52 protein-coding genes (2 of these 52 running past the window's edge) are annotated in these 57671 nt (G+C 36.1%); 14 read left to right on the top strand and 38 right to left on the bottom strand.

Translation table 11 applies throughout. From position 1 onward, the window contains the following. Positions 1 to 555, top strand: the end of a protein-coding gene (locus IW15_RS00790; RefSeq protein WP_034708508.1) for a DUF5689 domain-containing protein. It extends 1620 nt beyond the left edge of the window; 555 of the gene's 2175 nt are visible here — the last part of the coding sequence; its start codon lies off the left edge, out of view; the stop codon is at positions 553 to 555. A 77-nt stretch (positions 556 to 632) separates the two neighbouring features. Then, a complete protein-coding gene (locus IW15_RS00785; protein ID WP_131368443.1) occupies positions 633 to 1079 on the top strand; it encodes a hypothetical protein in 447 nt (148 codons plus the stop codon). A 73-nt stretch (positions 1080 to 1152) separates the two neighbouring features. On the opposite strand, the gene IW15_RS00780 is transcribed toward IW15_RS00785, so the two are convergent. The 5 genes from IW15_RS00780 to IW15_RS00760 all read right to left on the bottom strand — a co-directional run bounded on the left by IW15_RS00780 (position 1153) and on the right by IW15_RS00760 (position 4732). Beyond that, on the bottom strand, positions 1153 to 1575 hold the full coding sequence (locus tag IW15_RS00780) for a DUF6702 family protein (protein ID WP_316931868.1): 423 nt from the start codon (positions 1573 to 1575) through the stop codon (positions 1153 to 1155). A 106-nt stretch (positions 1576 to 1681) separates the two neighbouring features. Further along, on the bottom strand, positions 1682 to 2434 hold the full coding sequence (locus IW15_RS00775; protein ID WP_051881671.1) for an LOG family protein: 753 nt from the start codon (positions 2432 to 2434) through the stop codon (positions 1682 to 1684). A gap of 8 nt (positions 2435 to 2442) precedes the next feature. Next, positions 2443 to 3156 (bottom strand): nucleotidyltransferase family protein, encoded by a 714-nt coding sequence (locus tag IW15_RS00770; RefSeq protein ID WP_034708501.1) that lies wholly within the window; start codon positions 3154 to 3156, stop codon positions 2443 to 2445. 61 nt (positions 3157 to 3217) lie between these two features. Continuing rightward, on the bottom strand, positions 3218 to 3625 hold the full coding sequence (locus tag IW15_RS00765; protein WP_034708498.1) for a RapZ C-terminal domain-containing protein: 408 nt from the start codon (positions 3623 to 3625) through the stop codon (positions 3218 to 3220). Between the two features lie 87 nt (positions 3626 to 3712). Then, the gene (locus tag IW15_RS00760) at positions 3713 to 4732 is read right to left on the bottom strand and encodes an aminoglycoside phosphotransferase family protein (protein WP_034708495.1); all 1020 of its coding nucleotides are present in this window, start codon (positions 4730 to 4732) and stop codon (positions 3713 to 3715) included. Positions 4733 to 4782: 50 nt separating this feature from the next. Between IW15_RS00760 and xrtF the strand changes: the two genes are divergently transcribed. After that, a complete protein-coding gene (gene xrtF, locus IW15_RS00755) occupies positions 4783 to 5313 on the top strand; it encodes an exosortase family protein XrtF (RefSeq protein ID WP_034708491.1) in 531 nt (176 codons plus the stop codon). Further along, positions 5300 to 5740, top strand: coding sequence for an exosortase F system-associated membrane protein (locus tag IW15_RS00750; RefSeq protein WP_034708488.1), 441 nt, complete (start codon positions 5300 to 5302; stop codon positions 5738 to 5740). The genes xrtF and IW15_RS00750 overlap by 14 nt, the downstream gene beginning before the upstream one ends. Before the next feature lie 11 nt (positions 5741 to 5751). Here the strand turns inward: IW15_RS00750 and IW15_RS00745 are convergent, their stop codons facing one another. The 24 genes from IW15_RS00745 to IW15_RS00630 form a co-directional block, all read right to left on the bottom strand. Then, positions 5752 to 6762 carry a cation diffusion facilitator family transporter gene (locus IW15_RS00745; RefSeq protein ID WP_034708486.1) on the bottom strand — a complete coding sequence of 337 codons (1011 nt, stop codon included), beginning with the start codon at positions 6760 to 6762 and terminating at the stop codon, positions 5752 to 5754. 54 nt (positions 6763 to 6816) lie between these two features. Further along, positions 6817 to 7809, bottom strand: a complete 993-nt coding sequence (locus IW15_RS00740; protein WP_034708483.1) for an aspartate-semialdehyde dehydrogenase — start codon at positions 7807 to 7809, stop codon at positions 6817 to 6819. A gap of 30 nt (positions 7810 to 7839) precedes the next feature. Then, entirely contained in the window at positions 7840 to 8271 is a 432-nt protein-coding gene (locus IW15_RS00735) for a hypothetical protein (protein WP_034708480.1), read from the bottom strand. 62 nt (positions 8272 to 8333) lie between these two features. After that, positions 8334 to 9230: a glycoside hydrolase family protein gene (locus IW15_RS00730; protein ID WP_034708477.1), complete on the bottom strand. Its 897-nt coding sequence runs from the start codon at positions 9228 to 9230 to the stop codon at positions 8334 to 8336. Beyond that, positions 9231 to 10109: a thiopeptide-type bacteriocin biosynthesis protein gene (locus IW15_RS00725; protein WP_034708475.1), complete on the bottom strand. Its 879-nt coding sequence runs from the start codon at positions 10107 to 10109 to the stop codon at positions 9231 to 9233. It lies immediately after the preceding gene. Next, the gene (locus tag IW15_RS00720; protein ID WP_034708473.1) at positions 10102 to 12357 is read right to left on the bottom strand and encodes a lantibiotic dehydratase family protein; all 2256 of its coding nucleotides are present in this window, start codon (positions 12355 to 12357) and stop codon (positions 10102 to 10104) included. The genes IW15_RS00725 and IW15_RS00720 overlap by 8 nt, the downstream gene beginning before the upstream one ends. A gap of 11 nt (positions 12358 to 12368) precedes the next feature. Continuing rightward, entirely contained in the window at positions 12369 to 13508 is a 1140-nt protein-coding gene (locus IW15_RS00715) for a lanthionine synthetase LanC family protein (protein WP_034708471.1), read from the bottom strand. Positions 13509 to 13780: 272 nt separating this feature from the next. Then, positions 13781 to 14002, bottom strand: a complete 222-nt coding sequence (locus IW15_RS00710; protein ID WP_034708469.1) for a hypothetical protein — start codon at positions 14000 to 14002, stop codon at positions 13781 to 13783. 404 nt (positions 14003 to 14406) lie between these two features. Beyond that, entirely contained in the window at positions 14407 to 15156 is a 750-nt protein-coding gene (locus tag IW15_RS00705) for a nucleotidyltransferase domain-containing protein (RefSeq protein ID WP_165585143.1), read from the bottom strand. Positions 15157 to 15235: 79 nt separating this feature from the next. Further along, positions 15236 to 17872: a TonB-dependent receptor gene (locus IW15_RS00700; RefSeq protein WP_034708465.1), complete on the bottom strand. Its 2637-nt coding sequence runs from the start codon at positions 17870 to 17872 to the stop codon at positions 15236 to 15238. Between the two features lie 209 nt (positions 17873 to 18081). Then, positions 18082 to 18942: a carboxylating nicotinate-nucleotide diphosphorylase gene (gene nadC, locus IW15_RS00695; protein WP_034708463.1), complete on the bottom strand. Its 861-nt coding sequence runs from the start codon at positions 18940 to 18942 to the stop codon at positions 18082 to 18084. Positions 18943 to 18951: 9 nt separating this feature from the next. Then, positions 18952 to 20523 carry an L-aspartate oxidase gene (nadB, locus tag IW15_RS00690; protein ID WP_034708462.1) on the bottom strand — a complete coding sequence of 524 codons (1572 nt, stop codon included), beginning with the start codon at positions 20521 to 20523 and terminating at the stop codon, positions 18952 to 18954. A 30-nt stretch (positions 20524 to 20553) separates the two neighbouring features. Continuing rightward, the gene (locus IW15_RS00685; RefSeq protein ID WP_034708459.1) at positions 20554 to 21180 is read right to left on the bottom strand and encodes an NAD(P)H-dependent oxidoreductase; all 627 of its coding nucleotides are present in this window, start codon (positions 21178 to 21180) and stop codon (positions 20554 to 20556) included. A 120-nt stretch (positions 21181 to 21300) separates the two neighbouring features. Further along, on the bottom strand, positions 21301 to 23562 hold the full coding sequence (locus IW15_RS21830; protein WP_051881670.1) for a T9SS type B sorting domain-containing protein: 2262 nt from the start codon (positions 23560 to 23562) through the stop codon (positions 21301 to 21303). Positions 23563 to 23823: 261 nt separating this feature from the next. After that, on the bottom strand, positions 23824 to 26079 hold the full coding sequence (locus tag IW15_RS21825) for a T9SS type B sorting domain-containing protein (RefSeq protein WP_051881667.1): 2256 nt from the start codon (positions 26077 to 26079) through the stop codon (positions 23824 to 23826). Between the two features lie 183 nt (positions 26080 to 26262). Further along, positions 26263 to 26739 (bottom strand): ribonuclease HI, encoded by a 477-nt coding sequence (rnhA, locus tag IW15_RS00670; RefSeq protein ID WP_034708457.1) that lies wholly within the window; start codon positions 26737 to 26739, stop codon positions 26263 to 26265. A 94-nt stretch (positions 26740 to 26833) separates the two neighbouring features. Further along, positions 26834 to 28420, bottom strand: coding sequence for a replicative DNA helicase (dnaB, locus tag IW15_RS00665; protein ID WP_034708454.1), 1587 nt, complete (start codon positions 28418 to 28420; stop codon positions 26834 to 26836). A gap of 155 nt (positions 28421 to 28575) precedes the next feature. Then, positions 28576 to 30678 (bottom strand): T9SS C-terminal target domain-containing protein, encoded by a 2103-nt coding sequence (locus IW15_RS00660; protein ID WP_034708451.1) that lies wholly within the window; start codon positions 30676 to 30678, stop codon positions 28576 to 28578. Between the two features lie 115 nt (positions 30679 to 30793). Continuing rightward, positions 30794 to 32893 carry a T9SS type B sorting domain-containing protein gene (locus IW15_RS00655; RefSeq protein WP_034708449.1) on the bottom strand — a complete coding sequence of 700 codons (2100 nt, stop codon included), beginning with the start codon at positions 32891 to 32893 and terminating at the stop codon, positions 30794 to 30796. Positions 32894 to 33261: 368 nt separating this feature from the next. After that, positions 33262 to 34497, bottom strand: a complete 1236-nt coding sequence (locus IW15_RS00650; protein WP_034708447.1) for an MFS transporter — start codon at positions 34495 to 34497, stop codon at positions 33262 to 33264. Positions 34498 to 34590: 93 nt separating this feature from the next. After that, positions 34591 to 34953 (bottom strand): hypothetical protein, encoded by a 363-nt coding sequence (locus tag IW15_RS00645; protein ID WP_034708445.1) that lies wholly within the window; start codon positions 34951 to 34953, stop codon positions 34591 to 34593. 69 nt (positions 34954 to 35022) lie between these two features. Beyond that, positions 35023 to 36522: a GH3 auxin-responsive promoter family protein gene (locus tag IW15_RS00640; RefSeq protein WP_034708442.1), complete on the bottom strand. Its 1500-nt coding sequence runs from the start codon at positions 36520 to 36522 to the stop codon at positions 35023 to 35025. A gap of 126 nt (positions 36523 to 36648) precedes the next feature. Continuing rightward, positions 36649 to 36936, bottom strand: coding sequence for a hypothetical protein (locus tag IW15_RS00635; protein WP_034708441.1), 288 nt, complete (start codon positions 36934 to 36936; stop codon positions 36649 to 36651). A gap of 176 nt (positions 36937 to 37112) precedes the next feature. Beyond that, positions 37113 to 37508 (bottom strand): hypothetical protein, encoded by a 396-nt coding sequence (locus IW15_RS00630; protein WP_034708439.1) that lies wholly within the window; start codon positions 37506 to 37508, stop codon positions 37113 to 37115. A 254-nt stretch (positions 37509 to 37762) separates the two neighbouring features. Here IW15_RS00630 and mfd point away from each other — a divergent pair, with 254 nt between their 5' ends. The 7 genes from mfd (at position 37763) to pth (ending at position 46715) form a co-directional block, all read left to right on the top strand. Further along, complete coding sequence (gene mfd, locus IW15_RS00625) at positions 37763 to 41131, top strand: transcription-repair coupling factor (RefSeq protein WP_034708437.1); 3369 nt, start codon at positions 37763 to 37765, stop codon at positions 41129 to 41131. 479 nt (positions 41132 to 41610) lie between these two features. Then, entirely contained in the window at positions 41611 to 42420 is an 810-nt protein-coding gene (locus IW15_RS00620; RefSeq protein WP_228384286.1) for a hypothetical protein, read from the top strand. A gap of 5 nt (positions 42421 to 42425) precedes the next feature. Beyond that, positions 42426 to 43241: a hypothetical protein gene (locus IW15_RS00615; protein ID WP_034708432.1), complete on the top strand. Its 816-nt coding sequence runs from the start codon at positions 42426 to 42428 to the stop codon at positions 43239 to 43241. An 8-nt stretch (positions 43242 to 43249) separates the two neighbouring features. Further along, the gene (locus IW15_RS00610; RefSeq protein WP_034708430.1) at positions 43250 to 43993 is read left to right on the top strand and encodes a hypothetical protein; all 744 of its coding nucleotides are present in this window, start codon (positions 43250 to 43252) and stop codon (positions 43991 to 43993) included. A 153-nt stretch (positions 43994 to 44146) separates the two neighbouring features. Further along, the gene (locus IW15_RS00605) at positions 44147 to 45019 is read left to right on the top strand and encodes a hypothetical protein (protein ID WP_034708427.1); all 873 of its coding nucleotides are present in this window, start codon (positions 44147 to 44149) and stop codon (positions 45017 to 45019) included. Positions 45020 to 45117: 98 nt separating this feature from the next. After that, entirely contained in the window at positions 45118 to 46065 is a 948-nt protein-coding gene (locus IW15_RS00600) for a hypothetical protein (RefSeq protein ID WP_034708425.1), read from the top strand. Between the two features lie 86 nt (positions 46066 to 46151). Further along, on the top strand, positions 46152 to 46715 hold the full coding sequence (pth, locus tag IW15_RS00595) for an aminoacyl-tRNA hydrolase (protein WP_034708423.1): 564 nt from the start codon (positions 46152 to 46154) through the stop codon (positions 46713 to 46715). A gap of 168 nt (positions 46716 to 46883) precedes the next feature. Here the strand turns inward: pth and IW15_RS00590 are convergent, their stop codons facing one another. From IW15_RS00590 to IW15_RS00560, 7 genes are all read right to left on the bottom strand, one after another. Continuing rightward, positions 46884 to 47519, bottom strand: coding sequence for a carbonic anhydrase (locus tag IW15_RS00590; RefSeq protein ID WP_034708421.1), 636 nt, complete (start codon positions 47517 to 47519; stop codon positions 46884 to 46886). 43 nt (positions 47520 to 47562) lie between these two features. After that, on the bottom strand, positions 47563 to 49155 hold the full coding sequence (locus tag IW15_RS00585; protein WP_034708420.1) for a SulP family inorganic anion transporter: 1593 nt from the start codon (positions 49153 to 49155) through the stop codon (positions 47563 to 47565). Between the two features lie 141 nt (positions 49156 to 49296). Then, complete coding sequence (locus IW15_RS00580) at positions 49297 to 49596, bottom strand: hypothetical protein (RefSeq protein WP_034708419.1); 300 nt, start codon at positions 49594 to 49596, stop codon at positions 49297 to 49299. A 22-nt stretch (positions 49597 to 49618) separates the two neighbouring features. Continuing rightward, entirely contained in the window at positions 49619 to 50287 is a 669-nt protein-coding gene (locus tag IW15_RS00575; protein ID WP_034708417.1) for a carbonic anhydrase, read from the bottom strand. A gap of 366 nt (positions 50288 to 50653) precedes the next feature. Then, complete coding sequence (locus IW15_RS00570; RefSeq protein ID WP_034708414.1) at positions 50654 to 51208, bottom strand: serine acetyltransferase; 555 nt, start codon at positions 51206 to 51208, stop codon at positions 50654 to 50656. Positions 51209 to 51219: 11 nt separating this feature from the next. Next, a complete protein-coding gene (locus IW15_RS00565; RefSeq protein ID WP_034708412.1) occupies positions 51220 to 52371 on the bottom strand; it encodes a glycosyltransferase in 1152 nt (383 codons plus the stop codon). Positions 52372 to 52423: 52 nt separating this feature from the next. Then, the gene (locus IW15_RS00560) at positions 52424 to 52996 is read right to left on the bottom strand and encodes an acyltransferase (protein WP_034708409.1); all 573 of its coding nucleotides are present in this window, start codon (positions 52994 to 52996) and stop codon (positions 52424 to 52426) included. Positions 52997 to 53040: 44 nt separating this feature from the next. Here IW15_RS00560 and IW15_RS00555 point away from each other — a divergent pair, with 44 nt between their 5' ends. From IW15_RS00555 to IW15_RS00545, 3 genes are read left to right on the top strand one after another with little or no spacing between them, the layout of a single operon-like run. Then, positions 53041 to 54015, top strand: a complete 975-nt coding sequence (locus IW15_RS00555) for a ketoacyl-ACP synthase III (RefSeq protein ID WP_034708406.1) — start codon at positions 53041 to 53043, stop codon at positions 54013 to 54015. A 19-nt stretch (positions 54016 to 54034) separates the two neighbouring features. After that, complete coding sequence (locus IW15_RS00550) at positions 54035 to 54268, top strand: phosphopantetheine-binding protein (protein WP_034708403.1); 234 nt, start codon at positions 54035 to 54037, stop codon at positions 54266 to 54268. Continuing rightward, positions 54268 to 55029, top strand: a complete 762-nt coding sequence (locus tag IW15_RS00545) for an SDR family NAD(P)-dependent oxidoreductase (protein WP_034708401.1) — start codon at positions 54268 to 54270, stop codon at positions 55027 to 55029. The genes IW15_RS00550 and IW15_RS00545 overlap by 1 nt, the downstream gene beginning before the upstream one ends. A gap of 166 nt (positions 55030 to 55195) precedes the next feature. On the opposite strand, the gene IW15_RS00540 is transcribed toward IW15_RS00545, so the two are convergent. Further along, on the bottom strand, positions 55196 to 56689 hold the full coding sequence (locus IW15_RS00540) for a phosphoethanolamine transferase (protein ID WP_051881666.1): 1494 nt from the start codon (positions 56687 to 56689) through the stop codon (positions 55196 to 55198). 924 nt (positions 56690 to 57613) lie between these two features. Next, positions 57614 to 57671 carry the final stretch of a glycosyltransferase gene (locus IW15_RS00535; protein ID WP_034708398.1) on the bottom strand. Its footprint extends 1097 nt past the window's final position, so 58 of the gene's 1155 nt are visible here — the last part of the coding sequence; the start codon falls outside the window, past its right edge — the gene reads right to left on this strand; the stop codon is at positions 57614 to 57616.

Here is a 57671-nt window from a genome sequence, read left to right as displayed (position 1 = left end):
TGGATTACAAAATTAGCTAATGTTGATTTGGATAATCCAAGATGTGACGGAAGTATTTATACACCGATCCCGACTATTTATAGTGAAAACTTTGCAAGCGGTGGATTCAGTACAGACTGGACTACAGTAAACGTAACAGGAGCTCAGGTTTGGGGTACTTCAAATCAGGGTAACGGAACCAACTACTATGCAATGATGAACGGTTTTGCATCTGTAAACAATGCCAATGAAGATTGGTTAATCTCTAAAGCAGTAAGCTTGGTAGGTAAAACAAAAGCTGCCGTGAGTTTCACTACCGATGTAAGATATGCAGGAAATACGTTACAGGTATATGCAACGGATAACTTTACAGGAAATGTGGCAACAACAGTTTGGACATTATTACCTGCAACATTAGATACCAATACAGGAGCATTTGGTGACTGGGTAGGTTCAGGAAATGTAAATCTAAGTGCATTCTTAGGTAAAAATGTTAGAATTGCATTTAAATATACTTCTACGACTTCAGCAGCAGCGACATGGGAAGTAGATGATTTCAAAATAAAGGCACAATAATAGGAGCTTTAATATAATACCAGGGCGGACTTTTTAAAGTCCGCCTTTTTTATTAATTTCATATAATAATGAATAGTATGAGTCAACGAACCAAGGGGATACTTACTTTTGTGGGATTAGTGTCTCTATTGATATATAGTTTCTATGCCAGTGCTGGGCCTCCTAATGTGAAAATGCTTAAAAACACAAAATACACAATAGGTGAAGTGAGATACGAGTACTATAATAATAAAAACGGGTTAGGTTTTGATATTGAATTTTATAACAATTATGATAGAATTAGGGCACACCGCAATGGAGAATTTATCTTTGGGCGGAAGTATCTGGTCGCCTACGATTCTACTAATAGTAAGAATGGGTATATTATATTGGATAAATATGATATTACAGATTCTCTTTCTAAATATAATATTCATGAAGAAGGTGGATATTATAAGAAATCCTGGTCGTTAGAAAAAATACCTTTTCAGTATAATAAAAGTGATATAGAGCATGATGTTAAAATGGCTGTTATCAACTGGTAACAATGTATTTTTATTGATTATATAACAAAAAAACCACTGCATTGCAGTGGTTTTTATACTTTAAAATTTCTTTTTAAAAAGAAACTTCGTTTACTTCTTTTCCTCGTTGGAAATTCATTACTTTCTGAGTTCCTTTGTAAGCAATAGTAACTACGTTAATTTGCTTAGGAAAAGAACTTAAAAGGATCGCGTTTTTTATTTTTAAGGTGCTGATGTCCGATACTCCGCCCGTTTCAAAATACACCCATACAGTTTCTCCGTTTACCTGACTTCCTGTAAAAGTAATTGTTTTAGGAGAGCCATTGACGTACACATCAAAATTATTGTTCACATATTTTTTTACTTCTGCTTCAAATCCAGCGGTGTTGGGGTTGATCTTAATAGCATCAGAAATGTGGTTTGTATTCATTTTTGTGGTAAACTTCAATGTCTTGCTTCCATCAATATAATCCACTTTGGTCATCGAAGAGAAAAAGTCTACATACATAAAACTCATTAACACAAAAAATGTTAAAATACTAGATATATATATAAGTTTTTTCATCTTAATTAATAGATTTACAATCATGCTTGTTTATATTAAGTCACAAATAATATGCCAATTAAAAATTGACGTTCACCGCGTATTTATCATAAAACGCTTTAATGTGTGCTACCGCTTCATCCGCAGTGTCCACAACTCTGTAAAGATCAAGATCATCTGCAGCAATCATTCCCTCTTCCAGTAAGGTTGCCTTAAACCATTCCAGTAATCCGCTCCAAAATTTACTGCCGACCAACACAATAGGGAATTTCCCAATTTTATTAGTCTGGATCAGTGTCATCGCTTCCGTTAATTCATCTAAAGTACCAAATCCTCCCGGCATTACAACAAAACCCTGAGAATATTTAATAAACATCACTTTTCTTACAAAAAAGTAATCAAAGTTCATTGAATATGATTTGTTAATATACGGATTAAAATGCTGCTCAAAAGGAAGATCGATATTTAAACCGATAGATTTCCCTTTTGCATTAAAAGCGCCTTTATTTCCAGCCTCCATAATCCCAGGACCGCCTCCGGTAATAATTCCGAAGCCTAGTTTTGTGATTTTCTCAGCAATTTCTACAGCCATCTCATAATATTTGCTTCCCGGTTTCAGACGTGCAGAGCCAAACAGCGATACACAAGGTCCGATTTTGGCGAGTTTTTCATATCCGTCTACAAATTCTGCCATCACCTTGAAAACCATCCAGCTGTCTTTGGTAATGGTTTCGTCCCAGGTTTTTTGTCTGAAGCTGTTGTGCAGCTTTGATTCGTTTATGTCGAGTTCTGGATTTACTAAGCTTTCATCCCGGGTTCCATCAATTTCCATTGCAAAAATTATTTAAAATGTTTTTCGGCTTCTATTACAGATTCCGGTCTTCCGACATCTATCAGGATACTGTCATGCACAAAACCGTGTATTTGTTCGGTCAGCATAAGATCCAGATATTCTTCCATAACAGAAAATTTGCCTGTTCTTTTTATTTTTTCAAAGATACTGGGGTTGATACAGTGTACACCGCTGAACGCCAAAGCCTTAAATCCTTTGTTGAATTCAGCCAGTCTCTGTTCGCCGGTTTGTACATTCAGCCAGCCTCTTAGGACAAGTTCATCATTGAAAAGCAGTTTTCTTGAACTTTCCCTATCCGAAACGGCTAAAGTAGCAAAATCTTTTATCTTTTTGTGATAATTAACGAGATCTGTAATATTGATGTTGGTTAAAATATCAGCATTCATGATTAAAAAATCTTCCCCATGATCCAGAAATCTTCTAGCAAAAATCAAACCACCTCCTGTTTCCAGCAATTCGTCTGTTTCATCAGAAATTTCAATATGACAGTTGAAATTATTGTTCTTTTTAAGAAATTCAGCAATTTGATCTCCAAAATGATGGATGTTGATGACAAAATCCTTTATTCCAAAACTTTTAAGATATTGGATGTTTCTTTCCAGAAGAGGGATCCCGTTAACCTTTGCTAAGGCTTTGGGATGGTGATCTGTAAACGGTTTAAGCCTTGTGCCTTTTCCAGCTGCGAAAATTAGAGCTTTCATTGTATAATTGATAGGTGATTAATGAGATAAAGATAAATTATTAGAATCTATCACTTATCATTTATGAATTCAGATGGTGCTGTTCATCGTGGTGAAGGCTAATTTCAGTACCTTCCGGATACTTTTCCTTAATGAATTCAGCAATCTTTATGGCGCAATATACGGACCGGTGCTGTCCGCCAGTGCATCCGAAATTGATCTGAAGGTTTTCAAAGCCCCTTGCAAGATAATTATCAATATTGATCGAAACAATGCTTTTTACCAATTCTAAAAATGCAGGCATTTCAGTGTTTTCCTCAAGGTATTTCTGCACACCGATATCATTTCCTGTTTGGGTTTTATATTCTTCAATCCTCCCTGGGTTAAGTATTCCCCTGCAGTCGAAAGCAAAACCTCCTCCGTTTCCTGATTCATCTTTTGGAATTCCTCCTTTTTTATACGAAAAGCTGTGTATGTCGATGTGAAGCATATTTTATTTTTTTATTAACCATTAAGGTTATTTAGTTTTATTAATACTAATCTTTTAGTTTCTTCAGTAGAGCTATGTGAATCAACTTTAAGAATTGATAATTTCATTAATTTTTGATTCTGTTTTCTCCAGCGTTAACTGGCCGATTACTTTTTTAAGCTCCGGGTAGTCTTTCATATGTTCCCAAGAATCGGCAAATTGTGTGATGTTTAAAATTCCCTGTTTAATGCTTGCCAGAAAGTGCTGCTTTCTCTGAATCAGACCTCTGAAACCGTAAGCTCCTAAAACCTGCAGGAATCTCATCATCTGAATAGGTTTAACCGATTCTTTTAGTTGATTTTTTATTTTTTCATTTTCAAACTGCTGGATGTAAAATTCTAGCATTTCATTTTTAAAATCTTCAGGGAAATTGGCTTTAGCCTGAAAAAGAAAAGAAATAACATCATACATCAAAGGACCTTCCATCGCCGATTGATAATCAATAAATGAAACTTCATCATTTTGATTCACCATAATATTTCGAGCCTGAAAATCACGAATCATGATTCCCTTGGGCTCAAGGCCTTCGATACGTCGGGCAATTTCTTTAAATTCTTTCAGAAGAGTGGATTTGTGATACTCAAGTTCAAGAACATCGGCCACGAAATTTTTAAAATAATACAAATCGTGGATCACGGGAAGTTCATCATACCTCTCATATTCAAAAGTTTTAGAAAAATCAATTTTTCCTTGTGTCTCAATCTGAAGCCGGTAGAGCTTTTCTAAGGTTTGCGTAACGAGTGATAGTACTCTGGCAGAAAGTCCTTCATTTGAAATAAGTTCGGAAAGGGTGTTTTCGCCCAAAAATTCCTGGATATATGTTTTCCGGTCATCAGAAATCGCAAAAATAGCAGGAGTATTGAGGTGCAGTGACGAAAAAATTTCAGAATAGTATAAAAAACATTCATTTTCCGGAATGTTTTCATTGTAAGTTACGATATACTTTTTACTGGAAGATGTTGCCAGAAAGTTTACCCTGGCTGAACCGCTTTGAGCCAATGTGACGAACTCAGAAAATGTGTCACCCAGATAGTTTTCAAAAAATCGTTTTGCGTTTTCGGAAGTCATAATATGGAAACAAATATACTAAATTACCGTCTAATTTTTATCTTTGCAGTATGCTAAAGGATTTTAAACCAGTTTTAAGCATTTTGCTTCGCTTCATCATCATCTATCTGGTGTTGCTTTTTGCCTATCAGTTTTTTCTGAATAGCTGCAAGGGAACCGGGCTGGATTCGTTTTCAAGAATAATTGCGGATCAGGTGAGCTGGATTCAAAATAAAATAGGATATCCTACAGAATTGTACGACGATATTAAAAATGATCAGGTTTGGTTCTATGTGAAGAATGTGTATGCTACGAGAATGGTGGAAGGGTGTAATGCTGTTTCTGTCATGATTTTGTTTGTTTCTTTTATTTTTGCATTCTATAAAGGGACTAAAACATTTGTCTTTGTCTTCATTGGACTTGTTTTTCTTTACGGGATGAATGTGGTAAGAATCGTAGGATTGAATATTGTACAAACTGATCACCAAGAGTACAGTAAAATGTTCCACGATTTTATTTTTCCTGCGGTTATTTATGGAAGTGTGGTGTTGCTCTGGCTGATATGGATTAAATTTTTTGCATTGAAAAATGAGAATTCTTAGTTGGTTTTTGGTTATAGCAGGTGTACTGGGTCTTATAAGCGTAAGACTGCTGGAAGACCGTCTTTTCTACGATCCTTTTCTGAATTATTTCCATGAAGCTAATAAGAACTTTACGTTTCCGGAATTTAAATGGGGAAAATTAATAATCGGACACCTTTTCAGATTTGTTTTAAACCTGTTTTTTTCATGTCTGGTTATTCATTTTTTATTTAAAAATAAACAATGGACCCTGCAGGGTGCACTGCTGATAACGATTATTTTTGCCATTACTTTTCCGATCTATCTGTACTGTATTTATGATAGATTTGAGATAGGCTACCTGTTTTCTTTTTATATGAGAAGGTTTGTAATCCAGCCATTAATTTTACTGTTGATTGTTCCTATGTTTTATTATCGGAAGCAGATCGGGACATTAAAAAACACATAAAACTACATCACTTAATTTGTGTGTCCTTCTGCGGTATGTTTATCTACACTTGTTACATTTTCCGGAGTCCAGATTACACGCTTTACAAAATCTTTTTCGCGTACAGGACAGTCTTTGATCTGGCATACAGAACATGAGATCGGCTTGCAGTCGTCCATGTGAAAATTAAACTCAATGCTTCGTTTTGTATTGTTGGCGAGAAGGATGATGGCCTTTTCCATTTCGTTATGCGCTTCACGCAGGCTGTAGTACCAGGGAAGGGTGATGTGGGCATCAATATGAAGGGAGGACCCGAATTGCTGGATTTTCATATTGTGAACGTCGATCCATTCTGTTCTTCTGTTGTTTTCAAGGATCTGCACGATCTGGCGGAGAAGGTCAGGGTCTTGTTCGTCCATAATTCCGCTTAAAGACTTACGGACAATCTTATACCCTACAATAATGATATAGGCTCCAAAAACCAGGGCTACGACTGAATCCAGCCAGTAGATTTTTGTAAAATATACCACAATTAAACTGATTACAACACCGAGTGTAGTAATGGTGTCCGACTGAAGATGCTTTCCGGATGAAATGAGGACTAAGGAGTTTTCTTCCTTCCCTTTTTTAATGGAAATATATCCGAGCAGGTAATTGACTATTGCTGTGGCCGCGATAATCCAGATTCCCCAGTCCAGTTTATTTAAAACTTTTCCTACGATTAAACTATTGATTCCTTCGTAAATGATCATGATTCCGGCAATGGCGATAAGGGCACCTTCAATACCGGAGGTGACGAATTCTACTTTTCCATGTCCATAAGGATGATCTTCATCTTTGGGTTTGGCCGCAAGGTGAAGAGAGTAGAGCCCCATAAATGCGCTGATGACATTCACGACACTTTCCATGGCATCAGAAAAAACAGCATCGGAATTCGTAAGCTTCCAGGCAGCCAGTTTTCCGATGAAAAGAATAACTCCAAAAACAGCAATGAGCTTTTGGAAACCAATTTTATCTTTATTGTTACTTTTCTTATTCTTCATAAGTTTGATAAAAAAAAGAATCTCAATGTTGAGACTCTTTTTTTATTTGTTAGTTTATACTAAGTTGTTTGCTACAAGGTATTCTGCGATCTGTACTGCGTTGGTTGCTGCTCCTTTTCGCAGATTGTCTGCTACAATCCAGAGATTGAGAGTTTTCGGCTGTGATAGATCCCGTCTTATCCTGCCGACAAAGACTTCATCTTTTCCTTCAGAATATAATGGCATTGGATATATGTTATTCTTTACATCATCCATTACAATGACTCCGGGAGTTTCCGATAAGATTTTTCTTATTTCGTCCAATTCAAATTCGTTTTCGAATTCAATGTTTACGCTTTCAGAATGTCCTCCCTGTACCGGAACTCTTACTGCAGTAGCTGTTAAATTGAATGTATCATCCCCTAAAATTTTCTTAGGCTCTTTCATTAATTTAATCTCTTCTTTAGTGTAATCGTCATCACTAAAAACATCACAATGAGGTAAGGCATTTTTGAATATCTGATAAGGATATACTTTTGCCACCGAATTATCAGTGTTGATTTCAGCATTCAGTTGATCTACCGCTGCTTTTCCTGTTCCTGTTACAGACTGGTAGGTAGAAACAACCACTCTTTTCAGGTCGTATTTTTTGTTGAGCGGGCCCAGAACCATTACCAACTGAATGGTAGAACAGTTAGGATTCGCAATGATTTTATCTTCTTTCGTTAAAACTCCTGCATTGATTTCCGGAACGACTAATTTTTTATCAGGGTCCATTCTCCATGCTGAAGAATTATCAATTACAGTGATACCTGCTGCTGCAAATTGGGGAGCATACTCCAGAGAAGTAGATCCGCCTGCAGAAAATATGGCAATATCAGGTTTGGCAGCTATAGCGTCGTTTATGCTTACAATAGTATATTCTTTCTGTTTATACTTCACCTTCTTACCTATAGATCTTTCCGATGCGACCGGAATTAATTCTGTTACAGGGAAGTTCCTTTCTTCCAAAACTTTAAGCATAACTTGTCCAACCATTCCTGTTGAACCGACTACAGCTACTTTCATCTTAATGATTACATTATTTAAGTTAATATATTATGCTCCAAAGACTCTTGTCCATGGAAACGCGAATGCAAATAAACCGACTGCAATTAATCCCATAATTACGATTCCTAAAGAAATGGTAGGGTTAACTTTTACTTTTTTGTTGACGATTGTCATTAAAACAGCTGCAATTAGCATAGAAAATGGATGTTCTACATATTGAAATCTCAGGTCTGCATTTTTCATGACAGATCCCATATCAAGTCCTTTTGTAAAATTAATAACGAGCATAATAATACCGATTAAAAACTGAACGTGGAAAAAGATCATCGTGAAGAGGGTAGTCTTCTTTAATAATTTGTTTACTTTACCACTGAATCCAAACATGGTAACCAACAAAGCAACAATAAATAAGGTTACTAAAACCAATTCCAGATACCCGAATCCTTTATGGGCACTCAATAAAATCTTGTAAAAATCCATAATCAATTTTTTGTACACAAATATAAAGAATCCTTTATGAATAATATGCAGACTATTCTGTTTTAATCCAGCTCGAGAAGATATTTAAGTGATTTTTTTTTAATTTGATCTTCAAAAACTATATGTTTTAACCCTAGATTACTAGTCCCTTCATTCCAAATACCTATATTTTCGGAAATATTGATTTTATCTAAAGTCATTTCATTAACTGTTTTTTTATTGTTTTTAGTTAAAAGCTTAGTCAGTTTTTTAGAGTGTGTTGTATCAGTGATGTAATTAGCTGATTGAAATAGAGCAGAAAGGTTTATGTTATTGACCTCTAATGCTGATAACACCCAGTTGTTGCTTTTTGAGAATAAAAAATGTAATAAAGGAGATTGAAAACTTTGAGCTAGTAGATTTAAATTTCGTATAAATCCAATCAGGTTTTTTATGTCAAGCTTTTCATAAAGTTTATGACTATCAAGTTGATGAAAAAAATGTGTAAAAAGTATAAGGCTCCGATTGATGAAAATTTCATATTCGTTCTTTAAAATGTCGGATTGGGTCGTAGAATATCTTTCGATAAAATAGAAAAATATATCCGAATTATTTTTAAACTGATGATCAGAAATTAATGCATTATTCGAAAAAAAGATGCTTTTTAATTCACTTTCAAGTAAATCAGGAAGGAAGTCATCATGATCAATATCGATCATATTTTCACTGGCAAGATAATTTACACTCCAGGCAATACCACATAAACCATTAAAGAGGCTGACATTTGAAATGGATTCAAGATTATTTAATTCATGCTCTAATAAATCAATCCCTTTATTGTGTGCTTCAGTACTTTTTTTGAGCTTACTATAATGAAATAGAAATAATGAAACTGCACTTTTGCCATTTAATCCGGTGTCCCAATTTTCATAATTTTTCACATGGGATAATTGTGAATAAATATCTTCTGCTGACAGCATTTACGAATTTTTTGAATTAAAATATTCTTTTTTATAGAATCGCCATAAAAAATCATACAAAGTTAACTCGTGTAAACGGTGATTAGATATGAAGAGTCTATTAACAGACATGTGAATGTAACTGGATAATAAATTGAATATTTCTGTTTGTAGAACTCCTTCTTTATGGATTGTCAAAATTGAATTGATATTCTTTATGATATCTTTTTTATGATTGAAGATGCTCTTTGTAAGATGATTTGTCTTGCTTATTGGGGAAGAAAGAGTTTTATAGATAAGCTGTTGGTTGTTAATAAAAACCTTATCCAGTTGTTTTTTGATCTCTTTTTCTGATCCGAATTCTTTATAAAAAGCATTTTTCAATGATTCAGTAAAATGTAATTTTTCCAGGATAGATAATTCGAAACTGTCAAGATAAAATTGAACCAGTCTCAAAGCAAATGAACTTCTTTCAAAAGGCTGCTCATTGTTAAAATGTTCAATAAAATTTACAATAATACGACTGTCTAAACAAAAAATATTTTCAGATATCTGCATGGTATTCTCTCCATATCTTTCTATTTCCCGCTTATAAGTATCCGTTTCAACATTCCAGATCAGTTCCTGTATAATAAATTCTTTTAAATAAGAGTTTAATATATTCACAACAGGACCTATAAAGTCTCCATTTTTTATTTTAATTCTATATCTAATGTGATAGGAGGGATCGGTGTAATGGATAAAAAACCATTCATCGATAAATCCTTCAGATAAAAGTTTTTCACTGACAGGTTTTATGATTTCTGACAAGATTTTATCTGAGGCATTGTGTCCGCAGAAAAATTTATAGTATAACCATTCATCTCCGAAAATAAAATTCCGCTGTATATTACTATGCATTTTTATGGTCAATTAATTTTTGATCATTATAAAAGGTAATAATGATCTGATTAGTAAAAGATTCCTTGCCTTTACGCACAATCTGCTTTTCGTCTTTAAAAAGAAATTCTTTGAAGGTGAAGTTGGGTTTTTCACCTATGGCATCTATCATCATTTTAATACTATTGATGTTTTGTAAGTTGATGAGTAATTCATTATCATTTTCGGCAAAGAGAATGTATTGAGGGAGCTTCCATTCTCTTTGAGACTGTTCTATAGCTTTTAGTAAATCTGCATCAGATGTAATATCGTTGGTGAATATAAGGAGATCTTTTCTTCTCAGATTCCATGTGGCTGGCTTTAGAATGATATTGTTTAATTCAATACGGGGAATAAATTTGTAGTTTTTTTCCATCTGTCCTAATTCCAGACTCAGGCCTGTTCTTTTCCCCTGCATTTGTAAATCACATAGAAAATGATAAACAGGAATGGAATTCGCGGCATAATTGTGGGCATTAATAAGCCGTGGTATAATCCTTTTATTCAACTTCTTTGAGCGTAAAATAATCTGATTGGATTTTACGGAAATCATTAAGTCTTCCAGTAAGATTTGAGAGTCTGTAGGTTTTATAGATTGCGATAAATAAGGGATTTCATAGTCACTAAAGCTTGGTCTGTTGATAACATTGCCTATTCTTGATTCAGGAAGGTGAGCAAGATCAACTATAACAGAGTCATGATTGATTTGCTTTTCAATATCAATTATTTTTTCTGTATGCTGAAATATGTCTTTATCATTTAAACTGAATCTTCCAAAAATATTAGCTCCGCTTGCTCCGCCAGCACCATCTAATTTTATTTTTTGTTCTCCATCTATCATGACGAATTCTGTCATAAATGACAAGGTGTCCGGAAGGTCATTCCAGGATTCTTTAATCCAAGAAGGAAGATCAGATGAATTTAAGGTAATGATATAGTCATCATTCTTATAAGCTTGGGTTATTTTATAATGAAATATTGCATTGGTGTTATTCCAGTTAATTTCATTTTTATTAATCCGGTTGGGAGTTATCACGAGATTGTCAATAAAAGTATTGTCAGGTATGATTTCGTCCATATCATTATTTTTATATCCAATTCCTGATTCCGGGTCTAAAGCTTTTGAAAGAGGAACCTCCTGTTCTTCATATCTCTGTTTAAATTTCTTAACAAAGTTATCTATATAGGTATTAGATTTATTTTTAGAAATTATGGAAAATTTATTTAAAAGAACTAACGCGTCTTTGATTTCTTTGATGTTTTTTTTGTCAATTTTATTGATTTTAGTGGCAGCATTAAGATCTGCCTGAAATAGAAATTTTAAATCAATTTCGGTTTCTAGTTTATCTGCCTGAGATTTTATTTCAAAATAGCGATTGATATGATTAGGAATCTGTTGGTCTATACTTTTAAGCTGTGTATCAATATCAGTGAGAACCTTTACTATTTTTTTTGTTAGAATGTTTTCTTTAACTACTGTCAAATAATCTTTTCCGATGACTACAGGATCTATATTGCTTACAAGGATTTGATTATCAATGAGCAGATTAATGTAATTTTTTGCCTCTTTTTCATCAATGTCTGAGTCATATTTTATTAAAGCAGTTATCAAGTTATCCACAGTTAAACCGCCAGATGCTGTTTTTATAATATATTCAAAGTATTCGTCTGCTTCTATTGCTTCTATGTGATAACTCCTTTTTAAGCCAGCAGAATATCTATACTCTATGTATCTGTATTGTTGGCCTATTTTATATAATGTATTATTGGGATTAAAGATTAAATGATTTCTTAATGATTTATTGGCGATCAATTTTTGTGACAGGGAAGACAAATACTGCATATCCAGTCTTGTATATCTTTTGTATGAACTTAATTCTTTCAGTTGTATATTTGTTTCAGTGTCTAATTGTCCTACAGCATATCCGGCAAATAAGCCGAATGGAGTGCATCTTGAAGACATTCTGGACAAATACTTTAAAAGGCTGTTTTGTAACTTTTCTTGCTTAACTTCGTTCGTTATGTTTCCTTTAATCCATTCAACCATGGTGTTTTGGAGATTTGGGGAGGCCAGAAATAAAGCTTCCTGGAAGAACGGATCTGAAGTTGCCTGTTTCAGCTTTTCAGTGGAAATATATTGTTCGTTTAATAATTCTTTCAGAAAATTTAAAGATTTCGAAGGAGTTCTTAATACGAAATTGTCAAGTGCTTTGTATGGAAATTTACTCATTTACAGTGCTGTTATGATATTAAAAGGCATTCCCCCCAATTATGGTCTGTATTAGTATAAGCATCAATTAAAGCTAATCCTATCCCAGTTTGCCCGATTAAAATGGATGAGTCCGAAGGCATATTGTTTTTTATACTCTCTAATCCTATATTGAGCCAGTGTTCTTTTGCATTTAGGAAAATTTTCTCTCCGGTGACACTGTAAACTCTTGAGAAAATTTTATAGGCTCCAAAATATCCGTGACAAAGGCTAGGCCCGGTTAGTCCCGTGTTTTTCGGTGCTATTCTTTTTGATGAATGGGTAAGAATTTTCAGTGCCATATTCTCCATTTCTTTATTGTTGATGATTTGTGAAGAATTTAATAAGGTTATTCCAATCCCCAAATCTCCCAGACACCAGGAGAGACCAGAACTTTCCTTTTCCAAAATAGTTGTTTGTAGGAGCCATGAAGGAAAAACAGATCTTTTATTTTCTGAAAACATAGCGGTTTCAAGTAAGAATTCGAAATACTTATTTAAAAGCTCAAGTGCTGCTTTTTTAAGTCTTGGAATTACAGATAACAGAGATAAGATATAAATATAGCTTGCCACTCCATGAGCAGCGCCTAAATATGTTCTGTAATCAAGAGTTTGTTCTGTAATCAAGAGTCTGTAGTTGTATATTTCAGTATATCTGATGTTTAGTCTCTGAATATATCTGTCTAAGAGAGGGTCAGCAGGGTCATTATTATATGCCGATTGATATATAAGATTGTAGATGCTGCCTGTGGAGCCATGCAGAAAATCGAAATTGTTGAGATTAATAGATGAATAAGTCCATTCTCTAACATAATCATTTAATATGTCAATATTATCTACTGGACTTATAAAATCATTTTTTTGTAAAAACTGTAAAGACCAGATCAAGCCACAGATTCCATCACAATATGTTGAGGTTCTATAGTTGTCGTTTATTTTATCAATACATAAATTTAAAATGTATTCAGAGTCTATTTCTTGCGGTTTGTTAGAGATATAATTGGAGTAATATTCAAAAAAAATGGAAGAGCCACCAAGACCGGTTAACACTCCAATATCCGGATTTTTTTTTATATTACTAATCGTGTGATTTTGTATTGCATTTATAGTCTGCAATAAGGAAGAAGCGTTCATTGTTAGACAATTTTAAATGCTTCAAAAGATGTTAAAGCTTTCAGATAATTAATAAAAAATGTAATTTTATAAGGTCTCATACTGTGATTCATATCTTTTATTGGTCATTGTAAAGAGTCCAGGGAATGATTGACTTTTTACGAGGATATTATTAATTTGAGGATATTATTAATTTAAGACGATATTTCATTAAAAAAGTGCTTCACTAGAAGCACTTTTTGATGAAAATAGCGAATGATAAGGTAATTGCCAGTTTAATAATCTGGTTTCAATTATGATAATCTTGATAGACATTCTGTATAGTCATTTAGTGCACAGCTGGTAACATATCCATATGTTCCACCCATTCCTCCGCCTTCTGTTACAATACTGACTACTGAAAAAGCACATGAATCACCTCCTCTAACATTATTTAATTTGTCTTTATTTAATAATGAAGTGTTCGATAATTTTGCAATTTTAATTTTCTTAAGATTTAATTTTTTCTTTTCCATTATATTTTATTTTGTAAAACAAATATATAAAATTTTTCAAAATTCCCACCGCGTGGTGAATTTTTAGCTAAATCTTAACATTAAATTAATACTTGAGCTTGCTAAATAGTATTATAAATGAAATGGAATTTTATTGATGAAACTTTTACTTCACATACTAAAAGTACTTCTCTGAAAAGAAGCATTTTAATTAGTTTTCCTGTAATTAAGAAGATCTTGTATTACAAGTATTCTCATCCGCATTAGGAGCTGTTAGACAGCAGCTGGTAATACATTCTTTAAGCCTTCTGAAGACATCATGGATGTCGATAGTTTTGCAATTTTAATTTTTTTTTAGATTTAGTTTTTTCTTTTCCATTTCCATTTCTGCCAATATTTTGTTTCAGGTAAGTATATAAAATTTATTACTCTTCCCACGACATAGTGAATTTTTCTTCATCAACCTTAGCAATAACTTTTTCTAAATAATAATAAATCAATGCTACTGATTTCTTATTTGCATGATCCAGCCCTAAACTTGGAAGCCATATTTTAACAAATTCATGATCAGGGAATTTATCCCATGAATATGTTTTCTGGTATACTTCATCAGTTAAAATTTGTTCGGTTTTAGAATCCAGAAAAAACTCATAACCTAAAAATTTTGCATAGAATCTCATAGCCTGCCTGAGAAAATTGAAATAATGGTAGAAGAAGAATGAGGAGTTTTCAGATAAAGATTCAAGATAGATCTTACTACTGTACAAGGCATACATATTCGTATCGATGTCTTCTTTGTTGAGAGTTTGATGAATGAAGGGAGTATGTAAATAGACTTTTGCTTTTTCGATAAGTGATTCTGTCTTGTTGTTCTGATCATAAAGTACCTTTCCTATACTAAATATTCTGGCTTCAAATTTATTATGATTGAAAAATTCTGTAGAAAATGTTTTGGAAGTACTTTCAGCAGTTCTTCCTAAATGGGAAAATTTATAATTATTAATTACCTCTAAACCTTTTTTATTTTTCTTATATTTTGAATTAAATATTAGTCTGATATCTATATCTGAGTTTTCATTCTGCAGTCCTACAGCATAACTTCCGCTCAATAAAATACCTTCAATATATTTTTTTGATTTCCATTTGTCCACAAATACTTCCAATGCCTTTTCCATGAAATTGTTTTTATAAAAATAAAAAAATCCCGGCGATAAACCGGGATTCATATTTATAAAATCTAATGCTTTATTATGATTAGAAGTTGAAAGACAATGTAGCTGCCCATGTTCTACCGAAACCGAAGTAAACTTGGTTCTGTTGGCTAACTCCATTCCAAGTACCTGCGGCTTGATAAGCTGCGTAATTTGTGGTAAGTTGTGCGGGAGTAAGAGTTGAGTTAATAGCTGCATACTCTGATTTAGAGAGGTTTGCAAGGATATTCGTATTTGCTTCAGAAATATAAGTTTTATCCAATACATTGTATACATTTCCTCTTAGGGTAAAGTATTGTTTAGGATCTCTTAATTTGATTTTAAAAGTAATTCCTAGATCAACTAAACCAAATGTAGGTAATTCCATTGCTCCCTTGTCACCAGATGCTTGATTTTGAAAATTGATAGGATTTACGTTAGCGTAAAGATTTCTAATTCCTCTATACATTCCATCAAATGAGAACCAATTTGTAGGTTTGAATATGAATCCGGCAGCTGCAGTAAATTGTGCTGAACTTCCCACTTTTACTTTATCTAAATATAGTGTTGTTGTTGGTGCATTATTTACATTAATAGGATCATTTGTTTCAGTAAATAAATTACTTGTAGCATTACCTTGGTAATACCAATCTCCCATTGATAACATACCTGTTAAAGATAACATTTTGTGTACGTTAGCAGTTGCGTCAATTTCAATACCCTGGTGGATTTCAGTAATTCCTTGAATGTTCGCATAAGCATTCGAATAAACAGTACCAGTCGAAGTATCTGTAAAGTTGATTCCTGTTCTTCTTAAGAATCTATCTTTCCAAGAAGTTCTGTAAAGGTTAACATTAGCATTGAATATTCCTGATCTGAAGCCATATCCTAGTTCAATTCCAAAGATTTTTTCATTTGTTAAATTAGGATTAAGAAAGTTTTTATTGTTAGGATATACAGAGTTTAAGAATGGTTGTTTTGAATAATATCCAATATTAGCAAAAACATTGTGATGCTCATCGATATTATAATTGGCACCAGCTTTTACATTGTAACCAAAAATATTTTTAAATCCTGTTTTTTGATGTAGTACAGGGTTGGCAGCAGTTGGCTGATTAGTTGGGCTCATTAGTGTTCCGTTAAGAAGAGAAACTCCATCAACGATAAAGTTATCAATTCTTTGGAAACCTTGATTAGAAACAGCTCCTTGTACGAAAGCAGATAATTTATCATTAGTATATTCTAACTGACCAAATCCACCATACCATAATACCTCTCCATCATTATCAAAAGTAACCATATCACTAAGGTTATTGATTTTTCCTCCAAACGGGTTCCATGATGGTTTTGGATCAAATGTATTGCTAACAATATTATAAGGCAGGTTTTTGTTTCCTGTATCTTTAAAGCCACTTGCTCCTAATAAATTTGAAATTACTTGATAGTGGTAACCATAATAATATCTTGCATCAATTCCTACTGAGAAATTAAAATTATCATTAATTTTATGATTGAAACTAGAAATTGTACCAAACCAGTTATGAGAATTTACAGATGAAACCTGTGCAATTGTGTTTGCGTTAGGACTAGTAGCATTAACAGGGGTTGCGGCATTTCCGGTGAAAATAGCATCCCAATTAATTTGTCCATCGCTTGTTTTGAAACTTGCATCATTATATGCTTTAGTTCCTAATTTTCCTACGTTTCCGTTTACTCCTCCTCCTCTACCGAAAGAAGCGTAAAATACTGTATTTAATTTTGATTTTTCAGAGATATTCCAATCCCAGTTAAGAGATAAAACTGGTTTGTGGTAGTAGTTGCTTCTATTAGAAAGTTCTTCTCCATTTCTGTATCCCCAATCTGGGTTGTATTTTCTATTTGGTTCACCGTCTTTTCCTCCATATGTAAAATAGTCAGAAAGAGGGACAAATGTGAATCTATTGTTGTGCCATTGAGGTGCACCCGTTATAGTAAATTGGAATTCATGTTTACTTCCAGGTTTTTTATAACCCAATGCAAAATAATAGTTGTATGCTTCGAAATCTGTTCCATCAGCATACGTTGAACCAGCTGTTCTACTCATTAAGAATGAAGAAGACCATCCATTAGCAGATTTACCAGTATTATATGCAAAAAGTGTTTTTAAATAATCATCATTTCCTAATCCTAATGAAACGATACCACCCTGTTTTTTGTCAGCAGCTCTTGTTAAAATGTTGACTGTACCTCCAACAGAAGCAATAGCTAGTTTAGAAGAACCTAAACCTCTTTGCACTTGCATTGCGGAAGTTACGTCAGACATTCCTGCCCAGTTAGACCAGTATACGGCTCCTGATTCCATGTCGTTTACAGGGACACCATTAATCATTACTGCAATATTTCTTTGATCAAAACCTCTGATGTTAAGTTTTCCCTCTCCGAAACCACCACCTCCTTTTACTGCATACACAGAAGGAGTTGTATTTAAGATCTCAGGGAATTCCTGATTTCCTAATTTTTCAACAATTTGTGCTTCTTTAATTGTTGAAACTGCTACCGGTGTTTTTCTATCTTTAGCGATATCGGCAACACCAGTTATTACAACTTGTTCAATGTCGTTAGACTTCGCATGTAGCGTGTCCTGAACTTGTTGAGCATAATAAACACTGGCTGTAGAAAGCGTGATTACTGCAGACAGCATCGATTTGTTGATTAATTTCATAATCGTTAGTAATAGTTAGATTTAATTTTCTGCAAAATTGCTAAAATAAAATTTAACTAATATTAACTGTATGTTAATTTTTACTCAATCTTAATAATGATTAAATTGCTGACTTTCAGTGCAATGAATAAAAAACGACTTTTAATATGAAAAAAATCACATTATTGAGTTTTTAATAAAAAGGGGTTGTTTTTGTTAAAAATACAACGCTATTTCACTGCTTTGAGACTCAAATCGATATTCTCTGCCGAGTGAGTGAGGGCTCCAGCGGAGATATAGGTGACTCCGGTAGTGGCAATTTCTTTAAGCATATCACGGGTAATTCCTCCGGAAGCTTCAGACTCACATGAACCGTTAATCATAGCCACGGCTTGCTTCATTGTTTTTACATCCATATTATCAAGCATAATTCTATCTGCCTTTGCTTTAATGGCTTCCTTAACTTCTTCCAGATTTCTGGTTTCGACTTCTATCTTTAACTTCTTTTTGGTTTTTTTAACATAATCCTTTGCCATTTTCACAGCATTGGTAATGCTTCCATTATAATCAATGTGATTATCTTTCAACATAATCATATCATATAATCCATATCGGTGATTGGTTCCGCCGCCAATCGCAACTGCCCATTTTTCACAGATTCTGAAATTAGGAGTTGTTTTTCTTGTGTCCAGTAATTTTGTTTTTGTTCCTACCAGTCTGGAGTCCCAATCGTGAGTTAGGGTGGCGATACCGCTCATTCTCTGCATACAATTCAGGATAAGTCTTTCCGTTGAAAGGATAGATCTTGCGCTTCCGGTTACGATGAATGCAATATCACCAACTTTCGCTACGGCTCCGTCTTTGATAAAAGTTTCTACTTTTAAATTATCGTCGAAAGTTTTAAAAATGATTTCCGCTAATTCAACCCCTGCCAGGATACAGTCCTGTTTTACAAGAAGTTTCGCACTTTGTTGCAGATTTTTCGGTATGGTTGATAAGGTAGAGTGATCACCATCCTGAATGTCCTCTTCCAAAGCATTTTTTATAAAAGTTTTAAGGGCTTTATCAGTTACGTAGCTTGGCTTTTTCATAGGGTTATTTTATGCTAAATCTTTATTATAAAATGCCCCTTTATTTTCCGTCATCTGCATAGATTCAGTGATAATAAGGTGGGCAACGGTAGTCAGGTTTCTAAGCTCTGATAATTGGGGTGAAAGAATAGAGTAGTGGTAGATTTCATCAACGGCTGCTGCGATTTCCTGGTGTTTCTGCATGGCCATCGTAAGACGTTTGTTACTCCTTACGATCCCTACAAGGTCACTCATCATCTCCTGAAGCTGTTTTCTCAGGTAGCTGATAATAACCATTTCATCCATAATCTTCATTCCTTCTTCATTCCATTCAGGAACTGCTTTTAAATCATCGAAGTTGAAATTATTTTTATCAAGAAGACTGATGGTTTTCATCGCAGCATTATGCCCGAAAACCAACCCTTCAAGTAATGAATTTGAAGCAAGTCTGTTTGCTCCGTGAAGTCCGGAGTTGGTACATTCTCCTACTGCAAAAAGGTTTCTGATAGAAGACTGGCCGTCTCTGTCCACTTCGATACCGCCCATCAGATAATGGCAGGCAGGAACAATCGGGATGAGTTGGGTGAAAGGATCAATTCCCTCTTCTCTGCATTTTTTATAGATGTTGGGGAAATGTTCCAGGAATTTTTCGTGATCCATAGTCCGGCAGTCTAAACCTGCATATTCATCACCGGAAATTTTCATTTCATTGTCAATTGCTCTCGCGACGATATCTCTTGAGGCAAGTTCTTCACGCTCATCATATTTGTGCATGAATTTTTCACCTTTTTTAGTCCTTAATTTTGCTCCGTCTCCACGTACGGCTTCAGAAATTAAAAACAGCATACCATCAATTTTACTGTAAAGTGCTGTAGGATGGAATTGGTAATACTGCATATTGGTAACCTTGCCTTTAGCGCGGGCTACGAAAGCGATTCCGTCTCCGGTTGCAATGGTTGGGTTGGTGGTGTTCTTATAAACGTGTCCGGCACCTCCTGTTGCAGCTAATGTTATTTTTGAAGTGATTTTTTTTATTTTTTTAGACTTTTCATCTAAAATATAAGCTCCATAGCAATGAATATCTCCCTGATTTAATTCTTTTCCGGGAACATGATGCTGGGTAATGATATCAATTACATAATGATGATCAAGGATCTCAATGTTCGGACTGTTTTTAGCCGTCTCCAGGAGTGCTCTTTCGATTTCGAAGCCGGTAATATCTTTATGGTGTACAATCCTGTTTTCTGTGTGTCCGCCTTCTCTGCCTAGAGCAAATTCGCCGTTTTTCATGTCAAACTTGGCGCCCCATTCTACAATTTCGTTGAATCTTGCCGGAGCTTCCCGAACCACCATTTCCACGATATCGCGTTTGTTTTCTCCGTCTCCGGCGCGCATGGTATCTTCAATATGCTTTTCGAAATTATCATTTTTCAAATCAGTAACGACCGCTAAACCGCCCTGGGCATATTTAGTATTGCTCTCATCCTCGTCGGATTTTGTTACGATGATTATTTTGGCATCAGGAAGGTGCTCAGAAACTTTTATGGCATAAGAAAGTCCCGAAATTCCGGAACCGATTACTAATACATCCGCTTTTATCATATGCTTGCTTTAAGGCAATTGTTTAAATAATTAAATAAATTTAAACAATTTTTCGTTTGGTTTTCTTACTTTTTTCATGTGCTGGAAGTGGTCTTCTTCGGAACGGTAGCCTAAAGCGAGGGTGACGGTTACTTTTTCTGTTTCGGAGTTGATGTTCAGAATCTCTTCTATCAGATCCTGCCGGAAGCCTTCCATAGGGCACGAGTCAATATTTTCTATTGCAGCGGCATACATGAGATTTGCCAGTACAATATAAGACTGTTTTTCGGCCCAGGTGAAAATTTCATCCTGCGTTTTTTGATTAATATGTTGATTGATGCTGTTTTTAAATAAGTCGAGTTTTTCGACAGGAGTTTCTCTTACCTCAGAGATATGATTAAAATATCCCCGGATATAGCTTTCCTCAATTGTTTTTTTGGAAATAATGACAACGAGGTGTGAGCACGTGGAAATTTGTGATGGATTGTAAAAAGCCGGAATGAGTTTCTGCTTCATTTCCTCACTTTCCACCACCACTATTTTATAAGGCTGGAGCCCCAGTGAACTGGCCGATAATTTTCCGGACTCAAGAATATTGTGAAGTACTTCCTGAGGAATAATTTCCGTATTAAATTTTTTTACAGAATATCTTCTGCTTAAAGCTTCCAAATAATTCATAGAACAAATTTAAGAATTGAATGTGAATAAAGTATGCTTAAAATGAAATATCTCCTCTTAAATAATGCAAAAAGGATCACCCTGTATGAGGTGACCTTTTGCTATTTAATAAGTATTACATTATTCTCTGTTTTTTACCATAATCCAGCCTGAGAATTTTATAGGAGTGCTGTTTTTGTTATTTTCATTCCAGGTTACAGAATACCAGTAATTTCCTGTAGGGACTTTTCTGCTTCCGTTGGTGGTTCCATCCCAGGTGTATCTGTTTGATTTGTCGGCTGTATATAGCTTATAGCCATATCGGTCGAAAATACTTACTTCCAGATTTTGCTTGCCGGATAATGCGGAATAATCAATCACATCATTTACTCCGTCGCCGTTTGGAGTGATTACGTTGATCAGGTTAGGTACGGTAATATTGATGACAATAGGTTTGCAGTCATAGCTGTCTTTTACAAATACTTTTGCTTCTCCTCTCGCAATATTGGTAAACACATTGGAATCTTGCCAGTTGATGTTATCCATTGAGTATTTATAGGGTGGGTTTCCTCCGTTTGCATAAACGGTAACGGTACTTCCTGAGATATCTATGGTAGTAACTACCGGCTGCTCTGAAGGATACACTTTTACAGTCTGAAGAGAAGTACAGTCGCCGGTTTTAAGCTTTACCCAATAGGTACCTACTCCTACATTGTTAATGGATTGTGTGGTGGCTCCGGTACTCCACAAATAGGCATTGAATCCCGGACCGGCATCCAGGGTTGTTTTATCTTCAATACAAATAATCTTGTCCTGTAAAACGCTTGATAATGTTGGAGGAATTACTGTTAAAGTAACCTTAGCAATTGCATAGCAGCCGTTTGCATTGGTTACTTTTATATAAATTACCCCATTTGGCGCTGTATAGGTAGTTGGGTTAGAGATTTCATTAGTTCCGTTGATGGCATCAGTTAATGAAGGATAATATTTTTTAGTCGTTCCTGCCTGACCGGTTACGGTAGCATTAGCCAGATTGAATAAGCCTGTTGATGGGTTGGTTTCAATGAAGCAGGTTCTTAAAGTAGCATCAGTTACCGTTACAACAGGATAGTGATTTAATGTAACCTGTGCGGTACTTACGCATCCTTGGGGAGTTGTTACTTTTACAAATATCGTGGCCGGTGCAGATGCATAAGCAGTAGGGTTTGTAATTTGGTTAGTACCATTATTCATATCATATAAAGTAGGATAGAACTGCATCGTGACTCCTGGGATATTCGTGACGGTGGCTGTGGTTAAGTCAAATATTGCTGTTCCTGCATTATTGTTGTTACAGGCTGTGAGGCTTGCATTGTTTGCTGCAAATGGTGTTGGGTTGAGCTGAATGACGCCGTCTCCATTATCACAGAGGGTAGAAGTTGGATCCTTGATCACCACTTTGATGGTGGTGTTTCCTGAATATTGGAAAGCGGTAGGCGTGGCAATAGGTGTCGAGCTGCCCAGAATGTAATACGTAAAAATATAATTTCCGGGATTATTAACAAACTGTGAGTTGAAAAACGTTAAATCCACCACTCCGTTTCCGGTAGCAGGATTGGTGCACACAAAAGGAGTAATGGTATTGTTCAGAATCGGAACTTTGTCTACAAATACTTTTGCATTTTTAATCGAATGTCTTGCGCTGGCTCCTCCAGTAGCCGCAGAAAAACCAAAATATCCCTGTGACATTCCTACAGCGCCACCATAGGGTGCGAAAGACTGGTCGACGATAAGTACACCGTCGATTCGTATTTTAATAATCCAGTTGGTAGGATTGGTAAGATCCGTTTCACCGTTAACCTCCACATGCTTATAGGTTGGGCCTACAAATGGCTGTGTTGCGATAAGATCCGGAGAGTGGAAGGTGCTGCCTGGAGTATTGTTGTATTCGATGTTGCTTCCTGCTGTATCATTGGTTCCGTACAGAAGATGTACTTTGCTCATCTGTCCTTCTGTGGTGTTGTTGAATATATCAAATCCTACCATCAGCCCTGAAGCGTTGGCGGGTATTCCCAGCCCTCCTCCGGAAACAAATCCTGTTGGAGGGTTGGCTAAATACCAGAATGTAAAACCATCACCCTTTCCGAATTGAGCGGTACCGTTTCCGTCAATTCTAAAGTCAAATTCTACTTTCCATTTGTCGCAATAGCTCAGTGTGATTGGGGTTGCGAGTTTTATGGCTCCATAGAGACTGGTCTGATCCGAAGTAAGCTGAATAAAATCTCCACTGACGATTGCACTAGAGACGAGATCCCATCCGGTAGTATTTACGGGATTTCCTGCGAGCTGATAAGTCTGCGAAAATAGTTTTCCAGACAAGCCCAATAAAGTCGTTAAAAAACAAATAAGTAAAGTTTTTTTCATGTGTAGCGAGTTGGTTAGTTATTAATAATATAAAAATATAAATTCTGATTATTCGACGATATTATAGATGTTAATTATGTAATTAAAAATATTAATGTTATAATTAAATCTCAATCATATACGTGAAATAATATAATATGTTTAATTATTTTAATGAATGTGATTGAAGAGTGAAACCTACGTCTTATGAACAATCACAGTTTTAAAGATGGGTTACTAAAAATCACCCCAAATGTGGAGTGATTTTTAGCGTAGAAATAATTATTCTCTATTTTTCACCAATACCCAGCCTGAGTATTTTGTTTCTGTATTGTTTTTGTCATTTTCATTCCAGGTGATGGTATACCAGTATGTTCCTGTAAGGATTTTTTTACCGGAAGCTGTTCCGTCCCATTTGTAGTTTCTCATTTTATCTGCCTGGTACAGCTTGTTGCCATATCTGTCATACACTACAAAAACCAGGTTTTTCTTGTAAGATAGCGCAGAATAATCAATAAAGTCATTGATATTATCTCCATTGGGCGTAATGGCGTTGATCAGGTTTGGAACCGTAATCTGAACTTTAACGGGCTGGCAATTGTAAAAATCTTTAACGTAAACCACTACTTCGCCTCTTGCAAGACCTCCAAATGTATTAGAATCCTGCCACGTAATTCCGTCTAAAGAATACTGGTAAGGTGGTGTTCCTCCTGATACATTTACCGTAATTGTGTTGTGGTTAATGTCAATACTTGAAATAACCGGATTTACCGAAGCGTTTACTTTTACAATTTGTTGTGTTGTACAGTTTCCTGTTTTCAGATTAACCCAGTATATTCCTACGGGAACGTTGGTGATAGATTGGGTAGTAGCCCCGGTGCTCCATGTATAGCTGTCAAATCCTGGTCCTGCATCTAAAGTTGTTCGCGCATAAACACATACTATTTTATCTTTTAAGACTGTAGAGTATACCGGCGGAATCACAATAAGGTTGATTTTTGTAATCATGTAGCAGCCGGTAGCATTCGTTACACGAACATAAATCACTGTGCTTGCTGAAATGTATGACGATGGACTTGCAATTTCATTAGTTCCGCTTGTAGCATTAGCTAATGTAGTATAGTATTTCTTAGTTGTACCAGCTAGTGTTGTGACATTCGCTGAGGTTAAATCGAATCCTCCCGTTGTGATATTGGAAGGAATAAAACAAGAACGGAGGGTAGCTTCCGTTACCGGGATATCTGGGTAGAATGTCAGATTAATTTTTGCATTACCTGTACATCCTTGTGGCGTGGTTACCTTTACATATACTGCCCCTGCAGCAGAAGGATAAGTGGCAGGATTTAAAATTTCATTGGTGTCTGCATTCAGATCATTCAATGTTTTGTAGTATTTTTTAGTGACTCCCAATACTCCGGTCACATTGGCGGTGGTCAGGTTGAATATTGCTGTACCTGCTTTATTGTTGTTACATTCCGTAAGGGTTGCTTCGGTAGCGGTAAAAGGTGCTAGCACAAGCTGTATTTTTCCGTCAGGATTATCACAAAGTATTCCGGCATTATCTTTTACGACTACTGTGACGGTTGTATTGGCATTGAACTGATAATTGGTTGGATTTGCAATCGGTGTTGAGCTGCCTAAAACATAGTATGTAAAAGTGTAGTTTCCAGGGTTGCTTACAAACTGAGAATTGAATGTGGTTAAATTTACAGAGCCTAATCCTGTAGAAGGGTTAGGGCAGAACGACTGCGTTGCTGCAGCTTGTAAAATAGGAACTTTATCAGTATAGATTTTTACGTTTTTAATAGAATGTCTTGATCTTGCACCTCCTGTAGAAGCCGAAAATCCAAAATATCCTACAGTCATTGCGGCCGCTGTCCCGGAAGGTGCAAAAGATTGGTTGCAAATCACGGTGCCGTCAAGGGTTATTTTTATAATCCAGTTGGTAGGGGCAGCCGTATCTACCTGAGCGGTAACTTCAACGTGTTTAAAAGTAGTTCCCTGAAAAGGCTGAGTGGTGTTCAGATCCGGTGAATGGAAAGAACTTCCTGCAACATTGAAAAACTCTACGTTATTAGTGTCGGTTGTATTGGGAACTTGGCCATAGGCAACGTGTACCTTACTCATGGTAGCGGTAGTCGTATTATTATAAGTGTCAAGTCCTACAATTAAGCCCACTGCATTTTGTGAAACCCCAAGACCGGAGCCTAATACACTGGCTACCGGCGGATTTGCCAGGTACCAGAATGCAATACCGTCACCATTGGAAGTTTGGTTAGAATCCATTCTGAAATCAAATTCTACCCTCCACTTGTCACAATATTTCAGGTTGATGGGATCATTCAGTCTGATCGATCCCGATTGATTATTGGTATCCGGGGTAAGCTGAACGAAATCGCCCATTACCTGAGTAGGAGAAACCATGGTCCACCCTGTGGTATTGACAGGATTTCCTGCGAGTTGATAGGTTTGGGTAAGTAGCTTCCCGGAAATGCATAGTAAAAAAATGCAAAAATAAGACAGTAAATTTTTATTCATTGAATAGGGATACTTTTAATTAGACGTGTAAATATATTAAATCCTAATCAATAAATATGTATTTAATGTTAATTTTGCTAAAAATGATGGTTATTCTTTAATGAATGATAAGTTAGGTGATGAATTAATTAAAAGTATTAAAATAAGCTTAGATTGATTAAAAATTTCTATTATCTTATTATTTTAAAAAAGTGAGTTATTTTCCAGATTTTCAAAATAGGTATCAATTTCAAGCGTATCGGAATTGGTTGCTGCAACAGCTAATTTATCACAAAGCTCATTTTCAAAGTGGCCGGCATGTCCCTTTATCCAGTGCATTTTCGGCTTATGGGTATTGTATTGCTCAATGAATCTTTTCCAGAGATCAGGGTTTTTTACATTTTTCCAGCCTCTTTTTATCCAACCTGAAATCCAGTTTTGGTTAATCGCATCCGCAACATATTTACTGTCTGTATAAACATGGATATCATTTTCCGGCGATTTTAATTTTTCTAAAGCTGTGATCACTGCCAGCAGCTCCATTCTGTTGTTGGTTGTTTTACGGAAGCCTTTGGAAAAAGTCTTCTGGTAATTTTTTTCGGGAACGCGCATGAGAATGCCGTATCCTCCTTTTCCGGGATTTCCGCTGCAGGCTCCGTCGGTGTATATTTCGATTCTCAAAAATGTAGAGGTATATAAAACTTGATATTCTTACTGTTCAAAAAGGTAAATAGTAAACCTTCGCAATCGTAAGAGCTATTTTGTGGTTAATATATTAGAAAGGGAAATCATCATCATCGTCAAAGTCATTCATGGAAGACCCTGAAAGTTTCGAGCTGTCCGGAAGATCAAATGCTGCCCCAGGCTGAATCGTAGTCTTGATTTTATCAAAACCGCTCGTTTCATGGCCCCCGAAATTAGAAGGGTATCCGTCTGGTCCTCCCATAGCGGCTTCAATATCCCCGAACTTTGCAAAATGTTTAAGGAAAGATAAGCGCACATCTGCAGTAGCACCATTCCTGTGTTTTGCAATAATTAATTCTGCTTGATTTTCCGTAGAGGTTTCCTGGCCTTCCTCATCATTATCCCAAACGGAAATTTTATAATATTCAGGTCTGAAAATAAATGATACAATATCGGCATCCTGCTCAATCGCTCCGGATTCCCTTAGATCTGAAAGCTGAGGTCTTTTTCCCGGGCGCGTTTCGACACTTCTTGAAAGCTGGGAAAGTGCAATAACGGGAACGTTCAGTTCTTTAGCAATTGCTTTTAATGAACGGGAGATCATTGAGATTTCCTGCTCACGGTTTCCAACTCCTTTTCCACCGCCACCTGCGGTCATTAGCTGAAGGTAGTCGACCATGATCAGTCTTACGCCATGCTGCATTACCAGTCTTCGGCATTTTGCACGGAAATCGAATATCGAAAGGGAAGGGGTTTCATCAATAAATAACGGGGCATTTTCCAGTTCCGATACATTGGAGAACAGCCTTTGCCACTCATCATCATCCAATGTTCCTTTCCTTAGTTTCTCAGAAGAAATTTTGGTTTCGGAAGCGATCATTCTGGTAATAAGCTGTACGGAAGCCATCTCCAGAGAGAAAAGAACCATCGGGATTTTATGCCCAACTGCTATGTTTCTCGCCATGGAAAGAAGAAAAGCTGTTTTCCCCATCGCCGGACGTGCCGCAATGATGATAAGGTCAGAATTTTGCCATCCACCGGTTTCTTTATCAATATCTCTGAATCCTGAAGGTACTCCGGAAATTCCTTCTTTATCTTTTAACGATTTGATGGTTTCAATAGCCTGTTTTACCAATGAATTGGCGGTGTCGAAACCTTTTTTGATGGTTCCGTTGGTAATTTCAAAGAATGACTGTTCGGCCTTATCTAAAAGTTCAAAGACATCTGTGGATTCTTTGTATGAGGAATCAATAACATTTGCAGAAACATTAATTAAACTTCTTAAAATGTATTTTTCAAGAATAACACGTACGTGGTATTCAATATGGGCAGATGAACTTACTCCCATAGTAAGGTCTATAATATAATGATCACCACCAGCCTGACTTAATTTTTCTTCTTTTTTTAAATCCTGAATAATCGTCATCAGATCGACAGGGTGGTTTCCTTCATATAATTTTAGAATGCTAGAAAAGATGACCTGATGTCTTGGGTCGTAAAACACTTCCGGAGTAAGCAGGTCGATAGAGTGGTCAAGTCCTTTTTTGTCAATCAAAAAAGTACCGATCACCAGTCTTTCGAAATCTACTGCATTAGGAGGCATTTTTCCATCAGCAATCGAGAGCTCTTTCGCAAAGTTTCCATGTGTAAGAGATGATAAAGTTTCTTTCTGCGCCATGGTGCAAAGATAGTTTATTTAGAAAATAATTGGAAAATAGTAATCAACATTTTCTTGCTGACCTTATTAAAATTCTGCAGGCATAAGGATTTCGTCTGTGAATAAAAAAAATCACCCCAAAGCTGGGGTGATTTTACAATATTAAAAAAAATCAATTATTCTCTATTTTTTACCAGTACCCATCCTGAATATTTAGTTTCAGTACTGTTCTTGTCATTTTCGTTCCATGAGATCGTGTACCAGTAAGTACCAGTAAGGATTTTTTTGCCGAAAGCAGTTCCATCCCATTTAAAGTCTCTCATTTTATCTGCTTCATAAAGCTTATTTCCGTATCTGTCATAGACTATAAATACCAGATTTTTCTTATAAGCTAATGCAGAATAGTCAATTGCATCATTTACGTTGTCCCCGTTAGGAGTAATCGCATTGATAAGATTAGGTACAGTAACGGTAATCTGAATAGGAGTACAGTCGTAAGAATCTTTTACAAATATTTTATTATCTCCTCTTGGAAGTCCGGTAAATGTATTGGATTCCTGCCATTTGATACCGTCAACTGAATACATATAAGGAGGAGTACCGCCTGAAGCATTCACTTTAATAGAATTATTTGTGATTTCTACGCTGGCGATAACCGGCTGCTGAGAAGCATAAACATTTACCTGCTGAAGCGTGAAACATTTCCCGGTATGTAATTTAACCCAATATGCACCAATTCCGGCATTCTGGATAGACTGAGTGGTAGCTCCTGTGCTCCATTCGTAAGCATCAAATCCTGATCCTGCATCTAAAGTTGTTTTATCTTCCGCACAAATCGTTTTGTCTTTTAGAACAGCAGATTTTACCGGAGGCAATACTTTCAGCGTAATCTTGGCGATAGCGTAGCACTGGTTGGTGTTGGTTGCTCTTACATATACTTCCGTATTGGTAGTAATATAGTTGGTTGGGTTTACAATTGGGTTGGTCTGATTGGTAGCATCAGCCAATGTTTTGTAAAATTTCTTGTCAAGTCCTGTTTGAGTGCTTACAGGTGCTGTGGTAAGATCGAATAGTCCGTTTGTGATATTGTTTTCAATATAACACTCTTCAACCACCACATTATTTAATACAACGGTAGGATTGAATAATAGTCTGATCGTTGAGGTCGCTATACATCCCAATGCAGAAGTTACCTTCACATAGATGATTGTTTCCGGAGAAGTATAAGCGGTAGGGTTGGTTATTTCGTTGGTTCCTGCATTTAGGTCATTAAGAGTTGGGTAATACCGTATTGTAGCAGTATTGGGAGTACCCGGAACTCCATATACATCGGCAGTAGTCAAATTGAAGGTAGCTGAACCGGCACCATTATTATTACATGAATAAATAGAGGCATTTTTTGCCGTAATGCTTGCATCTTTAAACTTGAATTTATCAGTTATAAAACATCCGTTCATTGGATTGTTCGGGTTATTGGGATCCTGATATTTTATTCTGTAATAGTAGGTAGTTGTAGCGTTTACTGTAGTAGAAGTAAGTGGATTTTGTCCGGTAACCGCGTCATTGGTAGTGTTATGATAAGTAACCACAAAATTGCTGCTGTTTCCATTAAGGATACCTCCTGTAAGAGTTGTAAAATTAAATACACTAGGAAGTCCGCAGATCATCACTTCATTAGGTTGATTAGGAGTAGCTGAAGGAAGTCCTGGAGTAACAAATGGGTTAGGTGTTAAAGTTATATCATTGAATGCCGAACTCAGGGTAGCGGTTCCTTCCCAGTTTAGAGAGAAGCCATCCGGAGAACTTCGGAAGTTATCAACCAGTAGATAGTAGATTTGGCCTGCTACTACATCCATGTACGGGCTCCAAACCGTTTGGTTAGCTCCACCTGGAGGAATAGTCAGGGATAAACCTGTATTCCCTAGGTTATCAGATCCATAATAGTTACATCTTATAGGTTCCAGTAAAGAACTACAGCTGGGATTAGGCCCATAAACAGCGAAGTCATAATCATCCGTGTTAACGTTAGCATCAATGGTAAATGCTAATGTACCCGAAGTAGCTACTGTAAATGAATACCATACTGAAAAATGTTCTCCTCCTTTCAGACAAAGTGAATTCGGAACATTAGTGGATGGAATATCTGTTACGCTTCCGGGTCCAGAAGGAGTATAGGAAAGGTTGGAGTTTCCACACACAGGAATTGCAGAAGAGCAGTCTGACTGTGCATAGAATACCTGTGATATGAATAAAATTAAAAGAAGTAGTGATTTTCTCATTTTAAAATGATTTTTGTGAAACAAAATTAGCTAAAATAATGATAAGGTGTAAAGTAATAAAGATTATTTTGATAAAAAACTGCCCGTGAGGGCAGTTTTTCATGTTTTTATCAAATTATTCTCTGTTTTTTACAATTACCCATCCTGAAAACTTGACAGGGGTATTCTTTTTGTCGTTTTCATTCCATGTCACAGAATACCAATATGTTCCTGTTGGTACTCTTCTTCCTCCAACGGTGCCATCCCACTTAAATCCGTTAGATTTGTCGGCTTGATGAATTTTTGATCCATATCGGTCGAAAATACTCAATACCAGACTTTGTTTTCCTGCAAGTGCAGAATAATCTATCACATCATTTATACCGTCTCCGTTTGGAGTGATGGCATTAATCAGGTTAGGAACCACTACTGAAATCACAATGGGTTCACAGTCGTAAGCATCTTTCACATAGATTTTGTGGTCACCTCTTGATATATTAGAAAATACATTCGAATCCTGCCAGTTGATATTATCCATAGAATATTTGTAAGGAGGAGTTCCGCCTATTACATTAACGGTTATCGTTGTATTGGTAATATCTATATTAGAAACTACAGGCTGTTCGTTAGGATAAATTTTAACGGTTTGTAAAGTAATACAATCTCCGGTTTTTAGTTTTACCCAATATGTTCCCACGCCAACATTATTGATGGACTGGGTGGTAGCTCCTGTGCTCCATTCGTATCCGTTGAAGCCAGGTCCTGCATCTAGTGTTGTTTTATCTTCAATACAAATGATCTTGTCTACCAGTACACTTGATTTTACAGGAGGAAGTACAATCAGAGTAACTTTTGCAACGGTATAACATCCCTGCGCATTGGATACTCTCACATAAATAACACCATTTGGCGCGATGTAAGCTGCCGGATTTAAGATTTCATTGGTTTGATTTTCCGCATCCGTCATGGATGGGTAATAATTTTTAGTAGTACCTGCCTGCGCTGTAACCGTAGCATTAGTAAGATTAAATGAGGCTGTTGAAGGATTGGATTCAATAAAACAAGATCTTAAAGTCGCATCATTTACTATTACAATTGGATTGAATTTTAAAGTAATTTCCGCAGTAGCAGTACATCCAAATTGGTTGGTTGCCTTTACAAATGCAGATCCAGTGGCAGAAACATATTGATAAGGGTTTGTGATTTCATTGATACCATTGTTAAGATCATACATCGAAGGATAATACTTTAATACATAATTGGGAGTAGCTCCTATAGCGGCTGTTGTAAGATCATATAGGGCGGTCCCGGAATTATTATTGCTACAGCTGGATAGGGAAGCGTTTGTTAGCGTAAAGCTGCCATCCATAAATTTGAATTTTCCTGTGATGAAACATCCGTTCATGGTACTTCCCGGATTGCTTAGATCCTGATATTTGATTCTGTAATAATAGGTGTCCGTACCATTTACTGTCGCTGTTGTAAGAGGAGCGGATCCTGTAATAGCATCATTGGTATTGGTGTGGTACGTTACAGTAAAGCTACTGTTATTACCATTAATAATAGTTGGAGTAAGACTTGTAAAGTTGAACTGACTAGGAAGTCCACATACCATAATATTATTGGGGTCTGCAGGATTGGCTGCAGCTATTCCCGGAGCAATAAATGGATTGGGTGCCAACGCAGGATCATTAAATGCTGAACTTAGGGAAGCGGTTCCGCCCCAAGTCATAGAAAATCCATCCGGTGTACTTCTGTAGTTATCTACAATAAGATAATAAGTTTCACCGGCAGTTACATTCATATAAGGACTCCATACTCCGTTGTTAGGCGAACCAGGAGCTAGAGTTAGTGATAAACCGGTATTTCCTTGGGTTCCGGAGTAATTACATCGTAAAGGAGTTACATAAGAACCATTAGGACTTATAAAAGAGTTGCAACCATTGGTTGTTGGACCATATACAGCAAAGTCATAGTCATCGGTCTGATTGTTTGGATTAATTTCGAATGTTAATGTTCCTGTAGTGGCAGCAGTAAAATAATACCATACTGAGAAATGCTCATTAGAACTTAGACATCCATTGTTCTGATTAAGAATTTCATTAACAACCCCAGGTCCGGACGGGGTATATGAAATATTAGAATTTCCACAGATTGGAATTGCTGTAACGCAGTCAGACTGCGAGTATACCGCCTGTGTAATGAATAAAATGATAAGAAGTAGTATTTTTTTCATTTTGATCAGTTTAATTTTATTGATCCTTAGATTATTTGTTCGTTGAATTCACTGTATTCTCCCAAAAAAACACCTGCAATCTGCTCTGATTGGTGCTTTGGGGATATTCCGTTCTCTATACTAATCTTGGATTGTTAGATAAACTAATCATAATGTCATCTTGCAGTGAACTAAATGACCTGATGTTACTGAGCATTAAAGGCTGTTTTGTGAATTTTTGAGCCCTCGCCCGACAGCTTCTCAGGAAGAAGCGGTGAATTGATAGAAATTTGTTCATAAAGGGGGAATTTTATAAGGCAAATATAAAAAATTATTAACGTTGATTTAAAGATTTTGTGATATATTTAATAAATCTGCTATATTGGTTTTCAATACTGCATTTTTCTAAGCTTTGAATTTGTACTTCCCACAAAAAGAGCAATCAGTACGGTCATCGTTCCCCCGAAAATCACAGAACGTACCACTCCTAATAATTTTGCAGCCAGCCCGCTTTCAAATTGGCCCATTTCATTGCTTGACATAATAAATATAGAATTCACACTCAACACACGCCCTCTTATATGATCCGGTGTTTTCAGCTGTACAATAGTTCCTCTGATCACTACGGAAATTCCGTCAAGCATTCCGCTGATAACCAGGAACAGGAAGGATAGCCAATACAGTTTGGATAATCCAAATCCTATGATACACAGTCCAAAACCGGCAACTGCTACCAGAAGTATTTTACCCTGGTTTTTTCTTAAAGGAACAACAGACAGAAGAGTAATAATACACATTGAACCAATATCAGAGGCTGCGTTTAAAAATCCGAAACCTTCAGCGCCTGCATTTAAGATATCAGTGGCAAAAACAGGAATAAGCGCTACAGCACCACCAAAAAGTACCGCGAACATATCCAGACATAAAGCCCCTAAAATTTCTTTGGTTTTAAAAATATAGGAAATTCCTTCACGCATACTTTCAACCACATTTACCGTTTCTTTTTTATACTCCGAATGTTGCTTTTTCAGATTCCAGAAAAACAGAGAAGCCGTAAAGATCAGAGAAATGATCACCACTAAAGTCCATTTCACCCCAAAGGAACCGATAAGAAATCCGCCGATTGCATGCCCGCAAACCGAAGAAATAAGAAAAGTAGCCTGATTCAGGGTTACCGCATTCGGAAGGTTGTCTTTCTTTACAATTTTAGGAATCATTGAAGGAACAATAGGTCCGATAAAAGCCCGGGCAATTCCCGTGAAAAAGATAACTCCATAAATATAATAGGTAATCTGATGACCCGTAAAATGCATTTGTACATTGAAAAATGCAGGAATCAGCAGCAGACCAATCAGAAAAATATAAGCGTAATTGCAGATCAGAAGCAGTCTCTTCTTTTCATTCATGTCGATAACGTGTCCCGCGTACAACGCGCAGCTTACCGCAGGAATTACTTCCGAAAGACCTATGAGACCGATGGAAAAGGGATCTTTTGTTAGCTGATATACCCACCATCCTAATAAAGTAGCAAGCATTCTGAAGGCTAAAACAATAAAAAATCTCCCGGTAAGAAGATTTCTGAATTCAACATTTTGCAATGTTTTTAACGGAGTAAAAGAAATCATGCACAAAAATAGCCCTAAATATCTATTTAAGGCTGCTTTTATACTGTATTTTTAAATGATAAATCAAATATATCCTGAAAGATAAAATCTATTTTAGTCTGCCCGTAAAGAACTGATCACAAGAGCTGCAACTCCCGCTGCGCCGATAACCGTAGCTCCTGCAACTACTCTCGCTTTCGATCTGTCTTTTACCGCTGCAACATTAGATTTTGGAATGATTACTACCGCACTGTCTTTTTTACCGGCTGTGCCTACAATTTTATCGCCGTCTATATTTCGGAATAACATTTTTTGTTTTGGAGAACCGTCTTTCATGGTCACTACATACATTCTTCCGGCTTCCAGATTAGAATAGTTATTCTTTGAAACATCTTCACTGTACTTGGTTGTAGCACAAGATGAAATAACAAATAAGGACGTTAGTAAAGATGATTTTAGAAGTACAGATGCTTTCATTATTATTTTTTAATTTTTCAAATTTATAATTTTTTTTGAATATACGTTTTTGGAATTGAAAAAATATGACTAAAATTTGTAGATTTCTAATAAATCAGCAATTTTTCTGTCGTTGGCCAGCCTTGGGATCTTATTTTGTCCGCCCAGCTTTCCCTGAGATTTGGCATATTCCTGAAATGCATTTTTCTTTAGCTTGCTGATGTGCAGTTTCTGTAAAATATTTCCGGAAATCAGGTCATCATAATACGTATTCCTTTTTCTTAGCTGATCATCGAGCTCATCCCTGAATGATTCCATGTCATCAGGTTGTTTTTCAAACTCTATCAGCCATTCGTGATAGGGAAGGCCTTCTGCAGGATTTACTTCAGGCGCCAGATGGAATTCTGTAATCTGGGCAGGGTGTTTCTCAAGGGCAGCCTTAAGAGCTTCTTCCACTTCAAAAGCAATAACATGTTCCCCAAAAGCTGAAGTGAAATGCTTTGTTCTTCCGCTTACCAAAATTCTATAAGGATTTTTATCAATAAATCTCACCACATCACCAATGGAGTAGGCCCACAAACCAGAATTTGTCGTCAGGATCAAAGCATAGTCTTTATTAAGCTCAACATCTTTTAGCGGCAATCTTCGGGCACCAGGTTTTCCATATTCTTCCAGAGGAATAAACTCATAGAAAATACCATGATTGGTTAAAAGAAGAAGTCCCTCTTTTGAATAATCATCCTGAAACGCAAAAAAACCTTCAGAGGCAGGAAAAGTTTGGATGATATCCACTTTTCCACCCAGTAAATCCTCCATTTTATCACGGTAAGGTTCATAATTTACACCGCCGGTTACAATAAGCTGTAAATTAGGAAACAGTTCTTTGATCTTTTTGCCATGCTTTTCGGTAAGTCTTTCAAAATACATAATTAACCATGGCGGGATTCCTGATATCAGAGTCATATCCTGCTTTTCAGTTTCCTCAACTATTTTTTCTACTTTCGTTTCCCAGTCTTCTATCACATTGGTTTCCCAGCTTGGAAGCCTGTTTTTTTGAAGGTAGTTGGGAATATGGTGGGCAACAATGCCGGATAATCTTCCTGTTTTTATTCCGAAAACCTCCTCCAGTTCAGGATTTCCCTGTAGAAAGATCATTTTTCCCTTAATGAAATCTGCATTATTTTTCTTGTGAATATAATGGAACAGTGCACTTTGTGCTCCGGCAATCTGAAAAGGCATTCCTTCTTTAGAAATCGGAATGTATTTTGAGCCGGATGTAGTTCCCGATGTCTTTGCAAAATATTCCGGAGTCTCGGTCCAGAGGATATTGGCCTGGCCTCTTTTTACCTTTTCTATATAAGGTTTCAGGTCTTCATAATCGGCAACAGGAACTCTTTTCTGGAACTCCTGGATTGAATGGATATTTTCGAAATCATGTTCTCTTCCAAAAAGGGTTTTCTTCGCCGTCTCTGTTAGAGATAACAATAGATTTTCCTGATTCTTTTCAGGGTTTTTTTTGAATTCCTCAGCTTTTTGAACATGTTTTTTTGCCCAAATAAGTGCTGCATTTTTCTTGAAGAAGTTTAACATGGGTCAAATTTATAAATAACTAAAGAATTTGCCGTCATTTTAATACAATATGCAAAAAAAAACCGATGAATGAGTATCATCGGTTCTTCGAAATTTGATTATGAAAATAACAACTATAAGTTGAGTTTATTTATTTGCTTTATACCTTTTGTCCGGAGTTCCGTCCTTTTTCAGGTGTTGGCTGTTTTTGTATCTTTTATCAGGAGTTCCGTCTTTTTTCAACTTAACTGCTGTGGGAGCTGCAGCTGGTTTAGCCTCTTTAGCTGGCGTCATTGTTGCAGCCTTAGCCGGTGCTTTTGTATGATGTGCAGCTACTTTTGGAGGAGCAGGAGTTGTTGTTGCCGGAGCAGTCTGTTGTGCTGTTGCAAGTCCTAATCCTAAGATCAATGACATTGCGGATAATAGTTTTTTCATAAGAATTAATGTTTGTTTTTCGTTACTCAAATGTATGCAAAAAGTAAGCTGAAAAATTGAATTTGAGAAACTTAACTAAAGTTTATTACAGATTAAAAAAAGCTTAAAGCTTGTACTGTAATAATAAAGCCTGCCTTCATCTAAGAAGGCAGGCTTTAAAAATTTATATCATGATCTTAACGTGTACAGTTTGCTGTCCATGTTTTACCGTCTTTGATAAATAAAATTTTCAATTCATTATTGTCAATTCTGATGTATGATGTGCCGGAAGATCCAATCATCACTAAGGTATGATCCCCTTGCTGTTCAAACTCCACTCCGTTAAGATCCGGAATGCTGTTAGAGAATGCAAAATTATACTTGGTTCCACTTGCGATTTTCGTTACAAATACACTTCCGTTATCGGTACTGATGTTGGTAGAGCCGCCATCTTTATAAGAGATAGTTCCCTTATAGGTTCCAGCGAAAAAATCATTGTTGGTAGGATCATCATCGTGGCTGCACGACGAAAAAGATAAAACGGCAAAAACTGCCAGCATACATACTCCTAAAATTTTAATTGCTTTTTTCATAATATTATTTCTTAAGTTGTTGTTAGAAGTGAATTTTCAAACACTGTGCCATGCGATATTTTCGGTATTTTTTTAACTTTCATTCACAAATTATAGTATAAAATTAAGATTTAAGGACTGGTTAAATAGTTGTTGTGAATTTTGAATAATCCGTAACGAAATCTGAAAGAAAAAAATATTCTTACCTTTGTGTAGTCAGAAACGGTTTCGGAAAACTCCCGAAATCGCTTTTGTCGTTTATACCATTACTATTTATGCAGTTAAAACCAATCAATGAAAAGTTTCTTCCGGATCTGCTACAAAGAGAATTTGGAAAAGAGATTTTTATGCAGCTGGAAAGCAGTCAGCACATTTCTGTAAGAGGAAGTGCCGGCTCTTCAGTTTCTATTTTTATAGCCGAACTTTTTTTAACCCAGAAAAAGACTATTCTGTACGTGGTTGATGATAAAGAAGAGGCCCTGTACGCCAATACGGAGATGGAAGACCTTCTCGGAAAAGACAAGGTTCTGTACTTCCCGGCAACACACCTTGAACCTTACCAGGTTGAAAAAACTCAAAATGCTAATCTTGTTTTACGAACCGAGGTTTTAAATAAAATAAATTCAGGAAGATCACCGAAAGTAATTGTAGCTTATGCAGGAGCTTTATCGGAGAAGGTCTTGAAAAAAGAAGATTTTAAAGCAATTTCCCATCAGATCAAAGTGGGAGACCAGCTTGATTTTGATTTTGTTGACGAATTGCTGAGCCATTACAATTTCCAGCAGACTGATTTTGTTTCCGAGCCGGGAGAATTTTCTGTGAGAGGAGGAATTGTAGACGTTTTTTCCTATTCGTATGAACGTCCGTACCGGATTACCTTCTTTGGGAATGAAGTTGAAAATATCAAAACCTTTGACATTGAAACACAACTTTCCATAGATAAGGTAAAAGAGTTTCAGTTGGTTTCCAATATGAATTTCTCGGTATCAGGAAGCCGGGTATCCTTATTGCAGCTGCTGCCGAAAGAAAGCTTCATTGTTTCTAAAAATGGAGTGATAGGCATGCAGAGAATTAAAACATTCTATGAAAAGTCATTAGAAAAATATGAGACGTTAAATAAAGATATTGCCCACAGACCTCCGAATGAACTTTTTATTTCCGATCAGGAATTTCTCTTTGATTATAAGAAATTTACAACTGTTGATTTCGGAAGCGTTTCTATTGATGGGATTAAGGAAATGGCTGAAATTAAAATTGAACAGATTCCCCAGCCGACTTTCCATAAAAATTTTGAACTGCTTATAGAAGATTTGGAAGAAAAGCAGACGGAAGGTTTTGATACATGGATTTCTTTTTCCACAGAAAAACAAAGAGAAAGGCTTGAATCTATTTTTGAAGAACTGGAACACCAGCTCCCGTTTAAAAGTTTCAAGTCTGAATTACATGAAGGATTTGTAGATAACGGGCACAAGCTTCTGGTATATACGGATCATCAGATTTTCGACCGGTATCAAAGGTATAAAGCCAAAAATAATTTTGCAAAATCTGAACAGCTGACCATGAAAGATCTGATGTCCCTGAAAGTGGGAGACTATATTGCCCATATCGACCATGGAATCGGAAAATTTATGGGATTAGTCAAGGTAAATAATGATGGTAAAATCCAGGAATGCTTTAAACTGACCTACAAAAACGGAGACTTATTATATGTAAGTATTCACTCGCTTCATAAAATTTCAAAATTCAACGGTCCGGACGGGAAAGAAGTTACCCTAAGCAAACTGGGATCTCCGGCCTGGAAATCATTAAAACAAAAAACGAAAGCAAAAGTAAAACAGATTGCTTTTGATCTTATACGGTTGTATGCGGAAAGAAAGACGGCAAAAGGGTTTGCCTTCACTCCGGATTCTTATCTGCAAAATGAACTGGAGGCAAGTTTTATTTATGAGGATACCCCGGATCAGGAAAAAGCAACTATTGACGTAAAAAAAGACATGGAAGCCGATACGGTCATGGACAGGTTGGTGTGCGGAGATGTAGGTTTTGGAAAAACCGAAGTCGCAGTACGTGCAGCCTTTAAAGCCGCCACTGACGGAAAGCAGGTCGCTATTCTGGTGCCGACTACGATTCTGGCGTTCCAGCATTACAGAAGTTTCAAAGAACGACTGAAAGATTTTCCTGTAACAGTTTCGTATGTCAACAGGTTCAGAACCGCAAAACAAAAGACAGAAACTTTAAATGCTTTAAAAGAGGGAAAAGTAGATATTATTATAGGTACGCATCAATTGGTAAGCAGCTCCGTGAAGTTTAAGGATTTAGGGTTACTGATCATTGATGAAGAACATAAATTTGGAGTTTCGGTAAAAGATAAGCTTAAAACATTGAAAAATAATGTAGATACGCTTACATTGACAGCTACTCCTATTCCGAGAACGCTGCAATTCTCCCTTATGGCGGCAAGGGATCTGTCGGTTATCAAAACACCACCACCCAACAGGCAGCCGGTTGATACCCAATTGGTAGGTTTTAATGAAGAAGTGATTCGGGATGCTGTTTCTTATGAGCTCCAAAGGGATGGACAAGTGTATTTTATCAATAACAGGATTGAAAATCTTAAAGATATTGCAGGGCTTATTCAAAGGCTGGTTCCGGATGCAAGAGTGATTACAGGGCATGGTCAGATGGAAGGGAAGCAGCTGGAAAAGAACGTTCTGGATTTCATGGAAGGGAAATATGATGTCCTCGTATCTACAACGATTGTTGAAAGCGGCGTGGACGTTCCTAATGCGAATACCATATTCATTAATGATGCCCAAAGATTTGGGATGGCAGATCTTCACCAGATGCGGGGTAGAGTAGGACGAAGCAATCGAAAGGCGTTTTGTTATCTGATCACTCCGCCATATGATATGATGACCTCCGATGCCAGAAAGCGTCTCGAGGCGATTGAACAGTTTTCCGATTTGGGAAGCGGTTTCCAGATTGCAATGAAAGACCTTGAAATTCGTGGTGCTGGTGATCTGCTGGGTGCTGAACAGAGCGGGTTCATCAATGAAATGGGATTTGAAACCTATCAGAAACTGATGCAGGAAGCTCTTGAGGAACTGAAAGATGATGAGGATTTCGAAAACCTGTTTGATAATGAAGAAGACCGACAGAAGCTTTTCAAATCTGTAAAAGATGTGAATATTGATACGGATCTTGAGCTCATGCTTCCAGATTCTTACATATCAAGTACCGAAGAAAGGCTGCTGCTTTATCAAAAACTGGCAGATATAGATAACGAACAAACGCTTCAGCTGTTTGAATCAGAATTAAAAGACCGTTTCGGTACTCTGCCCAAAGAAGCTGTTAACCTGTTAAAGAGTGTTGCCCTGAAATGGTTGGCATCAGAAATAGGTTTTGAGAAAATTGTTATGAAAAACGGTGTATTTTTAGGATATTTCCCGGGCAATCCGCAGGATAAGTTCTATCAGACAGACCGGTTCAGACATATTATCAGCTATTTAACTCAGAATCCTGCCGAGGCTCAGCTTAAGGAAAAAGTAGGGAAGGAAGGAAATCAACTGATGATGAGGAAAGAGAAGGTGAAAAATGTAGATGAGGTAAATATCTTGTTGAAAGCTATCATTGGACATGACTGAAAATAATCACTAATTTTTTTGACCTTATTATTCACATAAAAAAAATCTAAAATACCTGGTACTTTTAGATTTTTTTTATTTTTTCTCTTACGAAATGTCTTTTTACCTTTCTTTTTTGGGTGTGAATTTCTAATCATTTTCCCCATGAATAGTATATTTTTCATGATTTTTATCAAAAAATAGGAATTTTTCTAGATTGAAAATTTAAGTCACTAATTACGGATAAACGGTGCCTGTGGGTGCTACAAGTCACTTTTTAATGAGAAAAATAAAGCTGTTAACCTTGATGTAGTCAATGTTTTGAAGGATTCATTTTTTATTAATTATTATAAAAAAACATTTAAAAAATACAATAAGTCTACTTTTTTATGAGTGAATTAAATGTCGTAATTCGCTTATTGTTATTGGTTTATACGGTTGTTTGCTGGTTTTTTGTATGGGGAATTTGTACCTTTGCAGCCCTTTATATGAAAAAATCAATGTATTGCTGTTTAGCTGGGCTGTTATCGCTTTATGCTAACGCGCAGGTGGGAATAGGGACTAGTTCACCCAATTCTACTCTCGATGTAAACGGGAAAACCACCTTAAGAAAAGAACTTAGAGTAGGCGGTACTTCAACCTCGGCAGGTAATGCCGGATTAAATGGTCAGGTTTTGGTTTCACAAGGAGAAGGACTACCTCCTGTTTGGAAGTCATTAAATCTTTCCTTTATGGAAGAAGGACAATACAAATTAATCAATTCGTATTTATCATCAGACCAGGTGGGCATCACCACTCTTTCCAGCAACGTAGCAGGAGATACCATTTATAAAAATAATGTTGGTGACGATATAACCGATACCAGTAAAGGAAAGTGGGTAGAGATTCCAGGGCTTGAAAATAATTTTACAATCAAAAACGGAAAAAACAGACTGACCTATCAGTTCCAGACAGGCGTTGAAATGAAAGCTCCGGTTGCGACAACTTCCCAGAATATTGGATTTGCATGTGGGGTTTTCAGAAACGGAAAGCTTGTGGCTGTACGTCCGGATAAAATCGCTTCCAATAATAATACGGATAAAGAAGGAATCCAGGATTATATCTTCACACTTAGTTATACAGAGCAAAATGTGCCTGTAGGAGCTCAGAAAGTGAAACTTGCATGCAGAAAGATAGACACATCCAATGTGTTATCCCAGTTTGCAATAGGACGTAATGTGTCCAATACCAATACGGTTTCCAATGCATTTACCCTTGAGTCTGTTATGAAAATAGACGTTATTGAATACGTAACCTACCAAGCCAATTAATAGTGATGAAAAAATTATTATCGACTCTGCTTTTTTCAGCGGGGCTTATATTATCTGCACAAATAGGAATAAAAACGGAAAGTCCAAAAGCAAAACTGGATGTGAATGGTGATGTGAATTTCAGAAATAAGATCGTGGTACTTAACACTACAGATAATACCCTTTTTCAGGGAAATAATGACCAGCTTTTGGTTTCTCAGGGGGAAGGATATCCGCCAACATGGAAAACACTCCGTATTCCCGAATATGAAACCAATAAATTTTATTTAATATTTAATAACTCTTTTTCAAATAAGACGGGACTTAAATTTACCAGCACGGAACAATCTGCGATCACTTCACGATCTACAACGTTTGCAAAAGGCAATGATATCAGTGCATTTTCAGGGTTTAAAAAAATTGAAGGATTGTCACCTACTATTAAAGTTTTCAGTGCGGAAAGTAAAACGTATTTCCAGTTTGAAACAGTAGTTCAGGCTACCTTTCCTGCCAATACTTCTCCCGATATATCCATTGATTATGCCTGCGGTATTTTCGTGGATGATAAATTAGTTAATCTGAGACAAAGAAACCTGAAAGCGAGCAGTGCCTCAAGTACATTTATCACCCATAATCAGATTGGGGTGGTTTCCAATCTTTCTACAGGCGAGCATGTAATAAGTGTGGCGTGTTCAAGATTAAAATCATATAATACAACGAATGATGTTGTATTGGCTATCGGAATTAATGCAAGTGACAATATTAATGACTTTATTACTCAGTCTTCTCTGAAAGTGGACGTGTATGAAATTCCACAGGTCTTTAATTCTATTACAAACTAAATCAAATCATGAAAAAAATATTTTTTGTAACATCTTTATTACTGGCTGTTTTTGCTCATGCCCAAGTGGGTGTTAATACATCAGCTCCGGTTAATATGCTGGATGTAAATGGAGATCTCAATGTAAGAAAAGAAATCAGAACCGGAGGAACCAATCTGTTGAAAGGTTCCGCAGGTACAGCAGGGATGATGCTGCATAACAATACAGATCTTGCCGCGAATGATTGGAAAAGTGTAAAAATTGCTGACGGACAGGGAAGTATGGCTATGTATTCTATAAATTCTGTATCGGATAAAATAGGAGCTGTTTTTAATAATGGGAATGGTTCTACAAGCCCTTATACTGAAGGAACTTCGCTGGGAAGCACATGGACCGTGCTTACGGGGAATACAGATACTTTTTCTATTACCAATGCTACCAATAAAGTAGTGTTCAGCTTTCAGACAACGGCTCAGAAGACCGGAAATACAACGTCTTCTTCAGGTTTTGCCTGCGGTATTTTTGTGGATAATGCGCTCAGAGCAGTGAGAACTGATGTGCTGCTGGGTGATGAAGGAACCTATAAGATTTTTAATCTTAATGCAACGCTTACCAATCTGGCTCCTAAAAACAATTACAGTGTGAAAGTAGCCTGTACAAAGCGAAATCTAAACTCAGGAACACTGGGAATTGGAACGGCAGTGAATTCTACATTCCTAAATAGTGAGATGTCACAGTCTGTGTTAACAACTTCTGTTTTGCAACCGTATTAATTTCATAATAAAATAGAATTGAAAATCTAAAAATGATATGTTTTTAGATTTTTTTTTGTTTAAAAAATTAAATAATTGCGATTTGTTTAAAAAAATGAATGTTCTGAAAAAAAAATAAATTATATTTGGAGCGACTAAAAATCTAAATTCTACATGGGAAAAAACTATCTTCTTAAAATACTTGCTGGAATACTTTTCGGGTTTATGATTTCTTGTGATAATACAACGTCAGACCCTGTGGAATCCGGCGGTTCAGGTGGAAATGGTACTACACCTCAAGACTCCAGAGTGTTGGATAAGATTACTGTTAATAATGCTGTACAGGAAGAATATATCACAACAAATACAGGTATTTTACAAAAAGCTACTGTAAAAGATGATAATACGGCTGGTGCTACATTAACAGGTGCATTAACCTATACCAGCAATAAAATAATCTCCAATATAAAATTTACGGGAACTGCGACAGGCAGTATTGATTATGATTTCAATGTTATTCTTGACAGTAACGGAAGAGTATACAGTACATCATGTGTGGCTACAGCCCCTACGGTACCCAATTCCTATATAAGCGATTTTGTATACACCTATGATGCAACAGGAAAGCTTACAAAAGTAGTGGAAAAGAGAAAAGTAGGAGGAATGACCACTTATACAGTCTTTACACAGACTGTGCTTAACTATGTGGGAGATAATATTTCTCAGGCAGTTTGGTCAAAAGGAGTTGTAGACGGAACCGGTGCTCCGAATATGGCGACCGCAACCACTAATATCTATAATTTTCAGAATTATGATATGAGAAAAAGCCCGTATAGTACGCTGCCTAAAGCATTCTTTGTGGTATGGAGCTTGATTCGTCCACAGAATTTTTATACGATTTCTCCGAACAACCCTACATCAATGTACTTCATGTATCCGTCTCCGACGCCTGCTGTAAGTATTCCTAAGTCCTATATGTATGATTCTCAAAGTTATCCAACTTCAGATCAAACTCAAACAGTAAAGTATACATACAAAACTTTATAAGCACTAATACATTATTAGTTTTACTAGAATATAAATAAAAATATAATTTTTATGCAAAAAAAAATTATATTTGTGGAAATATAAACAATCACCTGGAAATGAAACAACTTTTCTACTTTATCTTATTATTAGCAGGTTTCTCTTCGGTACATTCTTGCAAGGATTTATTGGATGATGACGGAAATCCTTTAGTGGATTTGAACAATACCGGAGGCTTAATAGGTCCAAGAGCTCTGTATAGAGAGATTACAGATGCAGATACCATAGCAGAATACCAATACAACGGACTTCTTCTATCAAAAGTTCTTTCAAGCGGTGTTGCAGCAGGAAAACCGAAATCAATCACTGATATCATGTACAGTGGAGATAAAGTAAGCAAAATCAATTTTAACGGTTTCCTTGATCTTGATGATAATGGTATTATCGATACAGACAGCGTTTCTTATACGCAGTTATTTACCTATGGAAACATCGGAAGATTAGAAACGATTTCTGAAAACCGTTCTATTTACAGAAGGCCACCAGCTCTTCCAGGTATGCCGCCGAATCCAATGGCATTATTGAGAAAGTCTAAAACATTGTACAGCTTAGAATATAATACGGCAACTGCCAAACTGGAAACCATTACCATGAGAAACGGTCCTGATGCTTCAGGAATTCCATTTGCGTATACCGACTATTCAAAAACTACGTATACGTATTTAGGAGATAATATTGCCAGAGCAGAAAGAAATTACGGTCCTATGACAGGAGGCGTATTTGGAACCGCTACAGAAAGATATGGATATGATTTTAGCAGTTATGATACTCAAATCAGTCCGTTTACCTTATTGCCAACGGCTTATAAGATCTCAAGACTTTTATCTACAGAAAGAAATGATGTGGAAAGTTTCATCCTTTCTCCAAACAGTCCGAAAAGACTTTCTGTTTCAGATCTTACATTGCCTATTCCGGCGCCTGTTATTCAGACAACGAATTATTCATATGATCCTCAGACCTACATGACTAAAGGATTGGGTGTAAATTATATTTATAAACCTTTATAGGAAACAATTTTTAATAATATTTAAACTCAATCTTTCTAAGGTTGAGTTTTTTATTTTTTATCTCTTAATTTTGCAAAAAATTTCTCATGAAATATTTAATAGTGGGCTTAGGAAACAAAGGCCCCGAATACGAAAATACAAGACACAATATAGGCTTTAAAGTCGCTGAAAAAGTAGCAGAGACGTTGGAAGCTTCATTTAATACCACCAATTTCGGATGGATGGCAGAAGGCAAATACAAAGGAAGAAAAGTGTTTGTCCTGAAACCGGATACCTATATGAATCTTTCAGGAAATGCCGTGAAATTCTGGATGCAGAAAGAAAATATTCCGCTTGAAAATGTACTTATTGTTACAGACGATTTAGTACTGCCTTTCGGAACATTAAGAATGAAAATGAAAGGTTCTGATGCGGGACATAACGGACTCAAAAGTGTTAATGAAATGCTTCAGACTCAAAATTATGCGAGACTCCGTTTTGGAATCTCTGCTGATTTTTCTGAAGGAAGACAGGTCGATTATGTACTGGGTACCTGGAATGAAGAGGAATCGGAAAAACTGTCTGAAAGAATCGATAAATTTTCGAAAGCCTGCTTATCATTTGTTTTTGCTGGAATCAATAATACCATGTCTGCTTTTAACGGGAAGTAATTTTCAGTTAAATATTAATAGACAGAGCCATTTTGAATTAAAATAATTATCATAAAAGGCCATCGGATCTCGATGGCCTTTATATTACACTTTAAAAAATCAATTTCCAATCTAACTATTAAAATGTTTTTTAGGTATGTGTAATAAAAATATGCAGATTGTTATCTCTTACAGCCAGGTTACAACTCCGGTTTCAACATCGTAATTAGCTCCAATTATTTTGATTTTACCTTCGTTTTCAAGATTTTTAAGTGTTGAACTTTGTGCCCGGATATCTTCGATTGCACTTTTTACGTTTTGCTGATTCAGTCTTTCCAGAAGCGCAGCGTTTTTTGATGAACGTTCTTCGCCTTCTTCAATGATATTTTCGATAATTGGGTCGAAATGATTAATCAAATGGTTTAGATTATCCATTCCCATTTTTTGGATTTGTGCTGCATCCAGACCACCTTTTAATGCACCGCATTTAGTGTGTCCTAAAACTACAACAAGCTTTGAACCAGCAACGTTACAACCAAATTCCATTGATCCTAGAATATCTTGATTTATAAAATTACCAGCAATTCTAATGCTGAAAATATCTCCCAATCCCTGATCGAAAATAAGTTCTGCAGATGTACGACTGTCTATACAACTTAAAATTACGGCAAAAGGCCATTGGCCTTCACGTGTTGCATTTACTTGTCCTAAAAGATCTCTGTTTGCCTTTAGATTATTTACAAATCTTTGATTTCCGTCCTTTAAAAAATCTAATGCTTTTTCAGGAGTAATGGTAGATTGAGTTTCGTGTGTATGTGCTTTCATATGATTTATTTATTTTTAAAATTAAAAAATTATTGTAATACGCTTACATTGCTCTTTTGTGGGTAATCACGATATGAGAATCCTGATCTGTTTCATAATCTTTATATGATGTTTTGAAGCCCATAAGCTCCACATTGATGTCTTCCTCTTTTGCACGGATATTAGCAAAATCCTGGATCATTTCCAATACATCAGTCGCAATATACGAAGTTCCGGAGGCATCAATAACTATAGTAGAATTAGGTTTTATGTTTTTTAACGTCTTTTTGATTGCTGCTTTATTCAAGAACGAAACTTCTTCGGCAAGTTTCATCTTAATCCCATCGGCACCATCCAGTTTTTCCTTACTCAGATAATAAGCCCGTTTCATATTTCCCTGAAGGATGTAGAACACAGAAATCGCCAGTCCAATCCCCACTCCTTTTAAAAGATCGGTTGCCACTACAGCCACTACTGTTGCAACAAAGGGAATAAACTGAAATTTCCCAAGATCCCAAAAATGTTTGAAGGTAACTGGTTTTGCTAATTTATATCCTACCAAAATCAATACTGCGGCAAGGGTTGCCAGCGGTATTAAATTTAAAATGAAAGGAATGGTAAGTACACAAACCAATAATAGGAAGCCGTGAATCATTGCGGACATCTTGGAAGTGGCACCCGCATTGGCATTCGCAGAACTTCTTACTACTACAGAAGTCATCGGAAGTCCTCCAATGAATGAACTGATGAGGTTTCCTATTCCCTGAGCTCTAAGCTCGAGATTGGTATCTGTAATTCTTCTCTGCTGATCAAGCCTGTCTGAAGCCTCAATACAAAGCAGGGTTTCAATAGAGGCCACAATGGCGATGGTTGCCCCTATAATCCAGACTTTAGGATTCGTAAATCCATTAAAATCAGGCATCGTAATAAGGTTTTTAAAATCATCAAGCGATTGCGGTACAGGCAGGGAAACAAGATGCTGGGTTCCGATAGCCAGTGAACTTCCGGATAACTTAAAAGCTTCGTTCAATGCAATACCTGCAACCACTGCGACTAAAGCTCCCGGCAGCATTTTCATTCTTCTGAGTGAAGGTACCTTGTCCCAAATGATAAGGATGGTCACTGAAACTACAGTCACAAGGATGGCACCCGGATGTACGGCACCAAATAATTCAGTGAAATAATTGAAATTTAATCCTTTATCAAAAATAGATTCGTGTCCCTCGTAATCCTGATCAAATCCCAATGCATGAGGTATTTGTTTTAAAATAATAATGATTCCGATGGCGGCGAGCATTCCTTCAATCACGTTATTTGGAAAATAATTGGAGATGCTTCCGGCTCTTATAAATCCTAAGATCAATTGGATAAGACCGGCGATAATACCGGCACAAAGGAAGAGTTCAAAAGCTCCGAGATCTGTAATAGCTGTTAAAACAATAGCCGTTAAACCTGCTGCCGGCCCCGATACTGAAATGTTTGAATTACTTAGAGATCCTACAACCAGTCCTCCCACAATACCGGCAATTACGCCTGATAATGGAGGGGCTCCGGATGCTAAGGCGATTCCTAAACATAAAGGCAGAGCCACTAAGAATACAACGAGCCCTGAAGGGAAATTCTCCTTGATTCCTCCTAATAAAGATGTTTTTTTCATGATGTCTTTGAAAAATACTATAGTATAATCGACTGATTTATCCTAAAATAATCAATTATAAAAGATTGGAAATTAATTTTAAAGCATGTGAATCCGATATCAAATATTGATATGAATAATAATGAATAGGTGTGCTAAAAATTAAGCTTCCGGAGGCGGAGAAAATATAGTGAGTAAAGGTGACAGATGAAAGTTGTCATCTATCAACACAAAAGACCTTCCTTTTGGATCAGGCTCGAAAAACTTTAGGTAATCGAATACATCTAAGGTTTTTGGAAGTGTCTTTTCGTAAACAGTAAAAGAGGATGGATGAGAATGCGGTTCTTCTTCATTGACTATGGTATTGGTTCTAAGGATATCCCAACCCGCTACCGCAGCAATGCTTGGCAGTGCAGTAAAGTTTAGGAAAACCGTCAATACAATAATACTCCAGAATTTCATGTTACATTCTTTTTTAGAAAAACTATGTAGTCTTTCTGCTCATTACCCAGTCAGAACTTGTAAGGTTATAGATTTTTTGGATGTCCTTCAGTATTTTTTCGAAGTCAATCTCTAAATCAATAATTTTACCGGTTCTAAGGTCAAATACCCAACCATGTACAACAGGATACTCTTCTAAAATGTATCTTTCCTGCACGCAGGCCATTTTGATTACGTTAATGCACTGTTCCTGAACATTCAGTTCTACCAGTTTATCATAACGCTTACCTTCATCTTCAATAGAATCTAATTCCGCCTGATGCAATCTGTAAACGTCACGGATGTTTCTCAACCAAGGATTCAATAATCCTAAATCCTGAGGAGTCATCGCTGCTTTTACACCCCCGCAGTTGTAATGTCCGCAAACAATAATGTGTTTTACTTTAAGATGTTCTACAGCATACTGAATAACCGCTGTGGAACTCATATCTAAAGTGTTGACTACATTAGCAATGTTTCTGTGAACAAATACTTCTCCGGGTTTTGCTCCCATCAATTCTTCTGCTGTAGCTCTGCTGTCTGAACATCCGATGTATAAAAACTCCGGAGTTTGAGTTTTAGCCAGTTCACTGAAGAAATTTGGGTCTTGAGCAATTTTAGATTCTACCCATTTCCTGTTGTTTTCGAAAATAACTTCGTACGATTGTGACATAATTTAAATTTAAAAAAAGATTATATTATTTATTTCGTTTAAATTATTTTCAAATTCAATAGACTGAATCAATAATTATGCAAAAATATAATTTTTGACGAAATGCCAATCATTTTTAACAAAGTTTAATATAGAAATATGTTTAAAATCATATGGAAAATCCGCTATATAAGTATAAATCGGATGTTTTCATATTGATTTTTCAGATTTCAATAATAATATCAATGGTAAAAAAGCAGTATAAAATTACAAAGTATAAATTATAAAATGCATGAATCAAATTAAAATATTCTTAATAGTGTAAAAAAACCGTCTCAATCTGTATTGAGACGGTTTATACGTTTAACAGCTTAGTAATATCGTATTTTATATTGTATTATTAATGTAGGCTTCTGTTGCTCTTTCTGTGGGATAAATCGTCCCTGGGTTACCCATGACTACAGAATTGGCGGGTACATCAAAATTAACATATGAATTGGGAGCAATTAAAACATTATTTCCAATAGTGATGCCGCCTACGATTACCGCATTGGAGCCAATCCATACTTCATCACTGATCGTCGGAAAGCCCTGTAATTTACCCCGGTTTTGCTGACCGATGGTAACCCCTTGTGCAATATTGCAGTTTTTCCCGATTTTAGCGTTAGGATTGATCACTAAACTTCCCCAGTGTCCTAAGTAAAAACCTTCCCCAATTTCGGTTTCGGGATAAATCTGATAGCCGTATTTAATTTGGTAATGTCTGAGAATAAATTTCCAGAATATCCCTAAAACAGGCTTTCTGTTATACTGTTGGGCTTTTCTCAATATAAAAATAAAATGCAGGTTCGGATTGATGCATTTTTTCAAAATTTCAAATGAAGAAAGCCATCTGCCGCTTTCCCTGTAAAAATCTTTCTGTATTACTGTGTGCTCTGGCATGATAGAAATATTTAGAGTCCGTCAATAATTTCCTGTAGATGTGCTACGGATTTTTGCAGGACAAAAGGAAGGTCTGCCGCTGCGATTTCTTTTTCATATTGTGCAGACAGACTTTTGTCGGTAAGAAACTTTTTCATTCCATCGTAGATTCCATCCTCTGAGTTGGGCGTAATAATTCCTAATTTACCTTCCTGAAGAAGATCTCTTATCCCTGAAACATCTGTAGATACAATAGGTTTATTTAAAATTAATGCTTCTGCGATAATGGTTGGAAAACCTTCATGTCTGGAAGACATTACATAAAAATCTGCTTTTTTCAGATAAGGATATGGATTGCTTCTGAAGCCCAGCATTTTTACCGTATCCTGAAGACTCAACTGATCCAGTTTCGCATGGATATTTACATAATCAAAACCATCACCAATGATGATGATCTGGTGCCGAAGACCTTCGTCAATCAGTTTTTTATGGACGTCCAGAAGTCTGTCATATCCTTTCTGCGGATAAACCGTTCCAATGGTAATGAAAGTAGGGATGTCATTGGAAAAAGGATAATCATCGATTGCTGTATTCGCTTTCTGTAACGTATCTGCTTTGTCAATTGGGTTGAAAATTTTAATGACGGCATGTTTTTCACGGTCATTCTGGGCCAGTTTCTGCATTTCTTCTTTCAGTTTATTGGAAATGACCAATATTCTGTCAAATTTGAAGAGCTGCCTGATTACATCGGGTGTAAATTCTTTCAGGTTAAAGATGTCATTTTGAATCCAGATGATCTTTTTTGATTCTTTTTGAGGACTTGATAATAGTTCTCTGTACATTCCGTGGATTGCAGCGATCTCAACATCATATTTTTTATTTTTTAAAACAAAACGATATAAGAGAAAAGGGAACCAGAGAAACATCTTTTGATACAGTACTCTGAATATTTTTACAGGGATCTCATGAGGCTTGTTGGTGGTAATCATTTCGCCTTTCAGCAGATGATACATATTGACCCATGATGGAACTTCTTTGATGTACATCCCTGTATAAAGGTTGATCAGCAGATCTACTTCATATTTATCTTCCGGGAGATTTTTCAGGAAATTAACAAGGACTTTTTCTGCACCTCCATGGCGCAGCGACCCTATTCTGATCAGTATTTTCTTCTTTTTCAGCATACAGTTGATCAATTACTTTTTGAGTAAATAAATTTTTGTTCAGGAATTGTGTTTATTTTATTCTTCTGGCTTTTTTGAATTTATAAGGCAGGTTAGCCTTTACATATTCATCCAGCTTTTTTCTGTCTTTTTCCAGTTCGCGGGGATATTCCGGATTGTTTTTTAAAACAATATCGCCATAGTCTTCAATTGTGCAAAGGAACTGAGCCGGATTTCCTATGAAAACCGTATTGTCGGGCATCGATTGTGATAATACCGAATTAGCACCTAAGATACAATTATTGCCGATTTGTACATCCTGCATAATGACACAATTGATGCCAATGGTACAGTTGTTTCCGATCTTTATTCTTCCAAAAATTCTCGCATCCTCATACCCGGGAAGTCTTCTCAGAAGAGTAGTGGTTCCCCCATGATTTACAAAACGTACACCTGCTGCAATATTCACATGATCGCCGATCTCAATAAGGTAAGGTTCTGTTCCAAAATACACTTTATCAGGCATATTGAAACTCTTTCCAACCTTCATTCCTCTGTGTTTTGCCGCTTCAAGGCTAGCTTTGTTCAGGAGGGAGTGGTAGAGAGAATATATTTTTAAAAGGATTCTAAAAATAAATATTTTCATTATCGTACATTTGTTTTTTACTTTTGCAAAGAAAAAGAATTTATATGATAAAAATTTCCAAAATAGAATATTATTTGCCTGAGCTGGTTCTTACCAATGAGGATTTGGAAAAAGAATTTCCCGAATGGAGTTCCGAAAGGATCGAAGAAAAAATAGGGATCACACAGCGTCACATCTCTGCTGATAATGAGACCGTATTGGATCTCGCTGTACAATCTTCAGAAAAGCTTTTCGAGAATTATGACAGAAACAAAGTAGACTTTATTCTGTTCTGTACTCAGAGTCCGGAGTACTTCCTGCCGACTACCGCTTGTATTTTACAGGATAAGCTTGGATTAAGAAAGAATATCGGGGCCATAGACTTTAATTTAGGATGTTCCGGTTTTGTGTACGGATTAGCTTTTGCTAAAGGGCTTATTGCCACGGGCATCGCTAAAAGTGTTTTACTGGTTACTTCAGAAACTTACACAAAACATCTTAATCCAAAAGATAAAGCAAACCGGAGTATATTCGGAGATGCATCGGCCTCAACCATTATTGAAAAGGCAGAAAATGCGAAAGGGTATGAATTTTGCCTCGGTACGGACGGAAGTGGTGCGGAAAACCTTATCGTGAAAAAGGGTGCTTTTAAAACTGATTTTGAATTAAACCCTAATAACGAATTTGGAGCGGAAGATCTTTACATGAATGGGCCTGAAATTTTTAATTTTACGATTGAAAATATTCCGGGACTTATCAAAGAAACATTGGCAGTAAATAATCTGACCATGGATGATATCGACCATTTTGTTTTCCATCAGGCCAATTCTTTCATGCTGAATTATTTACGGAAAAAGGCAAAAATACCAGCAGAAAAGTTTTATATTGACATGGCAAAAACAGGAAATACCGTTTCTGCAACCATTCCAATTGCCCTGAAAAATATGATGGATAAAGGAATGTTGAAAGAAGGAGATAGAATTTTAATGGCCGGGTTTGGCGTTGGGTATTCCTGGGGAGCTACCATATTGGAAATTTAATTTTAAAATCATAAAGTATATGAAAACATCCGTTTTTTTAGAGAAATTACAAGAAGAATTAGAAGAAGATCAAACGCTGACGCTTGAGACTAACCTTAAAGAATTAGAAAGTTACGATTCAATAAGCTTGCTTTCTGTCATTGCATTTGTAGATGAAAACTTCAACAAAAAAATTGATACGAAACATTTTAAAGATATTGAAACCGTTTCAGATTTAGCAGACATTATCGGGAAAGAAAATTTTGAAGACTAATGAGTTCTTTTTCCTTACAAGATAAAACTATTCTTATAACAGGCGCTTCTTCCGGTATCGGGAGAAGCTGTTCTGTTGAATGCAGCAACAACGGAGCTGCCGCCCTCATCCTTATCGCAAGAAACGAAGAGGAACTGCAGAAAACAGTAATGATGCTGGCTCCTGCTACCAAAGTTGAAACCATTATTGCAGATATTACCCATTGTGAAAACCTCGAAGAGCTGATTGCTGAGAAAGTTGATATTGTGGGGAAAATTTCAGGTTTCATTCATTGTGCGGGTATTGAAAAAACGCTTCCGCTTAAGAAACATACTCCGCAATTGTACAATGACATTTTTGCAGTTAACGTTATTTCAGGATTTGAAATCGCTAAAATTCTTTCGCTGAAAAAATATAAAAACGAAAAATCTAGTTTTGTTTTTATCTCTTCTGTTGCAGGAATGGTAGGGGAAATTGGGAAGACAGCGTATTCTGCCAGTAAAGGCGCTGTAGTTTCCGGAGCAAGATCTTTGGCCATGGAACTTTCCAGAAGTAACATCCGGGTCAACAGTGTAAGTCCTGCTATGGTAAATACTCCCATTTTGGAAAAAATGTTTGATAATATTGGAGAAGAGGCCTCTCAGGAAATTCTCAAAAAACATCCGCTGGGAATTGGTGAGCCGGAAGATGTGGCGAATGCATGTGTCTTTTTACTTTCGGATGCTGCAAAGTGGGTGACGGGTTCCAATCTCGTGATCGATGGCGGATATTCTGCCCAATAAAAATATTTTCTACAAAGTTTTTTCGAGTCTTATTGATTTTTAATAGTCATCCCTATCTATTCAGATCTGTATTTTTCTGAATACTTATGTTGGGCTATTAGACAAGATAAATCATAAACATTTCACGGTTAAGATTTGTGAAATGTTTATGATCTTATGATTAAATTTACTCTTCTAATTTGTTATAATCAGAGCCTACCATATTTAAATTCAAATATCTGTTTTTCTCATTTTTGTAATGCTGTGGTTCTTCCAGACCCATATATTTCATAATAAGAGGGTAGATGTAGGTGGTTTGGGTCTGCTTTGTATTGTGGCCCACCGTTCTGTAGATTTCAGGTACCTTATCACCATACCATACGAAAAACGGCACCTGCGTAGATTCTTTAGAGTCAACATGTAATAATTTATTGTCTTTCATTTTAAGTCCGTGATCTGACGCATAAATCACAACAGAATTGGTGTTCTTAAGGGTGCTGAAAATATCTTTCATCACAAAGTCTGTATACTTTATAGAACTGTCATAACAGTCTAAATCTGCAGAATTCCAGTTGGCAGGTAATCTGTTGCATGGATTTGGGTGGCTTCCCATAATATGGAGTACAATAAATTTGTCATTCTTCTGACGAATTACATTTTTTAATTCCGGGATAATAGCTTCATCATACCCATTTACCCATTTTTTATTTTTAGCCATTGAGGCTATTGCTGTGATTCCTTTGGCACTCGCCTGGGTACTGATCCAAAATGTATTATAAGAGCTTTGGTTAGCCAGATTAATGATATTATATGACAATTTACTGTAGTTATATCTGAATTCGTCCGGATCTATGCTTGAAAGCATTAAAGGAACACTTAGGTTGGTGATTCCGGCAGGAGATACAGCGTTGTCAAATATCAGCATATTATTAGCCTGCAGGTCTGTATATGGCGTTGTTTTTTTGTTATATCCATATAATGACATATTCTGTTTTCTTTCCGATTCTCCGATAATCAGGATTACATTTTCTATTCCGGGCTGGATCTTTTTTATATTGAAAACAGGAACATTTTTCTTAATAAGATTAATGTCTTCCTGAATTCTCAATGCAGTACTGAAGTCTGAAAAATGATAATAAACGCTTTTGATCATTTTTCCGCCCCCTTTATTGCTTACATATTTGTGTTTAAGATGAAAAGTGATTGGCATTAGCAGCCACAGCAGGGCGATGATACTAAATTTAATATTAAACGTAACTACATTTTTTCTAAGATAATTTACGGAATATAGGACCATTCCCGTAAAGACAATAAACAAAATGCCTGGCAGAATAAACATATAAGACATGCTCAATGCTTCATTTACATTGGATTCCAGAATACTGATTGCCATTCCGACATTGAATCCCGAATGATATACAAAAAAGCATGAGACAGAGATGAGGAAATTAAGACCTAAGATCAGAATTAAAAGTACTCCTATGACGGAAGTGTATTTGTTTTTAAAAAGAAGGGCATTGAAGACTAGAAAAGAGCAGAACATAATCCCATATTCGAAAAAATTTCTGATGCTGTCTAATTTTTCTGGTCCGAATAAATTGTCGTAAATGTAAGGGAATGAAAGTAAAAAGCCTGTTAGATATATGATGAGGGTGAGAACAAGAATAATTTTTTTTGCCATGAGTGAATGAAATTGTTTATTTTAATATGTATTTATCATGCAATTTTTTCAAGACCTTGTAGATGATTTTATGAAAACCTGAGTGATCTATTGCTGGGAAATAATTAATACGATATTAGTTTGTTTACATTGTTTTTTGGTTATTAATATGGGGTGGTTTTTAGCAACTTTTTTCTATTATACAAAAGGCGATGGTATGAATTTTTTTATCGCTACAAATTCACTATCAACTTGTTGATATTTAGTTTTTTTAAGCTGGAATAAGTGTTTTTTACATACTTCTGTTGCGTATGATAAAAAGAGAAGCTATGTGTTAATAATAACAACTAATAAGTAGAAGGAATTATTTTTCATCAAAATTATTATATTAAAATTTAATAATGGTTGTGGGTTGTGTTTTTTAATTTAATCTTAAGTTTTTTTCAGAATAAATCATCGTTATCCTATTTATTCAGGTCCAAAAAGAAAAATAATGGGATTTTACTGATATATTTCTTTTTGTTATTTCATAATTAAATAGTAATTTCTTTGACAAAAATATATGAAATAACATTTAAATCCAAGGGGAAATTTCTTTTATGTCGTATAAGGCACTTCAATTTTACGGTTAATGTAATTGTCTATCCTGTTTTTTTACAACTGAAACAGACGGCGATTGTTCATGATAAGATAATCTAGAACGACATTAAAGTTAACATTATAATCGGAACTCATCAAAATATTTTCATTATATTGATTTTTATTTCAAGAGAATTGATTTATAGCGCGTTAGCTTAATGTTTTTTTGCCATATTTATAATTAGCCCTTAGGTTGAAAGTTTCCTGTATGGTCAAAATAGTAACCTTTCCCGATCGGGATTTCAGAATAATTTCAACATCATATTTTTATCTTGAAAAAATCAATCGGAAAAGGAGCGGGATTCTTTATTTTTTGCAAAGATCTTCTATCACATTTTCTACTGCATCGAATATCTTTTTATTA

The organism is Chryseobacterium soli, from assembly GCF_000737705.1.
Lineage (GTDB): Bacteria > Bacteroidota > Bacteroidia > Flavobacteriales > Weeksellaceae > Chryseobacterium > Chryseobacterium soli.
Note: the sequence above shows the minus strand (reverse complement) of the source record. Positions and strands in the feature narration are given on the sequence as shown.

Coding starts and splice junctions, on each gene's coding strand:
- IW15_RS00645 (WP_034708445.1), bottom strand. CDS start 34,953: ATGAAAGCATCTGTACTTCTAAAATCATCTTTACTAACGTCCTTATTT.
- IW15_RS00710 (WP_034708469.1), bottom strand. CDS start 14,002: ATGGAAAAGAAAAAATTAAATCTTAAGAAAATTAAAATTGCAAAATTA.
- dnaB (WP_034708454.1), bottom strand. CDS start 28,420: ATGGCGCAGAAAGAAACTTTATCATCTCTTACACATGGAAACTTTGCG.
- IW15_RS00770 (WP_034708501.1), bottom strand. CDS start 3,156: ATGAAAGCTCTAATTTTCGCAGCTGGAAAAGGCACAAGGCTTAAACCG.
- IW15_RS00730 (WP_034708477.1), bottom strand. CDS start 9,230: ATGCTGTCAGCAGAAGATATTTATTCACAATTATCCCATGTGAAAAAT.
- nadB (WP_034708462.1), bottom strand. CDS start 20,523: ATGATAAAAGCGGATGTATTAGTAATCGGTTCCGGAATTTCGGGACTT.
- IW15_RS00720 (WP_034708473.1), bottom strand. CDS start 12,357: ATGAGTAAATTTCCATACAAAGCACTTGACAATTTCGTATTAAGAACT.
- IW15_RS00575 (WP_034708417.1), bottom strand. CDS start 50,287: ATGTCACAATCGTACGAAGTTATTTTCGAAAACAACAGGAAATGGGTA.
- IW15_RS00705 (WP_165585143.1), bottom strand. CDS start 15,156: ATGGAAAAGGCATTGGAAGTATTTGTGGACAAATGGAAATCAAAAAAA.
- IW15_RS21830 (WP_051881670.1), bottom strand. CDS start 23,562: ATGAAAAAAACTTTACTTATTTGTTTTTTAACGACTTTATTGGGCTTG.
- IW15_RS00765 (WP_034708498.1), bottom strand. CDS start 3,625: ATGCTTCACATCGACATACACAGCTTTTCGTATAAAAAAGGAGGAATT.
- IW15_RS00700 (WP_034708465.1), bottom strand. CDS start 17,872: ATGAAATTAATCAACAAATCGATGCTGTCTGCAGTAATCACGCTTTCT.
- IW15_RS00550 (WP_034708403.1), top strand. CDS start 54,035: ATGAAAACATCCGTTTTTTTAGAGAAATTACAAGAAGAATTAGAAGAA.
- IW15_RS00760 (WP_034708495.1), bottom strand. CDS start 4,732: ATGACTTCCGAAAACGCAAAACGATTTTTTGAAAACTATCTGGGTGAC.
- IW15_RS00685 (WP_034708459.1), bottom strand. CDS start 21,180: ATGAATTATTTGGAAGCTTTAAGCAGAAGATATTCTGTAAAAAAATTT.
- IW15_RS00615 (WP_034708432.1), top strand. CDS start 42,426: ATGAAAAAATTATTATCGACTCTGCTTTTTTCAGCGGGGCTTATATTA.
- IW15_RS00785 (WP_131368443.1), top strand. CDS start 633: ATGAGTCAACGAACCAAGGGGATACTTACTTTTGTGGGATTAGTGTCT.
- mfd (WP_034708437.1), top strand. CDS start 37,763: ATGCAGTTAAAACCAATCAATGAAAAGTTTCTTCCGGATCTGCTACAA.
- IW15_RS00565 (WP_034708412.1), bottom strand. CDS start 52,371: ATGCTGAAAAAGAAGAAAATACTGATCAGAATAGGGTCGCTGCGCCAT.
- IW15_RS00715 (WP_034708471.1), bottom strand. CDS start 13,508: ATGAACGCTTCTTCCTTATTGCAGACTATAAATGCAATACAAAATCAC.
- IW15_RS00740 (WP_034708483.1), bottom strand. CDS start 7,809: ATGAAAGTAGCTGTAGTCGGTTCAACAGGAATGGTTGGACAAGTTATG.
- IW15_RS00735 (WP_034708480.1), bottom strand. CDS start 8,271: ATGGATTTTTACAAGATTTTATTGAGTGCCCATAAAGGATTCGGGTAT.
- IW15_RS00660 (WP_034708451.1), bottom strand. CDS start 30,678: ATGAGAAAATCACTACTTCTTTTAATTTTATTCATATCACAGGTATTC.
- IW15_RS00640 (WP_034708442.1), bottom strand. CDS start 36,522: ATGTTAAACTTCTTCAAGAAAAATGCAGCACTTATTTGGGCAAAAAAA.
- IW15_RS00580 (WP_034708419.1), bottom strand. CDS start 49,596: ATGAAATTCTGGAGTATTATTGTATTGACGGTTTTCCTAAACTTTACT.
- IW15_RS00655 (WP_034708449.1), bottom strand. CDS start 32,893: ATGAAAAAAATACTACTTCTTATCATTTTATTCATTACACAGGCGGTA.
- IW15_RS00780 (WP_316931868.1), bottom strand. CDS start 1,575: ATGAGTTTTATGTATGTAGACTTTTTCTCTTCGATGACCAAAGTGGAT.
- IW15_RS00650 (WP_034708447.1), bottom strand. CDS start 34,497: ATGATTTCTTTTACTCCGTTAAAAACATTGCAAAATGTTGAATTCAGA.
- IW15_RS00620 (WP_228384286.1), top strand. CDS start 41,611: ATGTATTGCTGTTTAGCTGGGCTGTTATCGCTTTATGCTAACGCGCAG.
- IW15_RS00775 (WP_051881671.1), bottom strand. CDS start 2,434: ATGGAAATTGATGGAACCCGGGATGAAAGCTTAGTAAATCCAGAACTC.
- IW15_RS00600 (WP_034708425.1), top strand. CDS start 45,118: ATGAAACAACTTTTCTACTTTATCTTATTATTAGCAGGTTTCTCTTCG.
- IW15_RS00585 (WP_034708420.1), bottom strand. CDS start 49,155: ATGAAAAAAACATCTTTATTAGGAGGAATCAAGGAGAATTTCCCTTCA.
- IW15_RS00635 (WP_034708441.1), bottom strand. CDS start 36,936: ATGAAAAAACTATTATCCGCAATGTCATTGATCTTAGGATTAGGACTT.
- IW15_RS00540 (WP_051881666.1), bottom strand. CDS start 56,689: ATGGCAAAAAAAATTATTCTTGTTCTCACCCTCATCATATATCTAACA.
- IW15_RS00725 (WP_034708475.1), bottom strand. CDS start 10,109: ATGCATAGTAATATACAGCGGAATTTTATTTTCGGAGATGAATGGTTA.
- IW15_RS00610 (WP_034708430.1), top strand. CDS start 43,250: ATGAAAAAAATATTTTTTGTAACATCTTTATTACTGGCTGTTTTTGCT.
- IW15_RS00630 (WP_034708439.1), bottom strand. CDS start 37,508: ATGAAAAAAGCAATTAAAATTTTAGGAGTATGTATGCTGGCAGTTTTT.
- IW15_RS00555 (WP_034708406.1), top strand. CDS start 53,041: ATGATAAAAATTTCCAAAATAGAATATTATTTGCCTGAGCTGGTTCTT.
- IW15_RS00545 (WP_034708401.1), top strand. CDS start 54,268: ATGAGTTCTTTTTCCTTACAAGATAAAACTATTCTTATAACAGGCGCT.
- IW15_RS00590 (WP_034708421.1), bottom strand. CDS start 47,519: ATGAAAGCACATACACACGAAACTCAATCTACCATTACTCCTGAAAAA.
- pth (WP_034708423.1), top strand. CDS start 46,152: ATGAAATATTTAATAGTGGGCTTAGGAAACAAAGGCCCCGAATACGAA.
- IW15_RS00605 (WP_034708427.1), top strand. CDS start 44,147: ATGGGAAAAAACTATCTTCTTAAAATACTTGCTGGAATACTTTTCGGG.
- IW15_RS00570 (WP_034708414.1), bottom strand. CDS start 51,208: ATGCCAGAGCACACAGTAATACAGAAAGATTTTTACAGGGAAAGCGGC.
- IW15_RS00560 (WP_034708409.1), bottom strand. CDS start 52,996: ATGAAAATATTTATTTTTAGAATCCTTTTAAAAATATATTCTCTCTAC.
- IW15_RS00750 (WP_034708488.1), top strand. CDS start 5,300: ATGAGAATTCTTAGTTGGTTTTTGGTTATAGCAGGTGTACTGGGTCTT.
- xrtF (WP_034708491.1), top strand. CDS start 4,783: ATGCTAAAGGATTTTAAACCAGTTTTAAGCATTTTGCTTCGCTTCATC.
- IW15_RS00745 (WP_034708486.1), bottom strand. CDS start 6,762: ATGAAGAATAAGAAAAGTAACAATAAAGATAAAATTGGTTTCCAAAAG.
- nadC (WP_034708463.1), bottom strand. CDS start 18,942: ATGAAAAAGCCAAGCTACGTAACTGATAAAGCCCTTAAAACTTTTATA.
- IW15_RS21825 (WP_051881667.1), bottom strand. CDS start 26,079: ATGAATAAAAATTTACTGTCTTATTTTTGCATTTTTTTACTATGCATT.